Genomic DNA, 55,144 nt, shown 5'->3' on the forward strand with positions numbered 1-55,144 from the left:
GGTCAACGAGGTGTTCGACAAGGTCGCGCGCCGCTACGACGTCATGAACGATTTCATGTCGGCGGGCCTGCACAGGGTCTGGAAGGACGCCATGGTCACCTGGCTCAACCCGCCGAAGCGGGCGGACTACCGGGTGCTCGACGTGGCCGGCGGCACCGGCGACATCGCCTTTCGCATCGTCGAGGCGTCGGGGCGCCAGGCCCACGCCACGGTGCTCGACATCAATGGCGAGATGCTGGCCGTCGGCAGAGAGCGCGCGGCCAAGCGCGGCTATGACGACAATGTCGATTTCGTCGAGGCCGATGCGCAGGATCTGCCGTTTGCGGACGACAGTTTCGACGCCTATACGATCGCCTTCGGCATCCGCAACGTGCCGGTGATCGACAAGGCCCTTTCGGAGGCTTTTCGCGTGCTCAAGCCGGGCGGCCGTTTTCTGTGCCTGGAATTTTCCGACGTCGAGATGCCGCTGCTCGACCGTGCCTACGAATTCTGGTCGTTCGAGGCGATCCCGCGCATCGGCCGCGCGGTCGCCGGCGAGGCGGAGCCCTATCGCTACCTGGTCGAATCGATCCGCAAATTCCCCAACCAGCGCGACTTCGCCGCCATGATCGCGGCGGCCGGCTTCGACCGGGTCACCTACCGCAACTATACCGGCGGCATCGCGGCGCTGCATTCCGGCTGGAAACTTTGAGGACGGATCCGCAATGAGCACGGCCGGGGCTTATTTCCGGCTCGCACGCGCGGGCTGGGTCATGGTGCGCGAGGGCGTTTTCGCCGCCCTTCCCGGCGACCAGCTCGTCGGCCTGCCGAAACTGGGTTGGCGGCTGTCGCGGATCCTCGCCCGGCGCCGTGCGGCGGGGCGCGATCGCTCGGAGAACCTGTCCAAGGCCGCGGCGCGGCTGGGGCCGTCCTATGTCAAGCTCGGCCAGTTCCTGGCAACCCGTCCCGACGTTGTCGGCGCGGATGTCGCGCTCGACCTCGCCAGTCTCCAGGACCGTATGGAAACCTTTCCGCGCGCGCAGGCCGTGGCGACCGTCGAGGCCTCGCTCGGCAGGCCGGTCGACCAACTCTACGGCACGTTCGGCGATCCGGTGGCCGCCGCCTCGATCGCCCAGGTCCATCGCGCCACCAGCGTCGAGACCGGCGCTCCGGTCGCCGTCAAGGTGATCCGTCCCGGCGTTCGGCGCCGCTTCTTCCACGACCTCGAAAGCTATTTCGTCGCCGCGCGCCTCCAGGAACGGTTCATCCCCGCTTCCCGTCGCCTGCGTCCGGTCGAGGTCACCCAGACCCTGGCCCAGACCACCAAGATCGAGATGGATCTCAGGCTGGAGGCGGCCGCGCTGTCGGAGATCGCGGAAAACACCAAGGACGATCCCGGCTTTCGCGTGCCGACGGTCGACTGGGCGCGGACCGGCCGCGACGTGCTTACGCTCGAATGGATAGACGGCGTCAAGCTTTCCGATATCGAGGGTGTGCGCGCGGCCGGCCACGACCTGGAGGCACTTTCCGTTTCGCTGATCCAGACCTTCCTGCGTCACACCCTGCGCGACGGTTTCTTCCATGCCGACATGCATCCCGGAAACCTGTTCGTCCAGGCCGACGGCACCATCGTGGCGGTCGATTTCGGCATCACCGGCCGCCTCGGCAAGAAGGAACGCCGCTTCCTGGCCGAAATCCTCTATGGTTTCATCACGCGCGACTATCGTCGGGTGGCCGAGGTGCATTTCGAGGCCGGTTACGTGCCGGCCAACCACGACGTTGCCGCCTTTGCCCAGGCGATCCGCGCGATCGGCGAGCCGATCCACGGTCAGCCCGCCGAGACGATCTCCATGGCCCGGCTGTTGACGCTGCTGTTCGAGGTCACCGAGCTTTTCGACATGACCACGCGCACCGAGCTGGTGTTGTTGCAAAAAACCATGGTCGTGGTCGAGGGGGTGTCGCGCTCGCTCGATCCGGCCTTCAACATGTGGAAGGCGGCCGAGCCGGTGGTGCGCGAGTGGATTGCCTCGCATCTCGGGCCCCAGGGCATGCTGTCGGATGCGCGCGACGGCGTTGCAGCCGTGCTGTCGTTGGCCCGCCAGGCGCCCGAACTGGCGGCGCGCACCGAAAAACTGTCGCGCGAGATCGACCATATGGCCGAGCACGGCCTGCGTTTCGACGACGCGACGGCCAAGGCGATCGGCAAGGCCGAGGCGCGCGCCGCCCGCTCCGGCCGCATCGCGCTTTGGGTGATCGCGGCGACGCTGGTGTGGATCGCCTGGGCGCTGGATTGACTGCAATGATTGCGATGCATACATTGCAATCAAACGGAGCCGGACCATGGCGTCACTAACGATCCGCAACATCGAGACCGAGGTGAAGAGCGGCCTGAGGCTCAGGGCGGCAAGGCGTGGCGCGTCGATGGAAGAGGAGGCCCGGTCGATCCTGCGCGCTGTCGTCACTTCAGATATCGCTCTGGACGATCTTTCCGCTGCCGGCCGGCCATCCCGCCAGAGTGCCTGGGAAGGCATCCGCAAGCTACGGGAAGAATATGGTACGTTCGACCTCGATGTCCCGGAGCGCAAGGCGATTGCGGGTGATCGACCAGTCTTCGATTGATAGTGGGGATGTTCCTCATCGACACCAATCTGGTCTCGGAAATGTTCAGGCCGAAGCCTGACGCGGGTGTCGTGCGCTTTCTTGAAGAAACGCCGCGCTCGGCGCTGTTGCTTTCATCGATCGTCGTCGGCGAGCTTTATCTAGGGCTGGCCCTTATGCCCGAGGGGCGTCGACGAGAGGCGCTCACGGTGATGATCGACGCGTTCGTCGACGCCGGCGGCGCGGCGGCCATACTGTCCTTTGGCAAGGAGGAGGCATTGCATTATGCCGGTATCGCGGCACGGCGGCGCCGAATGGGGCGGCCAATCACCGAACCCGATGCACAGATCGCCGCGATAGCGGCGGCACATCAGCTCCCTCTTGTCACCCGCAATGTCCGCGATTTCGAGGATTGTGGGATCGATCTCATTAATCCATGGGAGGCGGCCCTATGACCTTTTCCGGCACGCGCATCCTGTTGATCATTTCCGGCGGTATAGCGGCCTACAAGTCGCTCGACCTGATCCGCCGCCTGCGCGAGCGCGGCGCGCATGTGCGCTGCGTGATGACCGAGGCCGCGCATCAGTTCGTCACGCCGCTTTCGGTCGGCGCGCTCACCGCCGATCACGTCTTCACCGATCTGTTCGACCGCCAGGCCGAGCACGATGTCGGCCATATCCGGCTGTCGCGCGAGGCCGACCTGATCGTGATCGCGCCGGCAAGCGCCGATCTCCTGGCCAGGATGGCGCACGGGCTGGCGAACGATCTGGCCACCGCCGTGCTGCTTGCCAGCAACAAGAAGGTGCTCGCCGCGCCGGCGATGAACCCGGCGATGTGGAACCATCCGGCCACGCGGCGCAACATCGAGACGCTGCGCGGCGACGGCGTTGTCTTTGTCGGCCCGGCCACCGGCGAGATGGCCGAGAGCGGCGAGGCCGGCGAGGGCCGCATGGCCGAACCGCTGGAGATCGTCGCAGCGATCGAGGCGAGCCTCGACGGCGGTTCGAAGCCGCTCGCCGGCAAGAAGATCGTCATGACCTCTGGTCCGACCCATGAGCCGATCGATCCGGTGCGCTATATCGCCAACCGCTCGTCCGGCAAGCAGGGCCATGCGATCGCCGCGGCGCTGGCGCGGCTGGGAGCCGATGTCCGTCTCGTCTCCGGTCCGGTGGCGATCCCCGACCCGGCAGGGGTCGATACCCTTCATGTCGAGAGCGCGCGCCAGATGCACGACGCCGTGATTGCGCTCTTGCCGGCCGATGCCGGCATCTTCGTCGCCGCCGTTGCCGACTGGCGCACGCAGGATGCCGCGGGCGAGAAGATCAAAAAAGTCGCCGGCGAAGGGCCGCCGGCGCTGCAGATGGTGGAAAATCCCGATATTCTGGCCACGATCGGCCATCATCGGCAACGGCCGGGCCTGGTGATCGGGTTCGCCGCCGAAACCGCCGACGTGGAGACCAACGCGGCCGCCAAGCTTGCCAGGAAAGGCGCCGACCTGATCGTGGCCAACGACGTGTCGCATGACAGCGGCATCGGGGCGTCGGGCGTGATGGGCGGCGACCGCAACCGGGTACGCATCGTGTCGGGCGACGGATCCGACGCCTGGCCGGAAATGACCAAGGACGAGGTCGCCGCGCGACTGGCCGCGCTGGTCGCGGCGCGGCTGGCGTGAACAAGGGCGTCGTCGACGGCGTGCTCGAGGCGCCCACGCTCGAGACGGAGCGGCTGGTGCTGCGCGCCCATCGGCCCGAGGATTTCGACGCTTACGCGGCAATGTGGGGCGATCCGGAAATGGCGCGTTACGTTGGCGGAAAACCATTCAGCCGCGAAGAGGCTTGGGCGCGCATGCTGCGCCATCGCGGCCTGTGGGCGATGCTCGGCTTCGGCTTTTGGGTGGTGACCGATCGCGCCGACGGCACGCTGATCGGCGAGGCCGGCGTGCAGGAACTCAACCGCGACATCGACCCGCCGATCGCCGGCATGCTGGAGGCCGGGTGGGGCGTGATGCCGCGCGTCCAGGGGCGCGGTCTCGCCCGCGAGGCGGCGCGCGCGGCGATAGGCTGGGCGGAGACGCGGTTTCCCAGCCGGCCGTTCGCCTGCCTGATCGACGCCGGTCACGTCCGCTCGATACGGCTTGCCCGCGATCTCGGCTTCCACGATTTCGCCGTGACCCGATACGCCGGCGAGCAGGTGGTCGTGATGCGCCGCTGACTGCTGGGCGATCGAACCCGCCCGGCGATGATTGCGGATGTTGAACACTATGTCACCGCTGCCGCCGCTGCGCGACCCGGCCGGTATCGCCATATTGAGCGGGACCCCAACCACGGAGGCAGAGAAAATGTCCATTCGTCCCGTGAAGCAGCTCAGCCAGGCCGAGCCGACTGTCGAGGGCGCCGGCGTCAGGCTTGATCGCGCTTTCGGCTTCGGCGATCCCAAGCTCGCCGATCCGTTCCTGCTGTTCGACGATTTCCGCAACGAGCGGCCGGAGGACTACCGGGCCGGTTTCCCCTGGCATCCGCATCGCGGCATCGAGACCATCACCTATGTGCTGGCCGGTTCCGTGGACCATGCCGACAGCCTCGGCAATGCCGGCTCGCTCGGCGCCGGCGACGTGCAATGGATGACGGCCGGCAGCGGCATCCTGCACCAGGAAATGCCGCAGGGCGATCAGGCCGGACGCATGCACGGCTTCCAGCTCTGGGCCAATCTGCCGTCGAGCCACAAGATGACGCAGCCGCGCTACCAGGACGTCAAGGCAGCCGAGATACCCGAGATCGTCGACGATGACGGCACCCGGGTGCGTGTGGTGGTCGGCGAGTTCTGGGGCAAGAGCGGCCCGGTCGACGGCATCGCGGCCGATCCGCAATATCTCGATGTGTGGGTGCCGCCGGGCCGGCGCAAGGTGCTGCCCGTCGACACCTATCGCAGCGCCTTCGCCTATATTTTCGAGGGTTCGGGAACCTTTCGCGACGCTTCGAGGCCGTTTGGCGTGCTGCTCGAGAAGGAGGTCGACGGCCGCGAGGTGCATCTGCGCGACATGAGCGGCGACCGCACGCTGGTCGTGTTCGACACCGGCGACGAGGTGGTGGTGCAGGCCGGCGAAAACGGCATCCGTTTCCTGCTGGTTTCCGGCAAGCCGATCCGTGAGCCGGTCGCCTGGCACGGACCGATCGTGATGAATACGCGCGCCGAACTGATGCAGGCCTTTTCGGAACTTAACGCCGGCACCTTCATTCGCGAAGGCGCGGCGCGCTGACCGGGTCCGTCGTGAGGCGGCGCATGACGCGCCGCCTTACCGGGTTTCGAAGATCTGGATGAGATTGCCGCACGTGTCCTCGAAAAGCGCGATTGCGGGCAAGCCTTCCATCGCGGTCGGCTCGCCGCGAAATCTGACGCCCTTGGCGCAGAGCCGTTTGTGGTCCGCTTGAATGTCGTCGCTGGCAAAGGAGGCGGCGGCAATCCCGGCTTCAAAGAGCGCCTTTTGGTAGTCGCGCGCGAAATCGTAACCGACCGGTTCCAGAAGCAGCTCCGGTCCTTCGGTCTCTGCGGACGTTGCCACCGTCAGCCAGCGTGCGCCGCCGACCGCGAAATCCTGTTTCTTTTCGAAACCCAGAATGTCGGTATAGAATTTTTCGGCCTTGTCCTGATCGTCGACCAGCACGCTTGTCAGTGCGATTTTCAGCATGTTCTGCCTCCATTGGCATCGAAGGGTCGCCGTACGGGAGCGGGCAATGCCTGCTCCGCCGACGCGGCTCCGGCTCCGGCATGCTTAAGTCCGGGCGAAGCGCTCCTTGTAGTCCGCCTCCAGCGCGGTGATGCGCGACCAGAAGGGCGGTGTCGCCGTGCCTGCGAGAGCGGCCTCCAGGACGGCGAGATGGGCATGCCAGCCGCTGGAAACATTGGCCATTGCGTCGGCATCGGCGAGCCGCGTGTGGGTCACCACCAGCAAGACCTCGTCTCCGTCCGGGAAAAGCTCGAACCGCACCACACTGTCCTCGCCGTCGCCCGGCCAGGTCATGGCAAGCACGCGCGGCGGATCGCATTCCAGAATGCGGGCTTCGGCCGCAACGCCGTTCTCGTTCATCTCGCAATAGCGTGCCGGCGGGGCCTCGTCGGTGAAATTGGCGTGGCGGAACACGAGCCGCACCGCGCCGCCGGCGCGCAGCTCCATGTCGCCGTCGGCGAGCCATTGCCGGCGCTTGTCGGCCTGTGTCAGATAGGCCCAGATTCGTTCGGCCGGGCCCGGCAGTCGGCGCTCCAGGCGTACCGTGTCGGCCGCCGTCGCGACGCCGTAGCTCTCATCAAACATCGCCCTTCCTTTCTTGATTGCGCGACGGGGTGGGGCGGGACGAATTTGCCGGCGCGGTTTGCCGCGCCTGTGCGTCCTCGGCCTTGAGCAGGGTTTCGAGACGGTCGAGCCCGCGGGTCCAGAAGCGTTCGTAATGGTTGAGCCAGGCCTGCGCCTCGGCGAGCCGCGTCGCCTCGAGACGGCACAGATGCGTGCGTCCGCGCACCTCGCGCCGCACCAGGCCGGCGCGTTCCAGTACCTTCACGTGCTTGGCCGCGCCGGCGAAGCTCATCGCATAGGGGGCGGCCAGCTCGCCGACGCTGAGTGCGCCGTCGCGAAGCCGGGCCAGCATGCCGCGCCGCGTGCGATCCGACAGGGCATGAAAGACAATATCCAGGGAGCCGTTTGCTTGTTCAACCATTAGGTTGAATTAATGCGAGGCCGCATAATTGTCAACCGTTCGGTATAATAACGGGTCCGAAAAAAGGCCGGTGCGGGACCGGCCTTTCGTCAAATATAGGCGAGCGCTCGCTCAGGCGGCCGGCTGCTTGGTCTTGCGCAGATAGGGCAGCACCGTATCGAAGGCGCCGAACTTCTGCTTCGCCGCCTCGTCGCCGACCGAGGTCGGGATGATGACGTCGTCGCCGACATTCCAGTTGGCCGGCGTGGCGATGGTGTGCTTGGCCGCCGTCTGCAGCGCGTCAAGCGCCCGCAGCACCTCGGCGAAGTTGCGGCCGACATTCATCGGATAGGTCATCGACAGCTTGAGCTGCTTGTCGGGACCGATGATGAACACCGAGCGCACGGTGGCGCTGTCGTTGGGCGTGCGACCGTCCGGCAGGTAGGCTTCGGCCGGCAGCATGTCGAACGCCTTGGAAACCGCGAGCCCCTCGTCGGCGATGATCGGAAACTTGGCCTGCGCGCCGCCGACCTTCTCGATGTCGCCCTTCCATTTCTTGTGGTCCTCGACGCCGTCGACCGAAATGCCGATCACCTTGGTGCCGCGCTTGGTCCATTCGTCGTCGAGCTGCGCGACCGCGCCGAATTCCGTGGTGCAGACCGGCGTGAAGTCCTTCGGGTGGGAAAACAGGATCGCCCAGCTGTCGCCGATCCAGTCATGCAGCTTGAACGTGCCCTGATCGGTTTCGACGGTGAGATTGGGGATCGTGTCGTTGATGCGCAAACCCATGGCGGTCTCCTTGCTGTTCGTCCGGATCGCATGTCCGGGTGTTTATGTCGGTGCGATCATAGCCGAATTCCAAGACGATTCGAGGAAATGGACCGCGCATTTCGTCGCGGTCGGGAATGAAACCGTTCCGAACGAGACGAAAACGGAATTCCGTTCCCGCGCGTCGCCGAACGCTGCCGCTACGCCGCGTCCCGGGCCTGGTAATCCTTGACGGCGTCGAAGCGAACCGCTTTCCAGCGCTCGGCCTCGTAGGTGAGGCCGAATTCGTGTGGCGCGAGAAACACCGGGTCGCCGTCGAGGTCGCGGGCGATGTCGCCGCGATGCGCATCGATGAAGCGCTGCAATTCGTCCTTGTCGGCGGTGATCCACCGGCAGACCGAAAACCGCGCCGTCTCGAAATCCACCGGCAGCGAATATTCCACCTCGAGCCGGACCTTCAAGACGTCGAGCTGCAGCGCGCCGACGACGCCGACGATCGCCGGCGAGCCGTCCTCGGGCAGGAAAAGCTGCACCACGCCTTCCTCGGCCATCTGCTGCAGCGCTTCCCGCAGCTTCTTGGCCTTCATCGGGTCGCCGAGCCGCACCCGGCGCAGGATTTCGGGCGCGAAATTGGGCACGCCGCGGAAATAGAGTTCTTCGCCTTCCGTCAGCGTATCGCCGATCCTCAGCGTGCCGTGATTGGGAATGCCGACCACGTCGCCGGCATAGGCCTCGTCGGCGGTGACGCGCGTCTTGGCGAAGAAGAACTGTGGCGCCGACAGGCTCATCGGCTTGCCGGTCCTGACCAACTTGGCCTTCATGCCGCGCGCGAGCTTGCCCGAACAGACCCGCACGAAGGCGATCCGGTCGCGATGGTTGGGGTCCATATTAGCTTGGATCTTGAACACGAACGAGGTCATTTTCGGTTCGCTCGCCTCGACCCTGCGTGCATCGGCCTCCTGGGCGCGCGGCTGCGGGGCAAACGCCCCCAGCGCGTCGATCAGGTCGCGCACGCCGAAATTTCTGAGCGCGGAACCGAAATAGACTGGCGTCAGGTGCCCCTCGCGAAAAGCCTGCAGGTCGAACGGTCGGCACGCGCCGCGCGCAAGCTCCAGCTCCTCGATGAAATCGGCGCGCTCGTTTTCCGGCAAAAGCCCGGCCACGCGGTTGGAGTCAGGCCCGTTGACCGGCAGGCGCTCGACCTGGTCGTCGCCGCGCCGGACCGCATTGTCGGCGAGATGGTAGGTGCCGGCAAACGTCTTGCCGCGCCCGATCGGCCAGGTCACCGGCGCCGTGTCGAGCGCGAGCTTGGCCTCGATCTCGTCGAGGATCTCGAACGGGTCGCGGGTCTCGCGGTCCATCTTGTTGACGAACGTGACGATCGGGATGTCGCGCAGCCGGCATACTTCGAACAGTTTCAGCGTGCGCGGCTCGATGCCCTTGGCCGCGTCGATCACCATGACCGCCGAATCCACCGCCGTCAGCGTGCGGTAGGTGTCGTCGGCGAAATCCTCGTGGCCCGGCGTGTCGAGCAGGTTGAAGACATGGTCGCCATATTCGAACGTCATCACCGAGGTGACGACCGAAATGCCGCGCTCGCGCTCGATCTTCATCCAGTCCGAACGTGTCTGGATCTTGTCCTTCTTGGCCTTGACCTCGCCGGCGAGCTGGATCGCACCGCCAAACAAAAGCAGCTTTTCCGTCAGCGTGGTCTTGCCCGCGTCCGGGTGAGAAATGATCGCGAAGGTCCGGCGGCGCGCAACGGCCTTTTCGAGTGTCTCTGCCATGTCGAGGATGTCCGTTGAATGGCGCGCTTATAACCGCGCCGGTCGCGCCTGTCGAACGGGAATTGTCCGGCCGCGGCGGCCCTGCCGGACAGGCGGCCTTGGATTATTCGAAGGCGCAAGGCCAGTTCCGCGGCGCCGTCAATCCCCGCGGCAGCTTGGTTGCCGCGTCGCCGCAGGCAATCTCGATCTGCTCCTGCCGCAATCCGGTCGCCGCCCCGAGATCGACGCCCTCGAACCGGGTCAGGAACAGGAAGGCGCCGGCGAAGTCGACCGGGCCTTCCAGCGTCGTGCCGCGAAAATCCGCCCGCGACAGGTTGGCGAGCGCGAAACTGTTGTTTGCCAGTGCCGATCCGGAAAACTCGGCCCGGCCGAGTTCGGCTTTCTGGAAATCCGCGCCTTTCAGCCAGGCATCGATGAACCGGCTGCGCTGCAACTCGGCGCTGGCAAAGGACGCGTTTTCGGCCGACAGGCCCGACAGGTCGCTGCGATAGGCCTCCACCTTGCCGAAATTGGCTTTTTCGGCGCTGGCGCCGGCAAGCGAGGCGCGCAACAGTGTCGCCTTTTCCAGATTGGCTGAATTCAGGCGCGCGCCGCGCAGATCGGTTTCGCTGAAATCCGTGTCGACGAGCGTGGCCCCTTCCAGATTGGCATCCTTCAGGATCAGCCTGCTCTTGTTGCAGTCGCGCCAGTCGATGCCGGGAACGGGCGCGCTGCGGCAGTTGGCGGCCTGGGCAGCCCCCGCAACGCACGCGAGCGCGACAGCCAATCCGACCAGCGGCACCGGTTTGCGGCGGGGTCGCGTCGTTGGGATGGTGGGTTTTGTTGGCGCCAAGGTTCGAACCTGCCCCGGGTCGATGCTGCGCTCCCTTACTACAGCAAGCGTCGGGCGGTCGCAAAGCGTATCGGCTCTTCGTCGGCAAACATCCTGGGGAGGCCTGCCTATTGTTTGTACACTGACGGTTGACAGTATCACTATATGTCAGTTGGATGACAGCAGTGGGGACAGCAATCATATCGGGAGGATGATGGCTGAGGGGGGAGCCCGGCTTGTCGTCGTTGGAGGCGGGACAGCCGGATGGATCGCGGCGCTGATGCTTCAGCGTCACGCCGCGAGCGCCGACATGGCACTCGACATCGTGGTGGTCGAATCGAGCCGCATTCCGACGATCGGCGTGGGGGAGGGCACGACCGCCGTGTTCCGTCAGGTGCTGATGGATCTGGGCATCGACGAGACCGATTTCGTGCGCAGGACCGGCGCGACCGTCAAGTTCGGCATCCGACACAAGGATTGGCGCCGCAAGGGCCACTGCTATGACGGGCCGATCGACGACCCCAATCTTTTGGCGTTGTCGCGGCAGTTCATGCCCGGCGAACAGCAGTCGATGCTACACATCTATGCCGTGTCGACCGGCCGCAGCGTTGCCGATATCCATTTGTTCGGCGAACTTATGCAGCGCCGCAAATCGCCCTTCGGCCTCGATGGCGACGAGCTCGTCCCGGCCGGACCGTTCCAGCACGCTTTCCATTTCGACCAAGCTAAGGTGGGCGCCTATCTGCGCGAGATCACCGCCGGTGTGCAACTGATCGACGCCGAGGTCGCCGATCTGCGCCGCGATGCCGAGACCGGTACTATCGAGGCTCTGGTGATGACCGACGGCACCGAACTCGCCGGCGATTTTTTCGTCGACTGTACCGGTTTCCGGCGCAAGCTGATCGGCGAGGGCATGGGCGCGAAATGGATGTCTTACCAGGACCACCTGCCGGTGAACCGCGCCATGCCGTTCTGGCTCGACCATGACGAGACGGAAGACATCGCCCCCTTCACCCTGGCCTGGGCGCAGGAGGCTGGCTGGATGTGGGCGGTCCCCACCCGGGAGCGTATCGGCTGCGGCTACGTCTATTCCGACGCGTTTACCACGCCTGACGAGGCCAAGTGTGAGATCGAACGCGCACTCGGCCGCGAGATCGAGCCGCGTGCCGATTTGCGCTTCGACAGCGGCCGCCTCGACCGCGCCTGGATCGGCAATTGCCTGGCGCTCGGCCTGTCGTCGAGTTTTCTGGAGCCGCTGGAGGCGACCTCGATTCACGGCACGATCGTGCAGTTGATGCTGTTCACCCGCTTCTTTTTCGACAAGGCTGGCCATGCCGACGACACAATGCGGCAACGTTACAATGACGCCGTGTCACGCCAGCTCGGCGATTTCCGCGACTTCATCAACCTGCATTATGTCGGCGAGCGCGACGAACCGTTCTGGCGGCATGCCCGTGGCGAATGCATGAACGAGGCCACCCGCGACATGCTCGCCTTTTGCACCGAAAACATGCCGCGCCGCGCCGATTTTCAGCCTTTTCCGGGCGACCTGCCGCACATCAACGAACAGCTTTTTTATCCGGTGCTCGACGGGCTCGGTCATTTGCAGCGCACCGTGGCCAAGACCGAGATGGCCGCCAGTCCGAAAGTGCGCGCCCATGCCCGCAAGGCGGTCGACGCCCATGTGCGCGACTACAAGAAGGCGGCCGGCGACTGCCTCGGCCACCGGCATTATCTCGACCTCGTGGCGGAAGGGGCCGTCAGCTTCCGCTGGCAATAGCCCTGTCTTCTTGGCACGCCCGAGACCGGCCGACCTCCGGCCCGTTCGCGCCTCTGCGGTGCGTGTGCTCGAACAGGTCGCGTACGATCCGGCTGGCCGTGGTTTGAAAGGCGAAAGGCAGGAAGGCATGTCCCAGCGCGGCGAGCGCCGCCAGGGCCAGGCGCCCGCCAAACCACAACGCGAACGCCATATGGCCGAAATAGGTTTCGTCGACCGAAGCCGGATGGTCGGTAAACAGCTTTGCCAGTCGTGTCTGCATGCGCGTCCTCCTGCCTATGCCGCCGCGAACGGCGGGCGTCCGAATTTCGCAAACAGAATAGTTCCTCTATGCGATAAGAAATTCCCAAAATTGTATTGAAAAACGCCCCTCTATGAGACAATTGTCCTTTCATGAAGATTGATCTCGATACGATTGATCGACGAATTCTGGCCGAACTTCAGCTCGACGCCACTTTGTCGGCCGAGCAGCTCTCGCAGCGTGTCGGCCTGTCGCGCAACGCCTGTTGGCGGCGGGTGCGCATGCTGGAGGAAAGCGGCGTCATTACGGGACGGGTCGCGCTGCTCGATCCCGAAAAGCTTGGTTATGGCCTTTCCGTCTTCATGCTGATCCGCACGTCCAGCCACGAGCCCGGCTGGCTGGAGAAATTCCGCGCCGCGGCGGCCTCTCTGCCGGAGATTACCGGCATTTACCGCATGTCGGGCGATCTCGACTATGTTCTGCGCGCGCGCGTTGCCGATATGAAGGCCTATGACAGGCTCTATCAACGCCTGATCGCCAAGGTGCCGCTGTCGGACTGCTCGGCGTCCTTCGTCATGGAGGAAATTCGCGAGACCACTACGCTCCCGATCCAGCACCGCTGAGGCTGCGCGGACGCGCTGGCACTTGCCTGCCTCTCGACCAGCGCGCACAGTTCATTCTGGGGCAGGGGGGATGCATGGGCTCTGGCGCCAAGGCCGTTTCGGTCCTGATACTCGTCGCTGCCGAGATGGCCGGGATGAGCCTGTGGTTCGTCTCCGCCGCCATCCTGCCCGAGATGGCGCGCGACGGGGCGATTTCCGACACCCGCCAGGCATTGTTGTCGAGCGGCGTGCAGGCCGGGTTCGTGCTCGGCGCGCTCGCCATCGCGATTTCGGGCCTTGCCGACCGGCTCGACCCGCGACGGGTTTTCGCGGCCTGCGCGCTCGCCGCCGCGCTTGCCAATCTGGCCCTTCTCGTCCTGCCGCCCGGCGGCAACGGTGCGATCGCCGCGCGCGTCGTTACCGGCGCGCTGCTGGCCGGCGTCTACCCGGTCGGCATGAAGATCGCCGTCGGCTGGGGCCTGCGCGATCGGGGCCTGCTCGTTGGGTTGCTGGTCGGCGCGCTCACCGTCGGCAAGGCGATGCCCTATCTCGCCGCCTATCTCGGCGGGACCGCGTGGCGGCCGACGGTGGCGCTGATCTCCGTTATTGCCGCTGCCGGTGGGCTTCTTGTGCTGGCGGCCGGTCTCGGGCCGCACCATGCCCGCGCACCGCGCTTCGATCCTTTCGCCATCCGGATCGCCTGGACGCATCCGCGTATCCGGCGGGCCTATCTGGGCTATTTCGGCCATATGTGGGAGCTGTTCGCGATGTGGGCCTGGGTCGGCGCGGCGCTGACCGTCTCCTATGCCGTGTCGATGGACACGCTCGCCGCCGAGAGCCTGGCCAAGCTGAGCATGTTCGCGGCGATCGCGCTCGGAGCTTTGTTCTGCGTGCCGGCCGGCTGGTACGCCGACCGCGTCGGCAAGGCAGAGATCACCATAGTCGCGATGGCGGTCAGCGGTGCCGCCGCTTTGTTGACCGCCTTGACCTTCGGCGGTCCGCCTTGGCTCACCTTCGCGCTGGTCGCGCTCTGGGGCATCGCCGTCATCCCCGATTCGGCGCAGTTTTCTGCCATCGTCGCCGACAATGCGCCGCCCGAACTCGTCGGCAGCCTGATGACCTTCCAGACCGCGCTCGGCTTCACCTTGACGATCGCCACCGTCCAGCTCACGCCGCTGGCGGCCGAGGCGTTCGGCTGGCCGGCGGTGCTGGCCGGGCTTGCCCTTGGACCCGCGGTCGGGATCGTGGCGATGCTGCCGCTGCGTCGGCGCGGCACGAGCGACATGTCTTAAGCCGGTTTTTTGCCGCGCCGCGCCCGTATGCGGAAACCGGGCCGTTGACCGCGCGCGCGGCGTCCGGCAAAGGAACGCCATGACCACCGCTCTCGGCATTATCCGCCTGCCGCACGCCGCCGGCCTCGACCGACCCGCCTATGCCAGTGCCGGCGCCGCCGGGCTGGATCTGCGCGCGGCCGTTCCCGAAGACCGACAGATCATCGTGCTGCCGGGGCGGCGCGCCCTGGTGCCGACCGGCTTTATCTTCGAGATCCCCGACGGCTACGAGGGCCAGGTGCGGCCGCGCTCGGGCCTGGCGCTGAAGAACGGCATCACCTGCTTGAATGCCCCCGGCACCATCGACAGCGACTATCGCGGCGAGGTGAAGGTCCTGCTCGTCAATCTCGGCGAGGAGGATTTTGCGGTCACGCGCGGCCTGCGTATTGCCCAACTGGTGCTGGCGCCGGTTTCGCGCCTGCCGCTCGAGGAGCGCGAGCAGGCGACGGCGACCGGGCGCGGCGCCGGCGGGTTCGGTTCCACGGGCACGGCGTGACGATGCCGCCCCGGCTCGTGCTGTTCGATTGCGACGGGGTGCTGGTCGACACCGAGACCATCGCCAATCGCCGTCTGGTCGAATTGTTCAACGAGGCGGGTTTCGCCACCGATTACGCCTATTGCCGGTGCCATTTTTCCGGCCGCTCGCTGACATCGGTTCAAGAAGAGATCGAGGCTTCCGGAGTCAGGCTCGGTGCCGATTTCGTCGATCGCTGGAACGAGGGCCTGCCGGCGCTGTTTGCGGACCAGGTCGAGCCGATCCCGCATGTCAGGCAGGCCGTCGAGGCGGTGCGCGACGCCGGCATTGCCTATTGCGTGGCGACCTCGGCGCGCATTTCCAAGATGCACATCACGCTCGGCGCGACCGGGCTTCTGCCGCTGTTCGAACACGCCTTGTTTTCCGCCACCATGGTCGCGCGCGGCAAGCCCGCCCCCGATCTGTTCCTGCATGCGGCCGCGGCGATGGGGCATCCGCCCGAGGCCGCGATCGTCGTGGAGGATTCCGTGCCCGGCACCCGGGCCGGCAAGGCGGCGGGCATGACGGTGCTGTCATATGCCGGCGATCCGATGGCCGATCGCGACGGGCTGCGTGAAGCCGGCGGCATCCTGTTCGACGACATGCGTGATCTGCCCGCCCTGATCGGCCTTTGAACGACGGCGCCGGGCGCCGCTTTCGTGCCGTCCGGGTTTGTCAGCAGGTTCGGCCTGGACCAAGCGTCTCGACTTTGCAGGCGGCGGGTCGTCGGCATAGCATTTCGCCGCGCCATATCCCACGGGAGGAAGAATGATGGACAAGGGCAGAATTTTTCGCGCGCTGCACGAGGCGCCCGCGCCATTTATCATCCCCAACCCGTGGGATGTCGGGACGGCACGGTTTTTAGCCTCGCTCGGCTTTACCGCGCTCGCCACCACCAGCGCGGGCTATGCGTTTTCGCGCGGCCGGCCGGATGGGGCGATCCCCTTCGACGACATGATCGGCCATTGTCGCGAGATCGTCGCCTCGAGCGACCTGCCCGTCTCCGCCGATCTCGAGCACGGCAAGGGCGACAGTCCCGACAGCGCGGCCGAAACGATCTTCGCCGCCGATGCCGCGGGACTTGCCGGCTGCTCGATCGAGGATTCGACCGGCGATCCCGACCGGCCGATCTACGAGTTCTCGCTGGCCGTTGAGCGTGTCGCAGCGGCCGTCGAGGCGGCGCGCTCGCTCGGCCACGATTTCGTCTTCACCGCCCGGGCTGAGAATTTCTTGTGGGGCATCCGCGATCTCGACGACACGATCAGGCGGTTGCAAGCCTTCGAAAAGGCCGGTGCGGACGTGCTCTATGCGCCGGCTCTGGCCGATATCGAAACGGTTCGCACCGTGTGCGCGGCGGTGTCGCGGCCGGTCAATGTTCTCGCCGTGCCGGGCCTGTCGGTCGCCGAACTGGCCGCGGCGGGCGTGAAGCGCATTTCGCTCGGCTCCAAACTCACCATCGCCGCCTTCGGGGCGGTCGAGGCCGCCGCGCGCGAAATGCTGGACGAGGGCAGTTTCGAATTCTCCCGCGGCGGACCGTCATTCGCGACACTGCAGAACCTGTTTTCCGCCGCCTGATCGCGCGCCGTCGCCTGGCGGGCGAACGCGGTGCGTCTCCGGCAGCGGGAACCGGCACCGACGTTGCCGCCTCCCGCCGGTCCCGTTGCGGCCGGTCAGAGCCTGCGCAGCACCAGCACGGTGTCGCCGCCCCGGTTCTTCAGCGTCAGCCGCGATCCGCGCTTCGTCACCCGGCTTGCCGCGGTCAGCGCCTGCGTGAAGGAGCGCTCGACATTCATCGCCGCCCGGTCCGGGCACATCATCTTGGTCTGCATCGGCGCGCTCGAGCGCCAGGCATCGCCATGCTGGGCGATCATTGCGGTGATGGTGTTGCAGCCGGCCTTGGCGCGCATGCCGCCATCGGCACCGATGTCGATGCGGGTGGCCTGCGACTGGGTCGGATCGAGCCTCACCAGATGGCCGGTCTGCGCCGCGGCTACCTGCTCGATGCGCCAGGCGCCGCGCACCGCCTCCGAGACACCCGTACGGGCTTGTTGGCCCTGCGGCTGAATCGCGCGCGCCGGCACGATATCAAAGATCTCCCAGCCGCGCGGCTTGCCCGTCGATACCGCGGCAAGCCGCGAGCCCGGGCCGACGCCGGCGCGTACCAGCTTGCCGTTCTGCACCGATTTAAGCGCGTGCGCGCTTCCGCCGAGCGCCAGCAGATGAAAACGTTCCCATCCGCGTGCATGCGGGCTGCCGGTTGCCAGAAACGTGCCGCCGCCCACGCCGGCGCGTATATAGGAATTGTCGGCCACGACGCGAAACGCCACCGTCCGGCCGTCGAGGCGCTGCATGTCGAGCCTCAAGGCCCGGCTGGCACTGTTTGCGGACGCGGCAAGCAGCCCATTGGCGACGGTAACGTATTTGCCGCTTTGTTTGGAGCGCAGCAGCACTTCCTCGGCACTGGCGGTCTGGCCGCCGAAGGCAAGAAACGCCGCGGCAATCGCGACAAGGCCGGTCAATTTCGTCAACATAAAGATCCCCCTGGATTGGCAATCGTTGCTTGATGATGCACGGATACTGACGTTGTTGATCTGAACGTCTATTGAAGCCGGCGTTCAGCCACGGTTCACGATCCGGCTGGCCGGCGGCTTTATGCGATGGAGTTTTAATGACCGAACCGCTGAGGGTTGTCGATATGCATACCGGCGGCGAGCCGGTGCGCATCGTCACCGCTGGATATCCGCCTTTGCCTGCCGGCACGATCCTGCACAAGCGCGCTTATGTGCGCGACAATCTCGATCATCTGCGCCGGATCCTGATGTTGGAGCCGCGCGGCCATATCGACATGTACGGTGCGCTGCTGGTCGAGCCGGACCTGCCGGGTGCGGACCTGGCGGTGCTTTTTATGCACAATCAGGGATATTCGACCATGTGCGGCCATGCCGTCATCGCGCTGGGACGGTATGCTGTCGACGAGGGGCTGGTGCCGGCCGACGCGCCCGTCGCCACCGTCAACATTGAATGCCCTTGCGGCATGGTCGAGGCCACGGTTGAGATCATCGACGGCCGGGCGGGCGCGGTGTCGTTCAGGAGCGTGCCCTCCTTTGCCTTTGCCGCCGGCCGGTCGGTCGACCTGCCCGGATTCGGCCCGGTCGGCTTCGACATCGCCTATGGCGGTGCCTTCTACGCCCTGGCGGAGGCGGACCGGTTCGGTCTCGCATTCGGCCGCGATCCCGTGCGTGCCTTCGTCGACGCCGCGAGCGCGCTGACGGCAGCGGTCAAGCGCGCGTATCCGCTCGCCCATCCCGACCACGACGATCTCGCCTTTCTCTACGGGTCGATCCTGACCGATGGCGGCGACGGGGCGGGCGCTGCGACGAAAAATATCTGCGTTTTCGCCGATGCCCAGGTCGACCGCTCGCCGACCGGCTCGGGCGTTACCGCGCGGATGGCGGCCATGCATGCCGCCGGCGCAGTTGATCTCGGCGAGCCCCGGTCGTTCGAAAGCATCACCGGTGCTGTTTTTACCGCCTGCGTCGAGCGGCAGGTCGACATCGGCGCCCGCCGCGGCGTCGAGGTCCGGGTCTCTGGTCGTGCCTATTATTGCGGCCGCGCCGAGTTCTCCGTCGAGCCGGACGATCCGCTCGGCGGTGGTTTTTTGGTGCGCTGAGCCGGCGGCAGCCAGCGGCCGGGCGACGGCGCTGGCCCATAGAAAAATCCGCCGTTCGCCGCGGCAAGTGTGATATCGGCTCGCGCAGCACAACGGAGCCGACCCATGACGATCGCGGGTTTCATCGCTTACGCCGGCGCGCTTGCCATCGCCGCATCCATTCCCGGCCCGGGCATCACCGCCCTGGTCGCCCGGGCGCTCGGTTCGGGTTTTCGTCCGGCATTGTTCATGAGCTTCGGGCTGATCCTGGGCGATCTGACCTATCTGACCGCCGTCGTGCTCGGCCTTGCCGTGGTCGCGCAGAGTTTCGGGCTGGTCTTCCTGGTCGTCAAATGGGCCGGTGTGGCCTATCTCGCCTGGCTGGCCTATCGTTTCTGGACGGCTGGCATCGTGGCGGAGACGGTGACGGCAGAGACGGGGCGGGGCGGCCTGATGGCGAGTTTCGTCTCCGGCGTCACGATCACGCTCGGCAATCCCAAGACCATGATCTTTTACCTCGCCATCACGCCGACCGTCATCGATCTCGCCGCGGTTTCGGCAAGCGACTACGCAGTTCTGGCGGGGTTGACGGCGCTGGTGCTGATCGTCGTGCTGGTGCCCTATCTGGCACTCGCCGCCCATGCCCGTACGCTTTTCGCGCGCCCGGCCGCCTTGCGGCTTCTCAACCGGACGGCCGCGACCTTTCTCGGCGGGGCCGCCGCGGCGATCGCCATACGCGGCTGACCGGTCGCAGGGCGTTCCGTTTCCAATATCGGGTCTCTGAACGGCGCGGTGCGGGCGCTTCGCGCAATGGTTGAAAATCGTGCTTGACCGGACGCTCGAGCAGGCGCACAAGCGAATCCTCTCCGATGACAAAAAAGGGTGGTCGCGGGCATGAGCGCGTGGGGCTTCCTCCAACTATGTGTGTCAACGGCGGTCTTCCTCGCTGCCGCGAGTGTCGCCAAGACCTGGACAATGACGCCGTCGACCGGCCGGCTGGTGTTGACCCTTGCGCTCTATACGCTCGGCAATCTGATCATGCTGCGCCTGATCCGCGATTTCGGGATGGGCGTGGCGCTCAGCCTGTCGGCCGTGATCCAGCTCGTGGCCGTCAATCTCGTCGCCTTCGCCTGGTTCGGCGAACGCCTGAACGCCGTTCAGGGAAGCGGCATCGCCTTTGCGGTGCTGGCCGTGACGCTGGTTTCCCTGGGACCCTATTTCACCGGCCGCTGAGCCATTTTGCTCCTGCGTTACGGTATCGCCGTCGTTGATGCCGTGGCGACTGCAGGCACCGGCCCCGCAGCGCCTTGGCGCATCGGTCCGTCCCGGTTTCCATGCATATTGATGTTTTAAACATGACTATATATAGAATAATGATTATCAATGAGGGATAAGAGCGAAGCGTGATCACCGCAGCTCAAATGAAGGCCGCGCGGGCGCTTGCCGGTATCGACCAGAAAACGCTCGCCGAGCGGGCCGGCGTTTCGCTGCCGACCATTCAGCGCATGGAGGCCTCCGAAGGGGTGGTGCGCGGGGTGGTCGACACGCTGGTCAAGGTGATCCAGGCCCTGAACGAGGCCGGCGTCGAGTTGATCGGCGATCACCAGCCCAGCACGGAGGGCGGTCGCGGCGTGCGCCTGAAGGAGCCGGGTAGCTAGGGTGTGGCAGCGGCCGTCTGCCGCGACGGCGGCATGATCCGGTTTCGCCGATGTTTTGCCTTGTCCGTATGTGGTGCGGCCGGTTGCGGCGTGCCCGAACCGGAGTGGTGTGACCGTGCAGTCGTCGATTTCCCATAGCGCCCGTCCGGCCGCGGCCGGGTTTCGCGAGCTCTTCACGCCCAAGCTGGTCACGGTGTTGCGCGAGGGATACGGCCTTGCCGGGCTGCGCGCCGACGCCGTTGCCGGTCTGACCGTCGCGATCGTCGCACTGCCGCTATCGATGGCGATCGCCATCGCCTCCGGCGTTTCCCCCGAACGGGGCCTGTTCACCGCGATTGTCGGCGGTTTCCTGGTGTCGGCGCTCGGCGGCAGCCGCTTTCAGGTCGGTGGCCCGGCCGGCGCCTTCATCGTGCTGGTGGCCGCCACGGTCGAGCGCCACGGCATTGACGGGCTTTTGCTGGCGACGCTGCTGGCCGGCCTGTTCCTGATCGCGATCGGCTTGCTGCGGCTCGGCACCTACATCAAGTTCATCCCCTATCCGGTCACGGTCGGCTTCACCGCCGGCATCGCCGTCATCATTTTCGCCAGTCAGTTGCGCGACCTGTTCGGGCTCGCTCTGCCCGGCAAGGAGCCGGGGCCGCTGATCGAGAAGCTGCCGGTGCTGTGGACTGCGGCTGAAACGGCCAGTCCCGCGGCGTTCGTCGTTGCCGTTGCGACCGTCGCCGTGATCGCCGCGGCCAAGCATTTGCGGCCCGGCTGGCCCGGCATGCTGATCGCCATCGTTTTGGCGGCTGTGGCGGTGGCCGTGTTTTCCTTGCCGGTCGAGACGGTCGGCGACCGTTTCGGCGACATCCCGCGCATGCCGCCGGCGCCGGCAATGCCTGGCTTCAGTTCCGACAAGCTCATCGCCGTGCTGCCTGACGCCGCCGCCTTCGCACTGCTTGGAGCGATCGAATCGCTGTTGTCGGCCGTCGTCGCCGACGGCATGACCGGCCGGCGGCATCGCTCCAATTGCGAACTCGTCGCGCAAGGCGTCGCCAATATCGGCTCGGCCCTGTTCGGCGGCATCTGCGTCACCGGGACGATCGCGCGCACCGCCACCAATGTACGCGCCGGGGCGCGCGGTCCGGTCGCGGGCATGCTGCACGCTCTGTTCCTGCTTGCCTTCATGCTGCTTGCCGCGCCGCTCGCGCGCTACATTCCGCTGGCCGCGCTTGCCGGGTTGCTCGCTTTCGTGGCCTGGAACATGGTCGAGCGTCACGCGATCGCCGCCATCGTGCGCTCGTCGCGCGGCGAGGCACTGGTCCTAGGCGTGACCTTCCTGCTCGTGGTCTTCCGCGATCTGAGCGAGGGCATTCTCGTCGGCTTCGCGCTTGGCGCACTCCTGTTCTTGAACCGCATGGCCAAGTCGATCGCGGTCGAGACGCACGTGCCGTTTGTCGAGGAGGATGTCGCAGACAGCGTCAATGGCGACCGTGCCGCCTACGATGCTGCCGAGGGCAGTTCGCCCGAGACCGTGGTCTATCGCATTTCCGGCGCCTTCTTCTTCGGGTCGGCCGCCACCGTCGGTGCGGTTCTCGACCGTATCGCCGACCAGCGCCGGAACTTCATCCTCGACTGTTCGGCCGTGCCCGTTCTCGACACCACGGCGGCCAATGTGATCGCCGGCGTTGCGCGCAAGGCGCATCGTGCCGGGATTCGTTTCGTCATCGCCGGTGCCGCGCCGCCCGTGCGCCGCATGCTGCAGCGCCAGGGCGCGCGTCGGCCGCATGCCGTGTTCGCGGCGAGCCTGAAGGAGGCGCGTGCGCTTTTGTCAAACGGCTGACGGTGTCGGCGCCTCGGCGTTGACGCAGGCGGCAAGCTCCTTGCGGAAGCGGTCGATCATCCAAGCGGTCGCCGGTCCGGGCAGGCGCGCGACATGGTGGAGTGCGATCAGGGGAAAGGCGCGTTCGGGATAGGCGTCGATGGACAGCCGCACCAGCCGTCCTGCTTCCAGATCGGCGCGCACCGTCGAAATCGGCAATCCGCCCCAGCCGAGCCCGGCCAGGATCAGCGCGTGCTTGACCCCCATGTCCGTCATGCGCCAGTTGCGGAACGACAAGACGCCGAAATCCCGGCCGCGCGTGTGGTCGGTCGGATCGGTGATGACGAGCTGCGTCTGTTCGCGCACCAGCTCGATCGGCACGGGTGGCACGGCTCGTGCCAGCGGGTGGCCTGGTGCCGCGACCGGAATCATCGAGGTTGCGCCGACGCCGGCGCGCACCACCCGCGCGTCGATGTCGGTCACCTGGCCGCCGGCGATGCCCAGCGTCGCTTCCTGCCGCAGGATCTGGTCGTGCACCATGCCGAGCGCGCCGACATTGAGCCGCACGCCGACGGTCGGGAACCGGTCGCCAAAGGCGCCGAGCACGCGGGCAAGCGCCTGGGTCGGCACGGTGGCGTCGACGGCGAGAGCGATTTCGGGCTCAAGCCCGCTTTTGAGGCCGCCCGCCCTGGCGCGCATCCCCTCCAGCCCGGCAATGATGCGCCGCGCGTCTTCCAGCAGCACCGCGCCCGCTTCCGTCAGGCTCGGCAGGCGCGTGCCGGCACGTTCGAACAGCTTGACCTCGAGCTGGGCTTCCAGATTGGCGATCGCGTAGCTGACCACCGATTGCGAGCGGTTGAGCCGGCGTGCGGCGGCGGAGAAGCCGCCGGTTTCGGCCACGGCCATGAAAATTTCGATCTGATCGAGCGTCGGATGTGCTTCCATCTGAAAATCCGATGGTTTTTATGGATATTTTCTGTGTTTTCTTGATGAGTATAACGGGCCATCTGAGGACCGAGCAACAAGCGGCGCAAAACCGCCTTTTATCCGAACCAAAGGAGAGCTCCATGTCCTCGATATTGCTCGTCACCGCCAGCCCGCGCGGTGCAACATCCCTGTCCACCCGCGCCGCCAGGACGGTTGCCGACGCGCTGGCGCGCCGGACGCCGGGCGCGCGCATCGTTCATCGCGACCTCGCCGCCGCGCCGCTGCCGCATATCGATCAGGATTTCGCCGTCGCGGTGAAAACCCCGGCCGAAAAGCTGAACGCCGCCCAGGCCGACCTCCTCGCCGTCTCCGATGCGGCGACCGACGAACTGCTTGCCGCCGACGCCGTCGTGATCGCCACCGGCATGATCAATTTCTCGATCGCCTCGACGCTGAAATCCTGGTTCGACCATGTCGCGCGGGCGCACCGGACCTTTCGCTATACGGCGGACGGGCCGCAGGGGCTGGCCGGCGGCAAGAAGGTCTATGTCGTGATCGCCTCGTCGGGCACCTATACGGATGGCGGCCCGGCTGCGGCAATGGATCATGCCCGCCCCTATCTGAGGTCGATGCTCGGCTTTTTCGGCATTACCGATATCGAATTCGTCGATATCGAGGGTGTCGGCCTGGGCATCGAGCCGGACGCGGTCATTCTTGAGCGCGCACTCGGCAAGCTTGGTGCAGCCGACTTGGCCGCCGCCTGACGCGGCACCGGCCGAACGGCGGAGGGCGCGAGCCTAAGCCTAAGCCGGCCGGCACAACCGGTCTGGCGGACATGCTTCCGCTCCGGTGTTTTTCGCCTCGTTGCGATCAAGCCGCCTTGCCGTTTGCGGGGCGGCCTTGCCGCGATCGGCGATGCGCGGGCGCCGCCGGTCAGCCTGTGCCCGTCGCCGGCTTCGCCTGGCCGGTGTCGTTCGAAGCGGTGGGGGCGCCGTCTTTGGCCGCTTCATTTTTCGACTTCGTGTCCAGCCAGCGCAGGCGCTTGTAGTCGAAGCCGAAGACGAGCGTCGGCTTGACGATCTCGAAATAGGGCGACAGGTCGAAATCGCGCGGCGTGAACAGCGAATGATGCCGGATCGACATGATCTCGCGGCGCGAAAACCGCGATTGCGCCGTCATCTGGCCGGGCGCGCGGGTAATGCGCGGCAGGATCGGGTAGCGCACCTGCTGATAGGCCTGGGCGATCAGCGACGAGCAGATGGCGCGCGTCGGTTCGCCAGAGCCGAAGGCGATCATGCGCCGGCGCCAGCGTACCGGCACCGGCGGTGTCGGGAAGAAATAGCGCAACAGGTCGAAAATGTTCTTGGTGTCGTATTTGAGACCGATACGCTCGACCATGAAGGCCACGACCGCGTCGCGATCCTCCGGCGTCAGCCCGCTCGGCCGGCAGATGCGCGTGTTGTAGGTGCGGTATTTCGACAGCGGCACCGCCACGCAGCCTTCGCCGAGATTGACCTCGATCAGCCGTGGTCGCTCGGCGCCGTCCTGGGGTTCGGGCAGGGCGTCGCCGATATAAAGCGCGGCGTGGCTCCAGGTCGACTGGGTCAGATATTTGATCGCCGCCGAAATGCGCTGATTGCCTTCCACCAGCAAGATGTCGCCGGCCCTGAGCGTGCGCCGCAGCGTTTCGGGATCGGACGGGGTGTAGGGCTCGTAGCCCGAGGATTCGGTGCGCAGCCGGTCGGCGAGAAACCGTCCGATCCGGTCGAGCATCGTGTCGGGGGCTTCGCTCATGGCTCCTCCTTGCCGGGAATATGGACCGCGCGGCCGCCGAGTTGAAGAACCCCTGCTTACGCTTTCGATACGAGGAGGGACGGGGCCTGATAGCAGGGACATGGGCGGTCGCAAAGAGCATCGCATCGCGCCTTGAAATTAATCAATCGATTGATTAAAGTCTTTTCCATGACCGAGACATCCGACCCGCGCGGCCAGACCGCCGCACCGCCCGCTTCCGCAGAACAGACACGGCTTGCGCTTGTGCGCGCGGGCCTGGCTCTGTTCGGGGCCAAGGGTTTCGACGGCACCTCGACGCGCGAGATCGCCGCCCTGGCCGAGGCCAATATCGGCTCCATCGCCTATCATTTCGGCAGCAAGGAGGGCTTGCGCGCCGCCTGCGCCGACCACATCGTTGCCGCGATCGAGCACATGGCCGCCGAGGCGCTCGACCGGTTTTCGGCCGATGTGGAGGACATGGTGTCGCCTGCGGTCGCCCAAGAAGCCTTCGCCGAGGCCTTGGAGCGCATGGTGAATTTTGTCGTCGCGCGGCCCGAAGCCGGCGAGATCGTGCAGTTCGTGCTGCGTGAACTCGCCCATCCTACCGCCGCGCTCGACCGCATCTATTCCGGCGTGTTCGAGCCGACCCATCGCCGGCTGTGCCAGCTCTGGCAGCATGCCACCGGCGAGCCGGCCGAAAGCGACCGCACCAAGATCACCGTCTTCACCCTGATCGGACAGGTGGTCTATTTCCGCATCGGCCGTGAAGCGGTGATGCGGCGCATGGGTTGGGCCGAGATCGGCCCCGCCGAGGCCGGCGCGATCACCGCCGTCGCGCGCGCCAATCTCGACGCCATTCTCGCAGCGCACGGAAAGCCGTCATGATGGACCTCGTCTGCGCGATCCCCTACGCGGCGCTGCTGTTTGCCGCCTGCGCTGCGCCGCCGCCGCTGGCTGTCGGTTATGTCGAAGGCGAATATGTGCTGCTCGCCCCGATCGAGACGGCGCAATTGCGTAGTGTGCCGGTGCGGCGCGGCGAGCGTGTGAGCCCGGGCCAGCCCGTCGCGCTGCTGGAGGACGCCGACGCCGAAAGCGCCGTTGCCGAGGCCGAGGCGGCGCTTGCTCGTGCCGAGGCCCAGCTTGCCGATCTGAAACGGGGAAAACGACCGCAGGAAATCGCCGTGCTGGAGGCGGCGGTGCGCTCCGCCGAGGCCCAGCGCCGCGAGGCCGAGCGGGTTCTAGTCCGCATAGAGGATCTGTTCGAGCGCGGCATCGCCACCCAGTCGCGGCTCGACGAGGCGCGCACCGCGGTCGAGGTGACCGAGGCCGCCCTCAACCAGGCGCAGGCCAATCTCGAGGTCGCCCGCCTGCCGGCGCGCGCCGAGGCGATCCGGGCCGCCGAACATGCCGTCAGCCAGGCGCGCGCCATGCTGCTCACCGCGCGCTGGCGGCTTTCCGAACGCACGCTTGCCGCTCCGGCCGTGGGCCGCGTCGACGATATTATCCGGTTCCCCGGCGACATCGCCGGCCCGGCCGCGCCGGTGCTCTCGTTTCTGCCCGACGGCGCCACCAAGCTGAAGCTCTATCTGCCCGAACCCGCCTTCGCCACACTTGCCGTCGGCGACCGGCTTTCGGTCCATTGCGACGGCTGCCCCGACGGGCTGGCGGCGCGCGTTTCTTACGTTTCACCGGAACCGGAATTCACGCCGCCGGTGATCTACTCGCTCGAGACCCGTCAGAAGCTCGTCTATCTGGTCGAGGCACGGCCGGAGGCCGGCGCCACGCGGCTCAAGCCGGGTCAGATCGTCGATGTCTCGCTGCCGGAAACCGGCGCCGGGGATTGAGATGAGCGCGATCGACGTCCACGGCCTGGTCAAGCGCTTCGGCGACAAGACGGTGGTCGACAATGTCAGCATGCAGGTCGCGCCGGGCGAGATCGTCGGTTTTCTCGGTCCGAACGGGTCGGGCAAGACCACCACCATCCGCATCATGTGCGGGCTGTTGACGCCCGACGCCGGCTCCGGGCGCGTGCTCGGCTACGACCTCTTGACGGAGGGTCTCAAGATCAAGCGCGAGGTCGGCTACATGACGCAGAAATTCTCGTTCTACGAGGATCTGACCATCGCCGAGAACCTCGATTTCGTCGCCCGTCTCTACCGGTTGAAGCCGGTCGCGACCCATGTCGCCGACACGCTCGCCGATCTCGGCATGACCTCGCGCCGCAACCAGCTTGCCGGCACGCTGTCGGGCGGCTGGAAGCAGCGCCTGGCGCTCGCGGCCTGCATCATGCATCAACCTAAGCTGCTTTTGCTCGACGAGCCGACCGCCGGTGTCGATCCCAAGGCCCGTCGCGAGTTCTGGGACGAGATCCACCGGCTCGCCCGCGACGGTCTGACCGTACTCGTTTCCACCCATTATATGGATGAGGCCGAGCGTTGCCACCGCATCGCCTATATCTCCTATGGCCGGATGCTGACGACGGGCTCGGTCGCCGACGTCGTCGCCAATGCCGGCCTTGTGACCTACATCGTCTCCGGCCCGGGCCTCGCCGGCATCGCGGCCGCGCTGGAGAGCCGCGACGGCGTCGAGCAGGTCGCGCCCTTCGGCGCCACGCTGCATGTCGTGGGCTCCGACCGGCAAAAACTCGAGGCGGCACTCTCCGACATCGCCGCACGCGACGGCGTTGCCGTGGCGCCGGGCGAGACCAGCCTGGAGGACGTTTTCATCCAGTTCATGGCCGGCTCGAAGGACAATATGGCATGAACGCCGAGACGACCCCTGCCTGTCAAAATACAGGAGGCCGGGTCCTCGGCGGAGCGAGCCGATGAACCGGTTTTTCTCCCTCGGTCGGCTCGGCGCGCTGTTGGTGAAGGAATTCATCCAGATGCGGCGCGACCGCGTTACCTTCGCCATGATGCTCGGCGTGCCGCTGATGCAGTTGCTGTTGTTCGGCTACGCCATCAACACCGATCCCAAGAGCCTGCCGGCCGCGCTGGTCGCCACCGGCAACGACCATTACACCCGCGCCATCGTGTCCGCGCTCCAGACGACAAATTATTACCGCTTCGACCACGTCGCCGACAGCGCGACCGAGGCCGAGCGGCTGATGGCCCGCGGCGCGGTCTCCTTCGTCGTCACCATCCCATCCGATTTCGCCCGCCGGGTCGACCGCGGCGAGGCGCCGCAAATCCTGATCGAGGCCGACGCCACCGACCCGTCGGCCTCCTCGGGCGCGGTCTCGACGCTGTCGACGCTGGCCGCGCGCGCGCTCGACCACGAGCGCGGTGTTGCCCCCGGCGCGCGCGGCGGTCCGGCGCTCGATGTCGTCGTCCACCGCCGCTACAATCCCGAGGGTATCTCGCAATACAACATCGTTCCCGGCCTGCTCGGCGTCATCCTGCAAATGACCATGGTGATGATGACGTCGATCGCGCTGACCCGCGAGATCGAGCGCGGCACGATGGAAAACCTGCTCGCCATGCCGGCCAGCCCGGCCGAGATCATGCTCGGCAAGGTTTTGCCCTATCTGGTCGTCGGCGGGGTGCAGGTGGCTGTCGTTCTGGTCACCGCCAAGCTGCTGTTTTCCGTTCCCTTCGTCGGCTCTTTGCCGCTTTTGCTCGGCGCGATCCTGATCTTCGTGCTGGCGCTGGTGCTGCTCGGCTACACGATTTCCACCATCGCCCGTACCCAGATGCAGGCCCTCCAGCTCGCCTTCTTCTTCTTCCTTCCCTCGATCCTGGTGTCGGGGTTCATGTTTCCCTATCGCGGCATGCCCGGGTGGGCGCAGCTTTTCGGCGAGATCCTGCCGCTGACCCATTTTCTGCGCGTCGTGCGCGCCGTCATGCTGAAAGGCGCCGACCTTGCCGCCATCGGCACCGAGATCGCCTGGTTGATCGGGTTCGTGGTCTTCTTTTCCGTCCTCGCCCTGCTGCGTTTTCGCCGCACGCTGGACTGACGCGCTTCGGGGGTCCGAAATCGAGGCGCTGCCAGAGGCATGTCGCGCCAGCTTGCTTCGCAGCATGCCGCCTTCGCGCGTTCAATCGAAAGCGCTCTGGCCTATTCGCACCCGGCCCCGCCCAGCGCCCGCGCCAGAAGTGCCGGTTCCACATTGCCGCCCGACAGCACCACCGCGACCGTCTTGCCGGCAATGTCGAGCCCTGGCGTGGCCAGAGCGGCCAGGCCGACCGCGCCGCCCGGCTCCGCCACAAGCTTGAGATGCTCGGCGGCGATGCGCATCGCGGCCAGGGCCGCGTCGTCGGTGACGGTCAGCGCGCCGGCGAGCCGGCCGCGATTGACGGCGAAGGGGAGCCCGCCGGGCGCGGCGGTCAGGATCGCGTCGCAGAGCGATGCGTGGCCGGGCCGGTTGGCGACGATCCTGCCCGCCGCCAGCGAACGGGCCCAGTCGTCGAAATTCTCCGGCTCGACCGCCCAGACCCGCGCCTGCGGGGCCATCGCCTCCAGCGCGAGCGCGATCCCGGCCGTCAGCCCGCCGCCGCCGCATGGCACCAGCACCATGTCCAGTCTGGCATTGGCGGCCTCAGCCTGTTCGGCCAGTTCCAGCCCGACCGTGCCCTGGCCGGTTATGATCGCCGGGTCGTCGAAGGGCGGCACCAGCACCATGCCGTCGTCGACGAAGGGCTGCACCACCGCCGTCCGGTCGTCGCGAAACCGGTCGAAGGCGACGATCTCTGCACCCAGCGCCTTGACGTTGCCGGTCTTGATCGCCGGCGTATCGGCCGGCATGGCGATCACCGCGCGCATGCCGAAGATTTTCGCTGCGGCGGCCACGCCCTGGGCATGGTTTCCGGATGAAAACGCCACCACGCCGCGCGCCCGTTGCGCCGGGTCGAGCTGTGCGATGCGGTTATAGGCGCCGCGCAGTTTGAAGGAGCCGGTGCGCTGCAGCGTCTCGGCCTTCACCAGGATTCGCGCGCCGTAGCGGGCGTTGAGCGACGCCGATTCCAACAGCGGTGTTTCGACCGCCACGCCGTGCAACCTGGCGCGCGCGGCGCGAATCTCCGCGAAGCTCGGCAGGGCGGTGTCGGTTGTAGTCATGGCGGAATCCTTGTTGCCAGCCGGCGATCATCGTCACTTTCGTGCCCGCGTGCCAGCGCCATTTTGTCACCCGGTCAATCGACGATTGAAACGCGATACGCGACGCGTTAGTTTGGAATCATTCTAAACTGGAACGTGCCTCTCATGCTTTCCCGCGTCTTCGGCCTCGGCCGCCGCTCCTTCGACACGCTCTCCGAGCAGGAAATCTTGGCGCTCGCCATCTCCTCGGAGGAGGACGACGCCCGCATCTATCGCGCCTACGCCGACGGGCTGCGCCAGGAATTTCCGCAGTCGGCGAAGATTTTCGACGAGATGGCCGACGAAGAGGACGATCATCGCGCCGCCTTGATCGACATGCATCGCAAGCGGTTCGGCGAGCGGATTCCGCTGATCCGGCGCGAGCATGTGCGCGGCTATTACGAGCGCAAGCCCGACTGGCTGGTGCGTCCGCTCGGCGTGGATCACGTACGCCGGATGGCCGAAGAGATGGAACGCCAGGCGCAGCGTTATTACGCCGAGGCGGCCAAGCGCACCATGGATGCCGCCACCCGCAAGCTGCTCGGCGACCTGGCGGCTGCCGAGCAGTCGCACGAGGATCTCGCCCATAGGCTCGGCCTCAAGCACACGCCGGGCGACGTGCGCGAGCAAGAGCATCAAACCGAGCGTCGCCAGTTCATCCTCACCTACGTTCAGCCGGGGCTGGCCGGGCTGATGGACGGTTCGGTATCGACCCTGGCGCCGATCTTCGCCGCCGCGTTTGCCACCCACGACACCTGGCAGACTTTTCTGGTCGGGCTCGCCGCCTCGGTCGGCGCCGGCATCTCGATGGGCTTCACCGAAGTCGCCTCCGACGACGGGCGGCTGTCGGGTCGCGGTTCCCCGATCAAGCGCGGCCTCGCAACCGGCATCATGACCACGGTCGGCGGGCTCGGCCACGCCCTGCCTTATCTGATCCCGCATTTTACCACCGCCACCGCGGTGGCGATCGCCATCGTGTTCGTCGAATTGTGGGCGATCGCCTGGATCCAGAACCGTTTCATGGACACGCCGTTCTGGCGCGCGTCCTTCCAGGTGGTGCTCGGCGGCGCGCTGGTCTTCGCCGCCGGCGTTTTGATTGGCAGCGGCTGAGACCGGCCCGCCTGAGCGCCGCGCTGAGCGGCCTGCCCGGCGCGATTGCCTGACCTCGGAGCATGGGTCTATTGTCGGAGACCGACCCGAAAGGCAGGAGGCGACGATGGCGAGCAGGACGACCGAGGGCGAGGCAATCGATATCGGCTTCGACGGCAGGCGCTGCATCCACGCGCGCAATTGCGTGCTCGGGCGTCCCGACGTGTTCGAGCCCAACGCGCCCGGCGGCTGGATCCGTCCGCAACGGGCCGCGGTCGAACGCATCGTCCAGGTGATCGAAAGCTGCCCGTCCGGCGCGCTCACCTACCGGCGCAAGGATGGCGGTGCCCAGGAACAGCCGCCGGCGGTAAACACGCTCAGGCTGCGTGAGGATGGACCGCTCGCGCTCCATGCCGACATCAGGCTCGGCGAGGAGGCGCTGTTGCGCGCTGTGTTGTGCCGGTGCGGCGCCTCGCAAAACAAGCCGTTCTGCGACGGCAGCCATGCCAAGGCCGGCTTTCGGGCAACCGGAGAGCCGACCGCCAAGGACAGCGCCGCGCTCGAGGCCCGCGACGGGTCGCTCACGGTGACGCCGCAGCCCAATGGCTGTCTGCGGGTCGAAGGCAATCTGGAGATCGTCTCGGGCACCGGCCGCAGGGTCGAGCGCACGCAGCGCGCCTTTTTGTGTCGCTGCGGACATTCCGCCAAAAAACCCTGGTGCGACGGCACCCACAAGAAAATCGGCTTCACCACCTGACGGCTGCCGCGGGCCCGAGACCCTGCCGCCAGAAGCCGCGGGCCTGATGCCGATGCTCGGGCGCGAAGCGGTGTTGCGTTCGCGCATCACGCGGCGTCGAAAACCAACCCGTCGCCCGCATTTTTCGCTTTTCCACTTTTTGGGCACGATTCGGCCGCTTCCGCGGCCCGATTGCCGTGCATCGGCCGCATGTGTTGACGCCGGCATTCACCAGGAATTCATGACTTGGCAGTAAGCTTGCGACTCATTCGGGAGGGATAACCGAAGGGACGGGAGTCTGAACCAAAATGGCGTTCTGGAGCACGATGCTGCGTTGCGCGACCACGATCCGCGAATTTCTCGCGCCGCGTTATCGGCCTGAGCAGCATTATATGCGCGGGCCGGGCCCGGCGTGCGCACGGCGTTTGCCCGCCGGCGGAGATGTCGCCCAGCATTGATGGGTTGCGCATTTGCGTTCAACCGCTAGATTTTCTCCCATAACTACAAAAAATGGGAGAAACACCAATGGGCATGTCCTTCAAATTCGCATTGCTTCCTGCAGTGGCCATGTCGTTCGTGGCCGGCGAGGCGTTTGCCGCGACCGAGTGGAACGTTTCGACTTGGGGAAAACGCCGCGCTTTCACGGAACATCTGCATAAGATCGCCGAATTGGTCGAGCAGAAGACCAATGGCGACTTCACCATGAACATTTCCTATGGCGGTCTGTCCAAGAACCGGGAGAATCTCGACGGCATCTCCGTCGGCGCCTTCGAGATGGCGCAGTTCTGTGCCGGCTACCATCCCGATAAGAACCCGACCATCACCGTTCTCGAACTGCCCTTCCTGGGCGTCAATACGTTGGAGGAGGAAGTGGCGGTCTCCCATGCCGTTTATGGGCACGCCGCCACGCAAAAGGACCTGGCGCGCTGGAACGCCAAGCTGTTGATGACCTCGCCCATGCCGCAATACAATGTCGTGGGCACCGGACCGGCGCCGCGCGCGCTGGAGGATTTCCAGGGCAAGCGCATCCGCGCCACCGGCGGCCTCGGCAAGGCCTTCGAGACCGTCGGCGCAACGCCGACCTCCGTCACCGCCACCGAAGCCTACAACGCGATGGAGGCCGGCGTGGTCGATTCGGTCGCCTTCGCCCAGCACGCCCATCTGTCGTTCCGCACCATCGACCTTGCCGACTGGTGGACTGCGAACCTCAATCCCGGCACAGTCAATTGTCCGATCGTTGTCAACACCGATGCCTATGAGGCTTTGTCGGACGAGAACCGCGCCGCGCTCGATTCCTCGGTCGACGAGGCGATCCAGCATTACCTCGCCAATTACGGCAAGCTGCTGGAAAAATGGGAGGCGATTCTGGCCGAAAAGGAGGTCGAGAAAGTCGCCTTTCCGCCCGAGGAGATCGCCAAGTTCGAGGACAAGGCCGCCACGGGCACCCGTGAGCAATGGATCAAGGACATGGAAGCCCAGGGCATTCCCGGCCAGGAACTCTATGACCTCGTCCAGGCGACCTTGAAGGACATGCGCGGCTCCAACTGACGCGACCCCGGTCCCGCGCCCGACAGGCGCGCGGGACCGGGCGCTCTCCGGGAGGGCCCATGTCCGCTCAAACCATCCCGCAAGACGGGTCGCTGCTGTCGCGGCTCGACCTTGCCCTGTTCCGGCTGGAAAAGCTGCTGGCGCTGCTTGCCGGCATGACGATCCTGATCGTGATGCTGATTTCGGTCGCCAATATTCTCGGCCGCAAGATCGTCAACATCCCCGTCCCCGGTTTCGTCGACTGGATGGAACAATCGGTTCCGCTGATCGCCTTTCTCGGCATCGCCTACTGCCAGCGCCTCGGCGGCCATATCCGCATGGACATCCTCGTCGGCAGGTTGCAGGGTCGCGTGCTTTACGCCGCCGAATGGATCGGCGTGCTCGCGCTGCTGGCGCTGTCGGTGACGCTGATCTGGGGTTCGTGGCTGCATTTCGACCGCAGCTTCGACTTCTCCGCCCCGTGGTGGAGCCGCGATTCCACGATCGATTTGAGCCTGCCCACCTGGCCGGTAAAGCTGGTCGTGCCGGTCATGTTGTTCCTGCTCGCGCTTCGGCTCGCCCTGCAATTGTGGGCCTATGGCCGCGCCTTCGTCGACAATGCGCAAACCCCGGTCGCCGTGCCGCTGATCGAGACGCCCGCCCAGCAGGCCGAGCGCGAGGCCGGCACCGTCTCGGGCCTTGTCGATGACGGGGACGATACCGGCAGCGGTGGAGGGCGCCCGTGAGTCCGATCGAAGTCTCCGTCCTGTTGTCGCTTTTGTTGATCGTGCTGGTGCTGATCGGGGTGCGCGTTGCTTTCGCCACCGCGCTGATCGGCCTGTTCGGCCTGTTCCTGATCTTCGCCATCGACAAGGGCCAGGGCGTGGAACGCGGGTTCATGACGGCGCTCAAGATCGCCGGCCAGGTGCCGCATTCCAAAATGTCGAGCCACGTCCTGTCGCTGATTCCCACCTTCATCCTGATCGGCTATCTCGCCTATTATGCCGGCCTCACGCGCGCGCTGTTCGAGGCGGCCAAGCGCTGGGTCGGCTGGCTGCCGGGCGGGCTCGGCGTTTCCACCGTGTTTGCCACCGCCGGTTTCGCCGCCGTCTCCGGCGCCTCTGTCGCCACATCGGCGGTGTTCGCCCGCATCGCCATTCCCGAAATGCTCAAGCTCGGCTACGACAAGCGCTTCGCCGCCGGCGTCGTGGCGGCCGGCGGTACGCTCGCCTCGTTGATCCCGCCCTCGGCCATCCTCGTCATCTACGCCATCATCACCGAGAGCTCGGTCGGCGCCCTGCTTCTGGCCGGCTTCCTGCCCGGCATGGTCTCGGCGCTGATCTATGGTGCTCTGGTCGTCGGTCTCGCCTCCGTGCGCGACGATCTCGGCCCGCCCGTGCGCGGCTTCACCTGGGGCCAGCGCCTGCAGGCGCTGCCCGGCGCGTTCCCGATCCTGTTCGTGGTCTTCATCATCATCTTCTGCATTTATGGCGGCTGGGGCACGCCGACGGAGGCCGGCGCGCTCGGCGCCTTCGTCGTCCTGGTGATGGCGCTCTGGCGCGGCATGCGCTGGCAGCAGCTCAAGAGTGCGCTGCTGGAATCGGCCAAGCTCACCGCCATGATCTTCACCATGATCTGGGGTGTCCTGATCTATGTGCGCTATCTGGGGTTTGCCGACCTGCCCGGCACCTTCGCCGACTGGATCGCGGGGCTCGAGCAGTCGGCCTTCATCACCCTCATGCTGATCCTGCTCGCCTATGTGGTACTGGGCATGTTCATGGACGCGATCGGCATGCTGATCCTCACATTGCCGATCGCCTTTCCGGCCGTCATCGCGCTCAATGGCGGCGCCGAGGTGACGGCGTCCGCCTCCGCGCTCGGCATGTCGGGCACCGAGGTCGCGATCTGGTTCGGCATCATCGTCGTCAAGATGTGCGAACTGTGCCTGATCACGCCGCCGATCGGGCTCAATTGCTACGTCGTGGCCGGCGTGGCGTCCGAGCGCCACCCGATCTCGGTCCAGGACGTCTTTCGCGGTGCCTCGCCGTTTTTCGTCGCCGACGTCGTCACGGTCGGGGTCCTGATCGCCTTCCCCGACATCGTCCTGTGGCTGCCGCGCCTGCTGCTTGGGTAGGGCGGGTGGTTCAGCCGCCGAGCCCTTCGAACAGCGCCGTCGACAGGTACCGTTCGGCGAACGAGGGGATCACCACCACCATTAGCCTGCCGGCGTTTTCCGGGCGCGTGCCGACAGTGATCGCCGCATCGAGAGCCGCGCCCGAGGAGATGCCGGCCGGCACACCCTCGAGCCGGGCAAGAAGGCGGGCATGGGCGAAGGCGGCCTCGTTGGACACCGTCAGCACCTCGTCATAGATCGACGTGTCGAGGATCTTCGGCGCGAAGCCGGCGCCGATGCCCTGGATCTTGTGCGGGCCGGGATCGCCGCCCGAAAGCACCGGCGAGGCCTCCGGCTCGACCGCGATCACCGTGAGCGAGGGCTTGCGCTGCTTGAGCACCTGGCCGACGCCGGTGATCGTGCCGCCGGTGCCGATGCCGGAGACGAGGATGTCGACACCGCCCTGCGTGTCGTTCCAGATCTCCTCCGCCGTCGTTTTGCGGTGGATTTCGGGATTGGCCGGATTCTCGAATTGTTGCGGCATCACCGCGCCGTCGGTCTCGGCCACCAATTCCTCGGCTCGCGCGATCGCGCCCTTCATGCCCTTGGCGCCTTCCGTCAGCACCAGTTCCGCGCCCAGAAAAGCCAGCATGCGCCGGCGCTCCACAGACATCGTCTCCGGCATGGTCAGGATCAGCCGGTAGCCCTTGGCAGCCGCCGCGAAGGCGAGCGCGATGCCGGTATTGCCCGAGGTCGGCTCCACCAGCGTAGTTCTTTCCGGCGCGATGCGGCCGTCTGCTTCCATCGCCTCGATCATGGCGACGCCGATGCGGTCCTTGACGCTGGCGAGCGGGTTGAAGAATTCCAACTTGCCGACAAGCTGGGCGACGATGCCCGTCTCCTTGGCGAACCTGTCGAGGCGTACCAGCGGCGTGTCGCCGATCGTCGCGGTGATCGAGCCGTAGATACGGCCGCGTCCTGGTTTCTTGGCGCCCGCGCTCATGGTGAACCTCATGCCTCTTCGGGGATTTGCAGTTTGTGCCCGCAGGATTTGCAGAACACGGCGTCGGGGTCGTGGCGCTGCAGCGCGCATTCGGGACAAGGGTAGAAGACCTTGCTTGGCCGGAAGATCGACTGCGCCAGCTTCACGAACAGCGAAATGCCGATGATCATCGTCACGATCGCGGTCAGCTTGCCCCAGACGCCCGGCAGCACGATGTCGCCGAAACCGGTCGTCGTCACCGTTGCCACGGTGAAATACAACGCATCGACATAACCCTCGATCCCGCTGCCGTTGCGGAAGAAGCTCGCATAGACGAAGCCGGTGACCACGAACAGGAAGGTCATCAGATTGACGATCGCCTGCATCGTCTCGCGCCATTCGCCGCGTCCGCGCCGCTCGAGCGGCCTCCAGATGAAGCCGCTGCGCGACAGCGACCACAGCCTGAGCACGCGCAGGAAGCCGAGATTGGCGAACGTGTAGGGAAAAAGCAGCGTCACCAGGATGAAGATGTCCACCCACACCGTCGGCTGCCGCAGCCAGCGCAGCACGTTGGAGGCGGCGAGCCCGCGTGCCAGCGTGTCGGCAAACAGAAAGCCGGCGATGGTGTAGTCGACCCACAGGAAGGACGGACGGTCGCGCAGCACCGGCGAGGCGACGAAGAACGCGATCACCGCCAGATCGAGCACGATCACGGCGAACTGGAAACGCAGCGCCGTCTGCGTGCGGCCGTGATAGAGGCGCCGCAGCGTCCCGCGCAGCCTGTCGAGCCGGCTGTCCTCGGTCGTCTTGGCGGCGTTGTCGCTATCCATCCGCACCGAGATAGTCGGCCATGCCGGTCCCGTCCAGTCCTGCGCCGTTATCGCCGTTGCCGGCATATCTGCCCTGCACAAATGACCCATTGTCACATACGGCGAATCGGTGCTAGCTGTGCGTCACACGACAGGGGTGCTCCGTATCGCCGGGGCTGAGATTGAAGGTGCGAAACCTTCTGACCCTCAAGCTGATCTGGGTAATGCCAGCGGAGCGAGACGAGCATGTTTTCCGGCGCGCAGATTTCCATCTATCCCATGTCCGACGATTTCGTCGGTGTCATCCTCGGCGCCTTGTCGGCGCTCGATCCCTATCGCGACCGGCTCAGGCTGGAGACCGACGACATCTCCACCTTGATGGTCGGACCGCCCGAACTGCTTTTTCCGGCCATGCGCGATCTGTTCGTGGCCGCGTCCCGCGGCGGGGTCCACTGCGTGCTGTCGGCTGCCGTCTCGCGCGGCTGTCCCGGCGAGCCCGACGACCCGGCCTGCACGCCGCTTGACGCTTCAAGCGGCGATGACCGGCCGCTGGCCGCGCGTATCGACGCCGCCCGCCAGGCTGTGATGCGGGCCGACAATACCGGCTGCCCGGTCGCGGCGCAGTTTTCCCTCTACCCGCTCGGCGCCGGTCACCACATGGACGAGATCTACGGCTGCATCGATTTCGTCAAAGCGTCGGGCGTGTTCGAGCGCTCCAAAAATTTCTGCACCAAGCTGCGCGGCGATGCCGGCCCGGTCTTCGCCGCGGTCGAGGAGGCCTTTTTGCGCTTCGGCGCCGCAGACGGCCATGTCGCGCTCGACCTGACCGTATCGGCCAACAGCCCGACCCCGGTCTGAGCCCTGTTTGCGCCGCAAAGCCGGCGGCGCCATCCCGAAAGGACAAGCCATGACTTCCCCACGCTGGACCCAGCGCGAAATTCTCATTCTCGCCGTGATCGGCGCCGTCTTCGCCGTGCTCTATCTGGGCTGGGTGCAGGTATGGCTGATTTCCCAGGCGGTGTTCGGCCCGGTGACAATGGATATCGCGATGGGTTTCTGGTTCATCGCCTCCATCGTCGCCGCCGCGATCATCCGCAAGCCCGGCGCGGCCTTCCTGGCCGAGGTGCTGGCCGCCGCGATCGAGCTTCTGCTCGGCAGCCCGGCCGGACTGATGCTGGTGGTGTCGGCCGCGATCCAGGGCGCGGGCGCGGAAGCCGTGTTCGCGGCCACGCGCTGGCGCAATTACTCGCTTCCCGTTCTGATGGCGGCCGGCGTCGGCGCCGCGCTCGCCTCCTTCGCCTATACCTGGGTGCGCTTCGACTATGGCGCGCTTGAGCCCGGCCTGTTGGTGCTGATGTTCGCGCTGCGCTGCCTTTCGGGTGCCCTGCTCGGCGGCCTGCTCGGCCACGTCGTGGTGGAGGCGCTCTATCGCACCGGCGTTCTCTCCGGCTTGAAGATCGACCATGACCGTCGCGCTGCCGCAGCCTGACGCCGCGCCGGTGCCGATGCGGGAACCGTCGCCGGCGCTTGCCTTCGACGACTTCGCCGCGCGCTATCCATTCGCGCGCTCTCCCGCCGTCGGCCCGGTCGGCTTTACCATGCGCGCCGGGGAGCGGGTTTTGCTGCTGGGTCCGTCGGGTTCGGGCAAGTCGACGCTGTTGCTCGCGCTGACCGGCCTGGTGCCGCAGGCCGTGCCGGCGGAAACGACGGGCGCGGTTCGGCTGTTCGGCGCCTCGGTGGCCGGGTGCCGGCCCTCGGACTGGGCCGGCCGGGTCGGGCAGTTCTTCCAGGACGCCGACCAGACCCTGTGCGGCATGCGGGTTGAGGACGAAATCGCCTTCGCGCTCGAAAACCTGGCCTGGCTCGAACCGCAGATCCACGCGGCGGTGAAAAGGGCGCTTGCCGCCGTCGGCCTGCCGGAAACAATCCGTCGGCGTCGTACCGCCACGCTTTCGGGCGGCGAAAAGCAGCTCGTCGCGCTTGCGGCCACCATCGCCGTGGAACCGGTTCTGCTGGTCGCCGACGAGCCGACGGCCAGCCTGTCGCCGCGCGCGGCGCATCGGTTCCGGGCCCTTCTGGCCAACTGGTCGGCGGAGCGCGCCGCGCTGGTTGTCGATCACCGTCTCGACGGGCTGGTCGACGTGGTCGAGCGCGTGGTCGTGCTCGGCGATGACGGCCTCGTTCTCGCAGATGGCCCGCCACATGTCGTTTTCCGCCGCCACCACGCGACGCTCGACGCGCGCGGCATCTGGACCCCGCTCGCGGCCGACCTCGACCGCGAGCTCGCCGCCGTCGGCCTCGCCGCCGACACCATGCCGCTGACCGTCGCCGCGGCGTTGGACGAGCTTGACGCGCTTGATCTTCGCGGCCGGGACCGCGCCAGGGCGCGCCGCGCGCTTGCCAGCTTCGTTGCCCGCCACGCGCCGTCGTCCGCCCACGCGGCAGGCGATGCCCCGCCTGTCGTGCGCCTCGAAGCCGCCGCCTGCGCGCCGTTTCTCGGTCCCACGGTCGTGTCGGATATTGAGCTCCAGATTCGCGCGGGCGAGGTTGTCGGTATCCTGGGCGCCAACGGCGCCGGCAAGTCCACGCTCGGCTTCGCCCTGGCCGGCCTGCTGCGCCTGAAGGCGGGGCGGCGCGTCGGCGCCATGGGGGCGGTTTCCTTCCAAAATCCCGAGGCGCAGTTTTCGGCCGGCTCTGTCGCCGCCGAAATCGAGGCGGCGCTGGCGAGTGCCGGCGACGCCGAGGCGCGCGCATCGCGGACGGCCCGCATCCTGCGCGACTGGGATCTGGAGCGCCTGGCCGCGCGCCATCCGTTCGAACTCTCCCAGGGCGAAAAGCGCCGTCTGGCGCTCGCCTGCCTAGCCGCCGACGAGCGGGCGCGGCTGGTGGTGCTGGACGAGCCGCTCGCCGGGCTCGACCGGCGCGGCGCGGCGATGGTGGAGGCGGCCGTCGCCGGTTATGTGCGGGCCGGGCGTGCGGTCGCCATCGTCACCCATGACATGGATTTCGCGCTGCGCCTGTGCCCGCGCTGTCTGGTGCTGGGTCAGGGCCGAGTGCTGGCTGATGGCTCCTCGGCAACGCTCATGCGCGACCGGCCATTGTTGCAGCGCGCGGGGCTGGAACCGCCGCAGATCGCCCCGGCGCTGGACTGGCTCGAAAGGCACGCGTGATGTTGTCCTGGCTGCACCCGCTGCCCAAGCTCGTGGTCGCCCTGGCGTTCCTGTTGGCCTCGATCCTGGTCTTCGATCTCGTCTTCCAGATTGCGCTGAGCCTCGGCATCGTCCTGGTGCTGATCGTGTTCGAGCGAGTGCCTGCCTGGAAGGTGTTGCTGTTGTGCGTGCCGTTCGCGCTGTTCGGCTTCGGATTTTTGACCACCAGCCTGCTGTTTCGACAAGAGGCCGGCGCCGCGCTCGACAATACCGGGCAATCGCTCTGGCATGCATTGCCGTTTTCCGCCGGCCTGACCCTGTTTTTCCGCGCCATTGCCGGCGGTCTCGTTTCGATGGCGTTCGCCTTGACCACCGATCCAGGACAATTGGTGCGCGCGCTGATGGCCTGCCGAGTGCTGCCGCCGCGTTTTGCCTATGCGCTGTTCTCCGCGCTCGAACTGGTGCCGGATCTTGCCGGTGCAGCCAATGAGATCCGGCTGGCCCGTGCCATGCGCACCGGCCGTCCGCCGCGTCGCGTCCCCGGTCCGGTGGAGATCGGCGCGCTGGTGGTACCGCTGCTCGCTTTCGCCGTGCGCCGGGCCGGGCGCGCGGCGATCGCCATGGAGGCGCGCGGACTGGCCGCCGGCGGCGCGCGCACCATCATCAACCTGCCGCGGCTTTCCTGGCGCGACGGTGCCTTTGTTGGCATGGCCGGCTTGGTTCTTGCTATGCTGGTCGCCGGTGCCCGTATGGGCTGGAGCCTGCCGAGCATCGCCGGTGCGGCGTGACGGGCCGCGACAACGCGCCCCATGTGCGTTTCGGTCACTTTGACCCCGCGCCCGCGCGGCCTATGTTTGCCGGCGGGAGGGCAAGAAAGCCGAGGTTGTGATGGACCCGCTTATCCTCTCGCGTATCCAGTTCGGTGCGAATATTTCCTTCCACATCCTGTTTCCGACGATCACCATCGCGCTCGGCTGGGTGCTGCTTTTCTTCAAATTCGCCTATAACCGCACTGGCAACGACGCCTGGATGCAGGCCTATTTCACCTGGGTGAAAGTGTTCGCGCTTTCCTTCGCGCTCGGTGTGGTGTCCGGCGTGACCATGAGTTTTCAATTCGGCACCAACTGGCCGGGTTACATGGAAACGGTCGGCAACATTGCCGGTCCGCTGCTCGCCTACGAGATCCTGACCGCGTTTTTCCTCGAGGCGGTGTTTTTGGGCATTATGCTGTTCGGCTTCCGTCGCGTGTCCAACGGCATGCACACGCTGGCGACCTTCCTGGTTGCCTTCGGCACCACCATGTCGGCCTTCTGGATCCTGGCGCTGAATTCGTGGATGCAGACGCCGGCCGGTTTCGAGATGCGCGACGGCGTCGCCCACGCCACCGACTGGTGGGCGGTGGTTTTCAATCCCTCCTTTCCCTGGCGGCTGATCCATATGCTGATCGCCTCCGGCCTCACCGTCGCCTTCCTGATCGCCGCGTTTTCGGCCCTGCGCTATCTGCTCGGCGATCGCGCGGCCTCGATGCGCAAGGCGCTCGCCACCGGCGTCGTCATCGGCGCGGTGCTGATTCCGGTGCAGATCTTCGTCGGCGACCTTCATGGGCTCAACACGCTCGAGCACCAGCCGCAGAAGGTTGCGGCGATGGAGGCCAACTGGCAGACCCGGGCCAACGTGCCGCTCGTCCTGTTCGCCATCCCCGACGAGGAGGCGCGCGAAAACCGTTTCGAAGTCGCCATTCCAGGCGGCGCCAGCCTGATCCTCAAGCACAGCCTGGACGGGGTCGTGCCCGGTCTCGACGACTATATCGGCGATCATCCGCCGGTTTTCGCCGTCTTCTGGGCGTTCCGCATCATGGTCGGGACCGGCCTTTTGATGCTCGTCGTCTCGTGGGCCGCGGCCTGGTGCCTGTGGCGCGGACGCGAACTGCCCAGGCCGCTCCTGTGGCTGATGGTCCCAATGGGCCTGTCGGGTTGGGTCGCCACGCTCGCCGGCTGGTACACGACCGAGATCGGCCGTCAGCCCTGGCTGGTCACCGGCGTGCTGAAGACGGCCGACGCCGTCGGCCCCGTTTCCGGCTCGCATGTCGGCTTCACGCTCGCCGCCTATCTGGCGCTCTATGCCGTGCTTCTGGTGGTCTATCTCGGCGTCCTTGTCCATCTCGCCCGCAAGGCGGTGGCCGAGGGCGATCCCGAGCCGGCGCCCGCGGCCGCCGACAGGGCCCTGTCGCAGCCGGCCCAGCCGGCGGAATGAGGGAGGCGTCGATGATCGACGATTGCCGCCATATGGCCGCACCACAGACATGCGAAAGGGACGACCGTCATGGGTTTTGACTGGCCGAGCGCATTGCCGTTGATCTTCGCCGGCCTGATGGGGCTGTCGATCCTGATTTATGTCGTTCTCGATGGGTTCGATCTCGGCGTCGGCATCCTGTTCGCCGCCGCCGCCGACCACGAGAAAGACACCATGATCGGCACCATCGGTCCGTTCTGGGACGCAAACGAGACCTGGCTCGTGCTGGCCGCCGGCCTGTTGCTGGTTGCCTTCCCGCTCGCGCACGGCGTCATCCTGACCGCGCTTTACATGCCGGTCTTCGCCATGCTGGTCGGGCTGATCCTGCGCGGCGTCGCCTTCGATTTCCGCGCCAAGGTGCCGGTTCACCGCAAGGGCCGATGGAACGTGCTTTTCTTCGCCGGCTCGCTGATCGCCGCGCTGTCCCAGGGCTACATGCTGGGCGTCTATGTGCTGGGCCTGCGCGAGGGGGTCGGCGCCATCGGCTTCGGTTTCCTGGTCGCGCTCTGTCTTGCCGCGGCCTACACGGCCATGGGCGCGGCCTGGTTGATCTACAAGACCGAGGGCGCCCTGCAGGAAAAGGCGGTCGGCTGGCTGCGTTCGGCACTGGTTTTGACCGTGCTCGGCATGGGCGCCGTGTCACTCGCCACGCCGCTCGCCAGTCCGCGCATCTTCGACAAATGGTTCGCGTTTCCGGCCATGCTGTGGCTGGCGCCGCTGCCGCTGGTCACGGCGGGCTTGTTCCTTCTTCTGTGGCGGCGCAGCGCGGTCCTGCCGCACCCGCAGGACCGCTACGCGCTGCTGCCCTTCTGCACGCTGACCGTGATCTTTGCGCTCGGCTTTGCCGGACTGGCCTATTCCTTCTACCCCTATGTGGTGCCCGAAAAGCTGACCATCTGGCAGGCGGCCGCCGCGCCGGAGAGCCTGGCGATCATCCTGGCCGGAACGCTGTTCGTGCTGCCGGTGATCATTTTCTACAGCATCTATGCCTATCGCGTCTTCGGCGGCAAGGCGACCGACCTCTCTTATGATTGACCGCCCGGCCTGTGACGGCCGCGCGCGCGGGACGAGGTTTCTGCCCGCGCGCGCTTGATCCGCCCGCCCTGCGCCCCTTAAGCTTCACACGGGTTGAACTTAGGGTGCGCGCATCCGGCGAAAGCCGGATAGGGTAATGGGCGTATGGGGAAAAATGCAGGAAGGCGGATCACCGCGCTTCTGGCTGCGTCTTGGGTGGTGCTGCTTGTGGCCGATCTGGCCGCACTGGTGGGCGCCGCTCGGCTCGATTTCGACGACGGCCTCAAAGACGCCTTCGTCTCCGACAGTTCGTGGTACGCCGATTATGGCCGTTTTTCCGAGCGGTTCACCCAGACCGACGGCGATATCGTGGTTCTGTTCGAAAGCGGGGATTTCGCGCACCCGCGCGCGTTGACCGGCCTGTCGGATTTCATGCTCGAGGCAAGCCTGGTCGACGGCGTCGCCTCCACCGTCTCGATCCTGACCCTGCGCGGCCCGCCCGGCCCGGACGGGACGACCGATCCGCTGGTGCCGGCCGTGCTGCCCGACGAGGACGCGCTCGCCGTTCTGCTGGACGATGTCCGCGTCGGGGCACCGGGTGCCGAGGCCCTCCTATCGCCGGACCGCCGGCTGGCGGCGGTGCTCGTCAGTCTCGCCGATGGCGGCCGCAGCCTCGAAGGCGCGCGCGCCGTGATTGCCGAGCTGGACGCTCTCGCCGGCGCGATCGCGCGCGATAGCGGGCTTGGCTTTTCCGTAACCGGCATTACGCCTCTGCGCGCCGCGATCGTCGACGGTCTTTACCGCGACATCGTCGTTTTGACCGGCGTTGGCATCGTCGCCGGCTTCCTCGTCTGCCTGGTGGCGTTGCGTTCCCTGCCGCTGGCGCTCCTGACCACAATGCCGTCGGCGACCGCGATGATGTGGGCGCTCGGCGTGTTCGGCGCGTTCGGCTTCCGTGTCAACGTCGTCACCGTCGCCCTGCCGGTGTTGATCCTCGTGCTTTCCTTCACCGACAGCCTGCATTTGACCTTCGAAGCCGGCCGCCGGCTCCATGCCGGCCGGCCGCCTTTAGCCGCGCTGGCGGACGCGGTGCGCCGGGTCGGGCCGGCCTGCGCGCTCGCCTCCATCACCACCGCGATCGCCTTCGCTGGGCTGACCTTTTCCGGCTCGCTGATCATTCGCGATCTCGGCTTCGCCGGCGTCATCGCCGGCCTGGCTTCGCTGTTGGCGGTGCTTTTCGCGCATCCGCTTCTGTTTGCGACCGCCGGCCGGTTTGTCGACCTTGCCGGGCTCTTCGCCGGCAATCGCGGTACGCCGCCGGCGCTGTTCGACTGGCAGGCGCTGCCGCGCCTGGCGCTTGCCCGTCCGCTGCCGGTCGCCGCCGGCGGGCTCGCGTTGCTTGCCGCCGCGATCGCGGTCTATCCGACCATCGAGCCGGTGCATTCGCTGCGCGAGAACGTCGCCGTCGGCAATCCCGTCATCGTCGCCCTCGACCGTGCCGATGCCCGGCTCGCGCCGGCCAACGCGGTCGACATTCCCGTGCGCCTTGCCGCCGGCGCGCAGGGCGGTCTCGACGCGGCCGCGCTGGCGCGCGTGGACCAGGTCCACGGCGTCGTCGAGCGCACCGTTACCGACGGACTGGTTTTGTCGCTGGCCTCGCTCGCCCGCCAGATCGGCGATGTGCCGGCGGCTGAGAAGGCCGCCCGGCTGCGGGCGCTTCTCGCCCGTATGAACGACAATCAGCGCGCCCGGTTCGTGTCGGGCGACGCGCAATGGGCGCTGGTGCGTCTCCACATCGCCGACGATGGTGCGCGCGCCACCCGCGATCTGGTCGCCCGGCTCGAAACCGCCTTGGTGCAGGCCGGTCTGGCGAGCGGGACGCAGCATGCGCGTCCGACCGGCTTCCTCGCGATGTCGGCCTTCGTCAGCGCCGAGATGATCACCGACCTGAACTATTGTTTCCTGATCGCCGTCGGCGCGTCGGGACTGCTGACCGTTCTGTGGTTTCGCAACTGGCGCTACGGCCTGATCGCGCTGGTTCCCAACCTGTTGCCGATCGCCCTGGTCGGCGCCTGGCTCGCGCTCTCCGGCCGGGGCCTGCAATTCGCCTCCGGCGTCGCGCTCACCGTCGCCTTCGGCATCGCAGTGGACGATACCGTCCACGTGCTGAACCGGCTCCGCCTGAACGCGCCCGCCGGCGCGCCGTTCGACCCGCGCGCCATCCGCCGGGCGATGGAGGAGGCGACGCCGATTTTGGTCGTCACCACGGCTGTGCTGTCGTTCGGCCTGATCGGCACCTTCCTGTCGACCGTGCCGACGGCGGCCTATTTCGGAGTCTTGTCGATCGTGGTGTTGGTGCTAGCAGTCCTCTCCGACCTTTTCGTGCTGCCCGCCTGTCTCACGCTGTTCCATCCGCGCCGGCTGGCCATGGGCGAGGAGCGGCCGGCATGAGGGGGCTTTGGCCGATGGCGGGGGCGCTCGTGCTGCTGCAGGCGACGCCCGCCGCCGCGTCGCCGCTCGACACGCTGATCGGCGACTGGCGCGGCAAGGGCATGGTCCGCGAGCGCCCCGGTTCGCCCCCGGAGCGCGCGGCCTGCCGACTGACGGCGCAAACCGTAGACGCCACGCGGATTTCGGTCACCGGACGATGCGGCACGGCCGGCGGAACGGCACGGTTTTCGATCACGCTTCGCCGGCGGCCCGGCGGCCGCGTCGACGCCGTCGTATCCTCGCCGACCCTGCCCGAAGACATCGACTATGCCGGCATGGTGTCCGGCAATCGTCTCAGCTTTGGCGCGACCGCACCGCTCGACATTGACGGCGCGCAATATTCCTCACACGTGGTGTTCGCCTTCGACGGCGATGACCGCTTCGTCATGGTCGAAAGCGCGACGCGCCTGGCCGACGGCGAAAAACAGATATTCTTCGACATGCGCTACAAGCGCGAGGGGGGCGCCCGACCGTGAAAGCCGCAGCGACCGCCACGATCTGCCTGGTGCTGGCCTTCGCCGCCTGGGCCGGAAACGCGTTTTACGCCGCCGGAGTGCCGGGCGGCGAACTGAAATACTGGTCGCCCGCTCTGGTGGCCGGCGCGATGATCGCGTTTTTCGTCGTCCATGGGCGCCAGCTCTATTCCGGCCGCCAGTTGCTCGCCTTCGCGGTCACCGTCTTCCTGGTCGGCTGGTTCTTCGAAACCGTCAGCGTGCTGACCGGCTTTCCGTTCGGCAATTATCACTACACCGAGCTGATGGCGCCGTTTCTCGGCCATGTGCCGGTCTCCGTCATGCCGGCCTATTGCGTGATGGGATATGTCTCGTTCTCGATGGCGCGCATTCTGTTGAATCGCCTCGGCGGCAGGCCCGACGCGGTGCTGCGTTTCGGCGTGCCGATAGCGGCCTCGCTGCTGATGGTGGTGTGGGACCTGTCGATGGATCCCTTGCGCGCCACGATCGAGCGGCGCTGGGTTTGGCTCGATGGCGGTCCGCATTTCGGTGTGCCGATCGAAAACTATTTCGGCTGGGCCTTTGTCACCTGGATCATGTTCCAGGCTTTCACGCTTCTTCTCGGTCGAGGCAGGGCGAAAACCCTCGCCCTGACGCCGGCCGAAACCGCGCGCTACTGGCTGTCCGTGCCGATCATCTATCTCGCCTTCGCGGTCGAATATGTACTCAATCCCGTTTTCGCCGCGTCCGGCGCGCAAGCGGTGTCGGTCAACGGCCTGGAGATGGCGGCCGGCGAGATCGAGGCGCAGGTCGCCTTGCTGACTGCCACGACCATGCTCCCGCTCGCCGTACTGGCCATTGCCAGGCTGCGGCGCATACTGGTCCGCTCACGCCTCGGGTTTCGCGACGGCGCCGTTGCGGAGACGAAAAACCGGGGGCAAACGATCCCACTTGGAGATGAACGGCTTTAGCGGATGTTGAAATACGGATCCGAGCGCCCCGATTTCGATATCGAAACGCATTGGCGGCTTGAGGCGCGGCCGGAGGAACTGACTGCGATCGTGCTCGACCCCGAGCTGATCCATCGTTGGTGCCCGGCGGTTTTCATGGGCTCCGAACTGGTCGCGCGCGGCGGTGCCGACGGCCTCGGCATGGCCATCAGGCTCTACACCAAGGGTTTTCTGCCACATGCCTTCTTTTTCGTGGCCCGGATCGTCGATCTCGTTCCACACCGGTCGATGACGATCGCGGTCAGCGGCGATTTCGACGGCGCGGGGTTTTTGACAGTCGAGCCAGGGCCCGGCGGCATCTGCGCGGCCAGCCTGCGCTGGCGCGTTCGCGTCGCTCACCCCTATGTCCGGCGCTTCGTGCCCGTCTTCCGTCCCGTGCTGGCGGCCAACCATAAATGGGCGGCGCGCCGCGCCCACCGCCTGCTGCAGGAAGAGGTCTTTCGTCGCCGTCGCCTGTCAAACGCCTTCGTGGAGGCGAAGCCGACCTTTCCGCACAATCTCGCCCCGTTCCGGGCCTGGCAGCGGCGCCGTGCCGCCCATCGCGGGTGGCGGGTGTCGAACATGGAATGATCCGCGTGCCTGTTCGCGGCGCCTCGGCCGCCTGCGCAATCAGAAATACTGGCGCGGTTTCATCACCGGCACGTCGAGGCGTCCCGGCGGGGTGGTCGCTTCCTTGCGGCGCTCCAGGTTGAAGCGCTGTCGCTTTTCTTCGAAGGAGCGCCGTTTGCGTTCGGCCTCCAACACGTCGATTTCGGCGTGGCGACCTTGTTGCTCGAGACGTTGCCGCTCGGCCCTGAGATGCGCGTCGCCGTCGATGGCGAGCGCGGGGCTGTGACCGCCGCAAGCCAGGACCGCCGCGACCAGCGCGATTGCCAGAGATGCCGGGAGCCTGCGTGCGGCCATCCGCAAATTGAGAACCATCCCATTCATATAGGTCTCTGGTGGGACGTCGCCAGTCGGGGCGCTCGGCCGGCCGCGTCCAACCGAATGCGCGGCCTGTCTTCCGCACCGCCCGGCTATGTAAAAAGAAAACGGGCCCGAGGACCCGTTTTCCATGGCGATGACGTGAGAACCGGCGGCTTACGAGCCGTTGCGCGCGGCCTCGAGCCAGCCGTCGACCATGTCGCGGTTCTGTTCGATCCACTCGGCCGCATGCGCGGTGATGTCTTCCGGGTCGCCTTCGCCCTCATTCATACGCGCGTTCTGCGCAAAGATGGCTTCGAGCGGGATGCTGACCTCGCCGAGCAGCGCGCGCACGGCGGGGTTTTCCTCCAGGAACGCGGTGTTGGCGACCGGCACGATGTCGTTGGCCGGGAAGCCGAGTGTGCACGGATCGTCGACGCAGCCGTTCACGCCCTCGAGCGTGGCGGCCTCTTCCAGATCGGCCATGTCGTCGGGCAGGTCGACTTGCGGCACTTCGATCCACATCACGTCCTTGCCCGGCGCGAGTTCGTTGACCGTCCAGTTCGGCGTCCAGGTGTAGAACAGGATCGGCTCGCCCTGTTCGTGGGCGGCGACCGCATCGGCCATCGAGGCGGCGTAGCTGGCCTTGATCGCATTCACGTGGTCGCGCAGTTCGTAGGCGTCCATGTGATGCTCGATATTGACCTCGCAGCCCCAGCCGGGCGGGCAGGCGACCAGATCGGCGCGGCCGTCGCCGTCACGGTCGAAGGCTTCCTTGACCTCGTCGCGCTTGAAGTCGTCGAGCGTCTTGATGTCGAATTTCTCGACCGCCGCCTTGGAGACCAGATAGCCTTCCAGCGCGCCGCCTTTGGCAACCGCGCCGACGATTTCGGCCGAACCCTCGAAAGTCGGCTTGTAGGTGTTGTGCAGCGGGAACCAGCCATTCACCCAAAGATCGACGTCGCCCTGCGAGACCGCCTGGTAGAAAGGCGGATTGTCGAGCGTTGTCGGACCTTCGACCGTGTAGCCGAGCTCTTCCAGCAGCTGCTTGTAGACCGCCGCGTGGAACCAGCCCGTGTCCCAGGTTGCCTGGGCGAAACGCACGGTCGTGCCTTCGCCCGGCATGTCCTGAGCCGAGGCGGCCAGCGGCGCGCCAAAGATCGCGACGGCGGACACGCCGCCGATGAGCAGTTTTCTGAATGTGGATGTCTTCATGTCGAAGCCTCCTTGGTCGTTTGCATGAGCCTGCTTGGGCAGGACTTTCCGGTTCGGTCCTTGCGACCGACCGTCAGGCTTCGCCCACGCGCTGGGAGCGCTTGGGCGAAAACAGGGCGGCGAGCGTGGCTCTGAGCGACGTCTTGCGCATGCGCGACGGCTCGCCGAGGGATTGCGTGATCCGGTCGAGAATGATGGCCAGCAGCACGATACCGACGCCACCGGCCGTCGCGTTGCCGACGTCGAGGCGGCCGAGCCCGGTGAACACCGTCAGGCCGAGCCCGCCGGCGCCGATCAGGGCTGCGATCACCACCATCGACAAGGCCAGCATCAAGGTCTGGTTGAGGCCGGCCATGACCGTCCTCAGCGCCAGCGGGAACTGCACGTCCCAGAGCATTTGCCAGCGCGTCGAGCCGAACGACTGTGCCGCCTCGACCAGATCGGAACGCACGTTGCGGATGCCGAGATTGGTCAGGCGCACGATCGGCGGCAGGGCGAAGATGATCGTGGCGATGATGCCGGGCACCATGCCGACGCCGAACAGCATGACGATCGGCACCAGATAGACGAAGGACGGGATCGTCTGCATGATGTCGAGGATCGGCCGCAACACCGCCTGGAAGCGGTTGCTGCTTGCCGCCATGATGCCGATCGGGATGCCGATCACGGTGCAGAAAAGCACCGCCGTGACCACCATCGACAAGGTCGTCATCGTTTCCGGCCACAGGCCGATCATGTCGATGAAGGCGAGCGCGATCAAAGTGAACAGCGCGACCCCGCGACCGGCGGTGCGCCATGCGATCAGCGCCAGCACCAGCGTGAAGACGATCATCGGCACGGCGTTGAGAAAGCCGTCGAGCCCGTTCAGGACCTGGGTGACCGGCCATTGCAGCGAGCGGAAGAAGGGCCGGAAATTGGGAACCAGCCAGTCGCGTACGAAGCTGTTGACCCAGTCGGCGAGCGGAATTGTAAGAATGTCGGAAGGGCTGAACATACGCGCCTCCTCGATTGGTCGGACGGAAGAAAAGGACGCTTAGGCGGCGGCCGGCGTGGCGAGCTTGCCGAACACGTCCTGCGGCGCCACGACCCCGGCAAGGTCGCCCTGGCGGTCGGTAATGGCGATCGGCAGGCCAGCTTCGGCGAGCGGATAAAGCTCGAACAGCGGCGTCGTGCGCCGGGCCTTCGGAAAATCGGCGACGATCGCCTCGCGCAGCGCACCGCCATTGTCGCGCACCGAGGCGGCCAGATCGCGATAGGCGACCACGCCCAGGATCGCCTTGCCGTCGAGCACGTAGAGCGCGTCGCGCCCCAGCGCCTCCATCCGCGCGAGCGCGGTCTCGGCCGTATCGCGTTCGACGTCCAGCGCTTCCGCCGGCGCTGCCACGGACCCCGCCGTGAAGACCCGCGACCGGTCGATGTCGGCGGTGAAGGCGGCGACATACTCGTCGGCCGGATTGTCGACGATCTGTTCGGCTGTCCCGACCTGCACAAAGCGGCCATCCTTCATGATCGCGATGCGGTCGCCGAGGATCATCGCCTCGTTGAGGTCGTGGGTGATGAAGATGATGGTTTTCTTCAGCGAACGCTGCAGCTCGAGCAGTTCTTCCTGCATGTCGCGGCGAATCAATGGGTCGAGCGCGGAGAAGGGTTCGTCCATCAGCAGGATTTCTGCCTCCGAAGCGAGGCCGCGGGCCAGGCCGACGCGCTGCTGCATGCCGCCCGAAAGCTCGTCGGGATAGCTGTCGGCATGGGCCTTGAGCCCAACCTGATCCAGCGCGGCTTCCGCCTTCTTGCGCCGCTGATCGGCGCCGACGCCCTTGACCTTGAGCCCGTAGGCGACATTGTCGGCGACCGTCATATGCGGAAACAGCGCGAAGTGCTGGAACACCATGGCGATCTTGGTACGGCGCACCTCGCGGAGCGTCTTGCCGGAGCAGTTCGCCACGTCGATGCCGTCGATCAGCATTTTTCCGGAAGTCGGCGCGATCAGCCCGTTGATCATGCGCACCAAGGTCGACTTGCCCGAGCCCGAAAGTCCCATCACCACGAAAATCTGGCCTTCGCCGACCTTGAAGCTGGCGTCCTGAACGCCAATCGTGTCGCCGGTCGCCTCGAAGATGGCGTCCTTGCTTTTGCCTTGTTTTAGAAGTTTCAAGGCTTCGTTCGGGCTTCCGCCAAAAACCTTGAAGATCGATTCGGCTTGGACCTTGATATTCGTCTCGTTGGGCAACAAACTTCTTTCCATCGGGCAATCCCGAAGCAGCATAGGACAAAACAAAACAGCCCCGTTCGCAATCGAATACTGATCACGATGAGGAAATAAACTCTCTGAGGCTTGTCGCGGTCAACCTAGTGCAGCTTGGCCGGCGCGACAACCCCCCACAGCGCGGGAATATATCGAAACTCTAATCCATGTGGAGACACAGATCCCCTCCTTCGATCCGGCCAGCATGGCCGATGCGCGCGCATCGACCATGGCGCGCACATTGTCGCCGGCGTGCCATATTCCGGCTTTGCCTTTGCGCTTCCCCCTGATAAATGCCCGCTGCATGAGAACGCCCTTGTCCCACATCCGCAATTTTTCGATCGTCGCGCATATCGACCACGGCAAGTCGACGCTCGCCGACCGGCTAATCCAGTCGACCGGCTCGCTCGAGCAGCGCGAGATGAAGGATCAGGTGCTCGACGCCATGGACATCGAGCGCGAGCGCGGCATCACGATCAAGGCCAACACGGTCCGGCTCGAATACGACGCCGCCGACGGCGAGCATTACGTTTTGAACCTGATCGACACGCCCGGCCACGTCGATTTCGCCTACGAGGTTTCGCGCTCGCTCGCCGCCTGCGAGGGCTCACTGCTGGTCGTCGACGCCTCCCAGGGCGTGGAGGCGCAGACGCTGGCCAATGTCTACCAGGCGATCGACAACGACCACGAGATCGTCGTGGTGCTCAACAAGGTCGACCTGCCGGCCGCCGAACCCGAGCGCATCAAGGCCCAGATCGAGGAGGTGATCGGCCTCGACGCCTCCGACGCGCTGGAAATCTCGGCCAAGACCGGTCTCGGCATCGCCGAGGTGCTGGAGGCGATCGTCAAGCGCCTGCCGGCTCCGAAGGAGGGCGACGCGGCCGCACCCTTGAAGGCGATGCTGGTCGACAGCTGGTACGACGCCTATCTCGGCGTCATCGTCCTGGTGCGCGTCATCGACGGCGTGCTGAAGAAGGGCCAGCAGATCCGCATGATCGGCACCGACGCCAAATATCTGGTCGACCGCGTCGGCGTCATCACGCCCAAGCGCGTCATGGTCGACAGTCTCGGCCCCGGCGAGCTCGGCTTCATCACCGCCTCGATCAAGGAAGTGGCCGACACCCGCGTCGGCGACACCATCACCGAGGAAAAGCGCCCGACGGCCAAGCCTTTGCCCGGCTTCAAACCCGCTCAGCCGGTGGTGTTTTGCGGCCTGTTCCCGGTCGACGCCGCCGATTTCGAGGATCTGCGCGCCGCCATGGGCAAGCTGCGCCTCAACGACGCCTCGTTCTCCTTCGAGATGGAGACCTCGGCCGCGCTCGGTTTCGGTTTCCGCTGCGGCTTTCTCGGCCTTTTGCATCTGGAGATCGTCCAGGAGCGGCTCGAGCGCGAATTCGACCTCGACCTGATCGCCACCGCGCCCTCGGTCGTCTACCGGCTACACCTGACCGGCGGCGAGGTGCGCGAACTGCACAATCCCGCCGACATGCCCGACGTGGTCAGGATCGACCATATCGAGGAGCCGTGGATCCGGGCCACCATCCTCACGCCGGACGACTATCTCGGCGCGATCCTGAAACTGTGCCAGGAGCGGCGCGGCATCCAGGTCGATCTCGCCTATGTCGGTTCGCGCGCCATGCTGACCTACGACTTGCCCTTGAACGAGGTGGTGTTCGATTTCTACGACCGGTTGAAATCGATCTCCAAGGGTTATGCCTCGTTCGACTACCAACTGACCGATTATCGCGAGGGCGACCTGGTCAAGATGCAGATCCTCGTCAATGACGAGCCGGTCGACGCGCTCTCGATGCTGGTCCACCGCCAGGCGGCCGAAAAGCGCGGCCGCGCCATGTGCGAAAAGCTCAAGGAGCTGATCCCAAAGCACATGTTCAAGATCCCGATCCAGGCCGCGATCGGCGGCAAGGTGATCGCCCGCGAGACCATTTCGGCGCTGAGGAAGGACGTCACCGCCAAATGTTACGGCGGCGACGTGACGCGCAAGCGCAAGCTGCTGGAAAAGCAGAAAGAGGGCAAGAAGCGCATGCGCCAGTTCGGCAAGGTCGAAATCCCCCAGGCGGCGTTCATCGAAGCGCTGAAGATGGGGGATTGAGCGGTCGGGCCGCAGGCCCGGCGCGACGATCCAGTGATCGTCACGAGCGAAAATCCGGGAGGGAGTCGCCGCAGGCATTGGATCCCGCCCCGGGACGCCAGGTGCTGCCACACGAGCGGCAGGCCGTCGTTCCTGCGATAGGCGACGGGCCTTAAAGGGCCGGAATTGCCCGAGGCTCTATAGAACGATCCAGCGATCCATCCTGGCCGGTGCCGCGATCGAAGGCCTGCGTCCCAACGGCAGAAACACGAGCGCCGGCATCTTTACCAGGTCATCGCGAACTGTAGCCTCTCCGTGCCCGCCTATGCCGCCGCCGGTCGGTCAAGGTCGCACGCCCGACCTGCCGCAATCAGCCAATGCCGATCGTGAACGCTGGCTAAACGACGCTTCAGCCGGGGTTCAGTCGAGCGCCGCCATTCTGTCCGACGGGAACCACAGCGTGGTCCCACCCGGAGGAGAACGGAGGAAAAATCATGACCCGCCTGCTTTTGAGAACGAGTGCCGCGACCCTGCTGGCCGTGCTCGCCGTCGGCAGCGCCCAGGCCGGCGCCCGCATCGACAAGATCGGCATCGCGCGCGAGGGCATCGATCTGGCGGCGGCGCATGTTCGCGCGACCCAGGACGGTTATGCCGGCTTCGCGAACAACAGCCATCGTTTCACCGTGCGCCTTTTCGCCAAGGGCAAGGGCAACAACAACATTCACCGCGTCGGTATCGGCAACCGCAACGGCATGGACCTGATCGAGGTTACCGCCGGCCGCTGGCACTACAAACAGCGCACGCCCGACGACGGCTGGGGCGTCTACAAGACCAGCCGCAGCTTCACCGCCGACATGAGGCAGGTCGACTGGGTGGTCACCCCCGGCAAACTGTGCCGCGACAATCTCGACCAGCGCGTGCGCGCCGGCATGGCGCGGTCCCAGGTGCTGAGTCGGGAATGGACGCTGTCGGCCAAGGCGGTGTTGCGGTTTTACGCCGCCGCGTCCTCGCCGTCGAAGATCCGCAACGGCCGCGTCGCCGGCAATTCC

The 55,144-nt window shown here is 66.2% G+C and carries 57 protein-coding genes and 1 riboswitch (2 of these 58 cut by a window edge); of the genes, 40 read left to right on the forward strand and 17 right to left on the reverse strand.

Going from position 1 to position 55,144, the window contains the following annotated elements; genetic code table 11:
* From ubiE to EP380_RS19115, 7 genes are all read left to right on the forward strand, one after another.
* Positions 1-691: the 3' portion of a bifunctional demethylmenaquinone methyltransferase/2-methoxy-6-polyprenyl-1,4-benzoquinol methylase UbiE gene (ubiE, locus tag EP380_RS19085; protein ID WP_127600085.1), read on the forward strand. 86 nt of this gene lie to the left of the window's left edge; 691 of the gene's 777 nt are visible here — the last part of the coding sequence; its start codon lies off the left edge, out of view; its stop codon occupies positions 689-691.
* Between the two features lie 13 nt (positions 692-704).
* Entirely contained in the window at positions 705-2,273 is a 1,569-nt protein-coding gene (gene ubiB / locus EP380_RS19090; protein WP_106572601.1) for a 2-polyprenylphenol 6-hydroxylase, read from the forward strand.
* A 46-nt stretch (positions 2,274-2,319) separates the two neighbouring features.
* The gene (locus EP380_RS19095; protein ID WP_127600087.1) at positions 2,320-2,598 is read left to right on the forward strand and encodes a FitA-like ribbon-helix-helix domain-containing protein; all 279 of its coding nucleotides are present in this window, start codon (positions 2,320-2,322) and stop codon (positions 2,596-2,598) included.
* 8 nt (positions 2,599-2,606) lie between these two features.
* The gene (locus EP380_RS19100) at positions 2,607-3,032 is read left to right on the forward strand and encodes a type II toxin-antitoxin system VapC family toxin (RefSeq protein WP_127600089.1); all 426 of its coding nucleotides are present in this window, start codon (positions 2,607-2,609) and stop codon (positions 3,030-3,032) included.
* Positions 3,029-4,249 carry a bifunctional phosphopantothenoylcysteine decarboxylase/phosphopantothenate--cysteine ligase CoaBC gene (gene coaBC, locus EP380_RS19105; RefSeq protein ID WP_127600091.1) on the forward strand — a complete coding sequence of 407 codons (1,221 nt, stop codon included), beginning with the start codon at positions 3,029-3,031 and terminating at the stop codon, positions 4,247-4,249. The genes EP380_RS19100 and coaBC overlap by 4 nt, the downstream gene beginning before the upstream one ends.
* Positions 4,246-4,788 carry a GNAT family N-acetyltransferase gene (locus EP380_RS19110; protein WP_164749920.1) on the forward strand — a complete coding sequence of 181 codons (543 nt, stop codon included), beginning with the start codon at positions 4,246-4,248 and terminating at the stop codon, positions 4,786-4,788. The genes coaBC and EP380_RS19110 overlap by 4 nt, the downstream gene beginning before the upstream one ends.
* Before the next feature lie 127 nt (positions 4,789-4,915).
* Positions 4,916-5,833 (forward strand): pirin family protein, encoded by a 918-nt coding sequence (locus EP380_RS19115; RefSeq protein ID WP_127600095.1) that lies wholly within the window; start codon positions 4,916-4,918, stop codon positions 5,831-5,833.
* Between the two features lie 36 nt (positions 5,834-5,869).
* On the opposite strand, the gene EP380_RS19120 is transcribed toward EP380_RS19115, so the two are convergent.
* From EP380_RS19120 to EP380_RS19145, 6 genes are all read right to left on the reverse strand, one after another.
* A complete protein-coding gene (locus tag EP380_RS19120; RefSeq protein ID WP_275069016.1) occupies positions 5,870-6,262 on the reverse strand; it encodes a VOC family protein in 393 nt (130 codons plus the stop codon).
* Between the two features lie 84 nt (positions 6,263-6,346).
* A complete protein-coding gene (locus tag EP380_RS19125; protein ID WP_127600097.1) occupies positions 6,347-6,886 on the reverse strand; it encodes an SRPBCC family protein in 540 nt (179 codons plus the stop codon).
* Positions 6,879-7,286 carry an ArsR/SmtB family transcription factor gene (locus EP380_RS19130; protein WP_127600099.1) on the reverse strand — a complete coding sequence of 136 codons (408 nt, stop codon included), beginning with the start codon at positions 7,284-7,286 and terminating at the stop codon, positions 6,879-6,881. Before EP380_RS19130 ends, EP380_RS19125 begins: the two co-directional genes overlap by 8 nt.
* A gap of 111 nt (positions 7,287-7,397) precedes the next feature.
* Positions 7,398-8,054: a peroxiredoxin gene (locus EP380_RS19135; protein WP_106572594.1), complete on the reverse strand. Its 657-nt coding sequence runs from the start codon at positions 8,052-8,054 to the stop codon at positions 7,398-7,400.
* A gap of 179 nt (positions 8,055-8,233) precedes the next feature.
* Positions 8,234-9,820, reverse strand: a complete 1,587-nt coding sequence (locus EP380_RS19140; RefSeq protein WP_127600101.1) for a peptide chain release factor 3 — start codon at positions 9,818-9,820, stop codon at positions 8,234-8,236.
* A 103-nt stretch (positions 9,821-9,923) separates the two neighbouring features.
* Entirely contained in the window at positions 9,924-10,595 is a 672-nt protein-coding gene (locus EP380_RS19145; RefSeq protein WP_420845880.1) for a pentapeptide repeat-containing protein, read from the reverse strand.
* A 250-nt stretch (positions 10,596-10,845) separates the two neighbouring features.
* On the opposite strand from EP380_RS19145, the gene EP380_RS19150 reads away from it, so the two are divergent.
* Positions 10,846-12,411, forward strand: coding sequence for a tryptophan halogenase family protein (locus tag EP380_RS19150; protein ID WP_158264406.1), 1,566 nt, complete (start codon positions 10,846-10,848; stop codon positions 12,409-12,411).
* On the opposite strand, the gene EP380_RS19155 is transcribed toward EP380_RS19150, so the two are convergent.
* Complete coding sequence (locus EP380_RS19155; protein ID WP_238719936.1) at positions 12,392-12,670, reverse strand: DUF6356 family protein; 279 nt, start codon at positions 12,668-12,670, stop codon at positions 12,392-12,394. The genes EP380_RS19150 and EP380_RS19155 overlap by 20 nt on opposite strands.
* A 131-nt stretch (positions 12,671-12,801) precedes the next feature.
* Here EP380_RS19155 and EP380_RS19160 point away from each other — a divergent pair, with 131 nt between their 5' ends.
* The 5 genes from EP380_RS19160 (at position 12,802) to EP380_RS19180 (ending at position 16,671) form a co-directional block, all read left to right on the forward strand.
* The gene (locus EP380_RS19160) at positions 12,802-13,272 is read left to right on the forward strand and encodes an Lrp/AsnC family transcriptional regulator (protein ID WP_106572591.1); all 471 of its coding nucleotides are present in this window, start codon (positions 12,802-12,804) and stop codon (positions 13,270-13,272) included.
* Positions 13,273-13,346: 74 nt separating this feature from the next.
* Positions 13,347-14,543 (forward strand): MFS transporter, encoded by a 1,197-nt coding sequence (locus tag EP380_RS19165; protein ID WP_127600105.1) that lies wholly within the window; start codon positions 13,347-13,349, stop codon positions 14,541-14,543.
* Between the two features lie 79 nt (positions 14,544-14,622).
* A complete protein-coding gene (dut, locus tag EP380_RS19170; RefSeq protein ID WP_106572589.1) occupies positions 14,623-15,078 on the forward strand; it encodes a dUTP diphosphatase in 456 nt (151 codons plus the stop codon).
* A gap of 2 nt (positions 15,079-15,080) precedes the next feature.
* A complete protein-coding gene (locus EP380_RS19175; RefSeq protein ID WP_127600228.1) occupies positions 15,081-15,731 on the forward strand; it encodes an HAD family hydrolase in 651 nt (216 codons plus the stop codon).
* A 136-nt stretch (positions 15,732-15,867) separates the two neighbouring features.
* A complete protein-coding gene (locus EP380_RS19180) occupies positions 15,868-16,671 on the forward strand; it encodes an isocitrate lyase/PEP mutase family protein (protein WP_106572587.1) in 804 nt (267 codons plus the stop codon).
* A gap of 95 nt (positions 16,672-16,766) precedes the next feature.
* On the opposite strand, the gene EP380_RS19185 is transcribed toward EP380_RS19180, so the two are convergent.
* Positions 16,767-17,627 carry an META domain-containing protein gene (locus EP380_RS19185; protein WP_127600107.1) on the reverse strand — a complete coding sequence of 287 codons (861 nt, stop codon included), beginning with the start codon at positions 17,625-17,627 and terminating at the stop codon, positions 16,767-16,769.
* Between the two features lie 137 nt (positions 17,628-17,764).
* On the opposite strand from EP380_RS19185, the gene EP380_RS19190 reads away from it, so the two are divergent.
* The 5 genes from EP380_RS19190 to EP380_RS19210 all read left to right on the forward strand — a co-directional run bounded on the left by EP380_RS19190 (position 17,765) and on the right by EP380_RS19210 (position 22,228).
* A complete protein-coding gene (locus EP380_RS19190) occupies positions 17,765-18,766 on the forward strand; it encodes a proline racemase family protein (RefSeq protein WP_127600109.1) in 1,002 nt (333 codons plus the stop codon).
* Positions 18,767-18,871: 105 nt separating this feature from the next.
* Positions 18,872-19,489, forward strand: coding sequence for a LysE family translocator (locus tag EP380_RS19195; RefSeq protein ID WP_127600111.1), 618 nt, complete (start codon positions 18,872-18,874; stop codon positions 19,487-19,489).
* A gap of 150 nt (positions 19,490-19,639) precedes the next feature.
* Positions 19,640-19,978, forward strand: coding sequence for a hypothetical protein (locus tag EP380_RS19200; RefSeq protein WP_106572583.1), 339 nt, complete (start codon positions 19,640-19,642; stop codon positions 19,976-19,978).
* Between the two features lie 170 nt (positions 19,979-20,148).
* Positions 20,149-20,403, forward strand: coding sequence for a helix-turn-helix domain-containing protein (locus tag EP380_RS19205; RefSeq protein ID WP_106572582.1), 255 nt, complete (start codon positions 20,149-20,151; stop codon positions 20,401-20,403).
* 109 nt (positions 20,404-20,512) lie between these two features.
* Positions 20,513-22,228, forward strand: coding sequence for a SulP family inorganic anion transporter (locus EP380_RS19210; protein WP_164749921.1), 1,716 nt, complete (start codon positions 20,513-20,515; stop codon positions 22,226-22,228).
* Here the strand turns inward: EP380_RS19210 and EP380_RS19215 are convergent.
* The gene (locus EP380_RS19215) at positions 22,217-23,152 is read right to left on the reverse strand and encodes a LysR family transcriptional regulator (RefSeq protein ID WP_127600113.1); all 936 of its coding nucleotides are present in this window, start codon (positions 23,150-23,152) and stop codon (positions 22,217-22,219) included. The genes EP380_RS19210 and EP380_RS19215 overlap by 12 nt on opposite strands.
* A gap of 122 nt (positions 23,153-23,274) precedes the next feature.
* On the opposite strand from EP380_RS19215, the gene EP380_RS19220 reads away from it, so the two are divergent.
* Positions 23,275-23,898: an FMN-dependent NADH-azoreductase gene (locus EP380_RS19220; protein ID WP_127600115.1), complete on the forward strand. Its 624-nt coding sequence runs from the start codon at positions 23,275-23,277 to the stop codon at positions 23,896-23,898.
* A gap of 169 nt (positions 23,899-24,067) precedes the next feature.
* On the opposite strand, the gene EP380_RS19225 is transcribed toward EP380_RS19220, so the two are convergent.
* A complete protein-coding gene (locus EP380_RS19225; RefSeq protein ID WP_106572579.1) occupies positions 24,068-24,928 on the reverse strand; it encodes a YiiX/YebB-like N1pC/P60 family cysteine hydrolase in 861 nt (286 codons plus the stop codon).
* Between the two features lie 168 nt (positions 24,929-25,096).
* Between EP380_RS19225 and EP380_RS19230 the strand changes: the two genes are divergently transcribed.
* From EP380_RS19230 to EP380_RS19245, 4 genes are all read left to right on the forward strand, one after another.
* On the forward strand, positions 25,097-25,792 hold the full coding sequence (locus EP380_RS19230; protein ID WP_127600117.1) for a CerR family C-terminal domain-containing protein: 696 nt from the start codon (positions 25,097-25,099) through the stop codon (positions 25,790-25,792).
* A complete protein-coding gene (locus EP380_RS19235; RefSeq protein WP_127600232.1) occupies positions 25,792-26,751 on the forward strand; it encodes an HlyD family secretion protein in 960 nt (319 codons plus the stop codon). The genes EP380_RS19230 and EP380_RS19235 overlap by 1 nt, the downstream gene beginning before the upstream one ends.
* A gap of 1 nt (position 26,752) precedes the next feature.
* Entirely contained in the window at positions 26,753-27,670 is a 918-nt protein-coding gene (locus EP380_RS19240; RefSeq protein ID WP_127600119.1) for an ABC transporter ATP-binding protein, read from the forward strand.
* A 61-nt stretch (positions 27,671-27,731) separates the two neighbouring features.
* Complete coding sequence (locus tag EP380_RS19245) at positions 27,732-28,862, forward strand: ABC transporter permease (protein WP_127600121.1); 1,131 nt, start codon at positions 27,732-27,734, stop codon at positions 28,860-28,862.
* A gap of 101 nt (positions 28,863-28,963) precedes the next feature.
* Here the strand turns inward: EP380_RS19245 and EP380_RS19250 are convergent, their stop codons facing one another.
* Positions 28,964-29,962, reverse strand: a complete 999-nt coding sequence (locus EP380_RS19250) for a threonine ammonia-lyase (protein WP_127600123.1) — start codon at positions 29,960-29,962, stop codon at positions 28,964-28,966.
* 144 nt (positions 29,963-30,106) lie between these two features.
* Here EP380_RS19250 and mbfA point away from each other — a divergent pair, with 144 nt between their 5' ends.
* The 5 genes from mbfA (at position 30,107) to EP380_RS19275 (ending at position 35,466) form a co-directional block, all read left to right on the forward strand.
* Positions 30,107-31,090: an iron exporter MbfA gene (gene mbfA / locus EP380_RS19255; protein WP_127600125.1), complete on the forward strand. Its 984-nt coding sequence runs from the start codon at positions 30,107-30,109 to the stop codon at positions 31,088-31,090.
* Between the two features lie 106 nt (positions 31,091-31,196).
* Positions 31,197-31,826: a CDGSH iron-sulfur domain-containing protein gene (locus EP380_RS19260; RefSeq protein ID WP_127600127.1), complete on the forward strand. Its 630-nt coding sequence runs from the start codon at positions 31,197-31,199 to the stop codon at positions 31,824-31,826.
* 510 nt (positions 31,827-32,336) lie between these two features.
* Positions 32,337-33,353, forward strand: coding sequence for a C4-dicarboxylate TRAP transporter substrate-binding protein (locus EP380_RS19265; protein ID WP_106572690.1), 1,017 nt, complete (start codon positions 32,337-32,339; stop codon positions 33,351-33,353).
* Between the two features lie 59 nt (positions 33,354-33,412).
* Positions 33,413-34,078 carry a TRAP transporter small permease subunit gene (locus tag EP380_RS19270; protein ID WP_127600129.1) on the forward strand — a complete coding sequence of 222 codons (666 nt, stop codon included), beginning with the start codon at positions 33,413-33,415 and terminating at the stop codon, positions 34,076-34,078.
* Positions 34,075-35,466, forward strand: coding sequence for a TRAP transporter large permease (locus EP380_RS19275; RefSeq protein ID WP_106572570.1), 1,392 nt, complete (start codon positions 34,075-34,077; stop codon positions 35,464-35,466). The genes EP380_RS19270 and EP380_RS19275 overlap by 4 nt, the downstream gene beginning before the upstream one ends.
* A 10-nt stretch (positions 35,467-35,476) precedes the next feature.
* On the opposite strand, the gene cysK is transcribed toward EP380_RS19275, so the two are convergent.
* Both cysK and EP380_RS19285 read right to left on the reverse strand, forming a co-directional pair.
* On the reverse strand, positions 35,477-36,448 hold the full coding sequence (gene cysK, locus EP380_RS19280) for a cysteine synthase A (protein ID WP_420845877.1): 972 nt from the start codon (positions 36,446-36,448) through the stop codon (positions 35,477-35,479).
* A gap of 8 nt (positions 36,449-36,456) precedes the next feature.
* Complete coding sequence (locus EP380_RS19285) at positions 36,457-37,257, reverse strand: potassium channel family protein (protein WP_106572568.1); 801 nt, start codon at positions 37,255-37,257, stop codon at positions 36,457-36,459.
* A gap of 122 nt (positions 37,258-37,379) precedes the next feature.
* Positions 37,380-37,492: riboswitch (TPP riboswitch) on the forward strand.
* Here EP380_RS19285 and EP380_RS19290 point away from each other — a divergent pair.
* The 10 genes from EP380_RS19290 (at position 37,483) to EP380_RS19335 (ending at position 48,213) form a co-directional block, all read left to right on the forward strand.
* Positions 37,483-38,094 (forward strand): YkoF family thiamine/hydroxymethylpyrimidine-binding protein, encoded by a 612-nt coding sequence (locus tag EP380_RS19290; protein ID WP_127600133.1) that lies wholly within the window; start codon positions 37,483-37,485, stop codon positions 38,092-38,094. Its footprint overlaps the riboswitch before it by 10 nt.
* Before the next feature lie 49 nt (positions 38,095-38,143).
* A complete protein-coding gene (locus EP380_RS19295; protein ID WP_106572566.1) occupies positions 38,144-38,725 on the forward strand; it encodes an ECF transporter S component in 582 nt (193 codons plus the stop codon).
* A complete protein-coding gene (locus tag EP380_RS19300; RefSeq protein ID WP_127600135.1) occupies positions 38,700-40,406 on the forward strand; it encodes an ABC transporter ATP-binding protein in 1,707 nt (568 codons plus the stop codon). The genes EP380_RS19295 and EP380_RS19300 overlap by 26 nt, the downstream gene beginning before the upstream one ends.
* On the forward strand, positions 40,406-41,173 hold the full coding sequence (locus tag EP380_RS19305) for an energy-coupling factor transporter transmembrane component T family protein (protein ID WP_106572564.1): 768 nt from the start codon (positions 40,406-40,408) through the stop codon (positions 41,171-41,173). The genes EP380_RS19300 and EP380_RS19305 overlap by 1 nt, the downstream gene beginning before the upstream one ends.
* 100 nt (positions 41,174-41,273) lie before the next feature.
* Positions 41,274-42,638, forward strand: coding sequence for a cytochrome ubiquinol oxidase subunit I (locus EP380_RS19310; protein ID WP_127600137.1), 1,365 nt, complete (start codon positions 41,274-41,276; stop codon positions 42,636-42,638).
* Positions 42,639-42,707: 69 nt separating this feature from the next.
* Positions 42,708-43,712, forward strand: coding sequence for a cytochrome d ubiquinol oxidase subunit II (locus tag EP380_RS19315; protein WP_106572563.1), 1,005 nt, complete (start codon positions 42,708-42,710; stop codon positions 43,710-43,712).
* A gap of 144 nt (positions 43,713-43,856) precedes the next feature.
* Complete coding sequence (locus EP380_RS19320; protein ID WP_127600139.1) at positions 43,857-46,142, forward strand: efflux RND transporter permease subunit; 2,286 nt, start codon at positions 43,857-43,859, stop codon at positions 46,140-46,142.
* Complete coding sequence (locus tag EP380_RS19325) at positions 46,139-46,657, forward strand: hypothetical protein (protein WP_127600141.1); 519 nt, start codon at positions 46,139-46,141, stop codon at positions 46,655-46,657. The genes EP380_RS19320 and EP380_RS19325 overlap by 4 nt, the downstream gene beginning before the upstream one ends.
* On the forward strand, positions 46,654-47,604 hold the full coding sequence (locus tag EP380_RS19330; RefSeq protein WP_106572560.1) for a carotenoid biosynthesis protein: 951 nt from the start codon (positions 46,654-46,656) through the stop codon (positions 47,602-47,604). The genes EP380_RS19325 and EP380_RS19330 overlap by 4 nt, the downstream gene beginning before the upstream one ends.
* A 3-nt stretch (positions 47,605-47,607) precedes the next feature.
* Positions 47,608-48,213, forward strand: coding sequence for an SRPBCC family protein (locus tag EP380_RS19335; RefSeq protein WP_127600142.1), 606 nt, complete (start codon positions 47,608-47,610; stop codon positions 48,211-48,213).
* Positions 48,214-48,252: 39 nt separating this feature from the next.
* Here EP380_RS19335 and EP380_RS19340 read toward each other — a convergent pair whose 3' ends face one another.
* From EP380_RS19340 to EP380_RS19355, 4 genes are all read right to left on the reverse strand, one after another.
* Entirely contained in the window at positions 48,253-48,573 is a 321-nt protein-coding gene (locus EP380_RS19340; protein ID WP_127600144.1) for a hypothetical protein, read from the reverse strand.
* A 150-nt stretch (positions 48,574-48,723) separates the two neighbouring features.
* On the reverse strand, positions 48,724-49,761 hold the full coding sequence (gene proX / locus EP380_RS19345; protein ID WP_106572557.1) for a glycine betaine/L-proline ABC transporter substrate-binding protein ProX: 1,038 nt from the start codon (positions 49,759-49,761) through the stop codon (positions 48,724-48,726).
* Positions 49,762-49,834: 73 nt separating this feature from the next.
* Positions 49,835-50,755: an ABC transporter permease gene (locus EP380_RS19350; RefSeq protein WP_106572556.1), complete on the reverse strand. Its 921-nt coding sequence runs from the start codon at positions 50,753-50,755 to the stop codon at positions 49,835-49,837.
* Between the two features lie 39 nt (positions 50,756-50,794).
* On the reverse strand, positions 50,795-52,006 hold the full coding sequence (locus EP380_RS19355) for a quaternary amine ABC transporter ATP-binding protein (protein WP_106572688.1): 1,212 nt from the start codon (positions 52,004-52,006) through the stop codon (positions 50,795-50,797).
* Positions 52,007-52,310: 304 nt separating this feature from the next.
* Here EP380_RS19355 and lepA point away from each other — a divergent pair, with 304 nt between their 5' ends.
* Together lepA and EP380_RS19365 are read left to right on the forward strand one after the other, a co-directional pair.
* Positions 52,311-54,116, forward strand: coding sequence for a translation elongation factor 4 (gene lepA, locus EP380_RS19360; RefSeq protein WP_127600146.1), 1,806 nt, complete (start codon positions 52,311-52,313; stop codon positions 54,114-54,116).
* A gap of 473 nt (positions 54,117-54,589) precedes the next feature.
* Positions 54,590-55,144, forward strand: partial view of a hypothetical protein gene (locus tag EP380_RS19365; RefSeq protein WP_127600148.1) — the 5' portion only. The gene runs 57 nt beyond the window's last position; only the first 555 of its 612 coding nucleotides appear in the window; the start codon lies at positions 54,590-54,592; its stop codon lies off the right edge, out of view.

This window comes from Nitratireductor alexandrii (assembly GCF_004000215.1).
Classification (GTDB): Bacteria; Pseudomonadota; Alphaproteobacteria; order Rhizobiales; family Rhizobiaceae; genus Mangrovimarina; species Mangrovimarina alexandrii.

Coding starts and splice junctions, on each gene's coding strand:
- ubiB (WP_106572601.1), top strand. CDS start 705: ATGAGCACGGCCGGGGCTTATTTCCGGCTCGCACGCGCGGGCTGGGTC.
- EP380_RS19095 (WP_127600087.1), top strand. CDS start 2,320: ATGGCGTCACTAACGATCCGCAACATCGAGACCGAGGTGAAGAGCGGC.
- EP380_RS19100 (WP_127600089.1), top strand. CDS start 2,607: ATGTTCCTCATCGACACCAATCTGGTCTCGGAAATGTTCAGGCCGAAG.
- coaBC (WP_127600091.1), top strand. CDS start 3,029: ATGACCTTTTCCGGCACGCGCATCCTGTTGATCATTTCCGGCGGTATA.
- EP380_RS19115 (WP_127600095.1), top strand. CDS start 4,916: ATGTCCATTCGTCCCGTGAAGCAGCTCAGCCAGGCCGAGCCGACTGTC.
- EP380_RS19120 (WP_275069016.1), bottom strand. CDS start 6,262: ATGCTGAAAATCGCACTGACAAGCGTGCTGGTCGACGATCAGGACAAG.
- EP380_RS19125 (WP_127600097.1), bottom strand. CDS start 6,886: ATGTTTGATGAGAGCTACGGCGTCGCGACGGCGGCCGACACGGTACGC.
- EP380_RS19130 (WP_127600099.1), bottom strand. CDS start 7,286: ATGGTTGAACAAGCAAACGGCTCCCTGGATATTGTCTTTCATGCCCTG.
- EP380_RS19135 (WP_106572594.1), bottom strand. CDS start 8,054: ATGGGTTTGCGCATCAACGACACGATCCCCAATCTCACCGTCGAAACC.
- EP380_RS19140 (WP_127600101.1), bottom strand. CDS start 9,820: ATGGCAGAGACACTCGAAAAGGCCGTTGCGCGCCGCCGGACCTTCGCG.
- EP380_RS19150 (WP_158264406.1), top strand. CDS start 10,846: ATGGCTGAGGGGGGAGCCCGGCTTGTCGTCGTTGGAGGCGGGACAGCC.
- EP380_RS19155 (WP_238719936.1), bottom strand. CDS start 12,670: ATGCAGACACGACTGGCAAAGCTGTTTACCGACCATCCGGCTTCGGTC.
- EP380_RS19160 (WP_106572591.1), top strand. CDS start 12,802: ATGAAGATTGATCTCGATACGATTGATCGACGAATTCTGGCCGAACTT.
- EP380_RS19165 (WP_127600105.1), top strand. CDS start 13,347: ATGGGCTCTGGCGCCAAGGCCGTTTCGGTCCTGATACTCGTCGCTGCC.
- dut (WP_106572589.1), top strand. CDS start 14,623: ATGACCACCGCTCTCGGCATTATCCGCCTGCCGCACGCCGCCGGCCTC.
- EP380_RS19175 (WP_127600228.1), top strand. CDS start 15,081: ATGCCGCCCCGGCTCGTGCTGTTCGATTGCGACGGGGTGCTGGTCGAC.
- EP380_RS19180 (WP_106572587.1), top strand. CDS start 15,868: ATGGACAAGGGCAGAATTTTTCGCGCGCTGCACGAGGCGCCCGCGCCA.
- EP380_RS19185 (WP_127600107.1), bottom strand. CDS start 17,627: ATGTTGACGAAATTGACCGGCCTTGTCGCGATTGCCGCGGCGTTTCTT.
- EP380_RS19190 (WP_127600109.1), top strand. CDS start 17,765: ATGACCGAACCGCTGAGGGTTGTCGATATGCATACCGGCGGCGAGCCG.
- EP380_RS19195 (WP_127600111.1), top strand. CDS start 18,872: ATGACGATCGCGGGTTTCATCGCTTACGCCGGCGCGCTTGCCATCGCC.
- EP380_RS19200 (WP_106572583.1), top strand. CDS start 19,640: ATGAGCGCGTGGGGCTTCCTCCAACTATGTGTGTCAACGGCGGTCTTC.
- EP380_RS19215 (WP_127600113.1), bottom strand. CDS start 23,152: ATGGAAGCACATCCGACGCTCGATCAGATCGAAATTTTCATGGCCGTG.
- EP380_RS19220 (WP_127600115.1), top strand. CDS start 23,275: ATGTCCTCGATATTGCTCGTCACCGCCAGCCCGCGCGGTGCAACATCC.
- EP380_RS19225 (WP_106572579.1), bottom strand. CDS start 24,928: ATGAGCGAAGCCCCCGACACGATGCTCGACCGGATCGGACGGTTTCTC.
- EP380_RS19230 (WP_127600117.1), top strand. CDS start 25,097: ATGACCGAGACATCCGACCCGCGCGGCCAGACCGCCGCACCGCCCGCT.
- EP380_RS19235 (WP_127600232.1), top strand. CDS start 25,792: ATGGACCTCGTCTGCGCGATCCCCTACGCGGCGCTGCTGTTTGCCGCC.
- EP380_RS19240 (WP_127600119.1), top strand. CDS start 26,753: ATGAGCGCGATCGACGTCCACGGCCTGGTCAAGCGCTTCGGCGACAAG.
- EP380_RS19245 (WP_127600121.1), top strand. CDS start 27,732: ATGAACCGGTTTTTCTCCCTCGGTCGGCTCGGCGCGCTGTTGGTGAAG.
- EP380_RS19250 (WP_127600123.1), bottom strand. CDS start 29,962: ATGACTACAACCGACACCGCCCTGCCGAGCTTCGCGGAGATTCGCGCC.
- mbfA (WP_127600125.1), top strand. CDS start 30,107: ATGCTTTCCCGCGTCTTCGGCCTCGGCCGCCGCTCCTTCGACACGCTC.
- EP380_RS19260 (WP_127600127.1), top strand. CDS start 31,197: ATGGCGAGCAGGACGACCGAGGGCGAGGCAATCGATATCGGCTTCGAC.
- EP380_RS19265 (WP_106572690.1), top strand. CDS start 32,337: ATGTCCTTCAAATTCGCATTGCTTCCTGCAGTGGCCATGTCGTTCGTG.
- EP380_RS19270 (WP_127600129.1), top strand. CDS start 33,413: ATGTCCGCTCAAACCATCCCGCAAGACGGGTCGCTGCTGTCGCGGCTC.
- cysK (WP_420845877.1), bottom strand. CDS start 36,448: ATGAGCGCGGGCGCCAAGAAACCAGGACGCGGCCGTATCTACGGCTCG.
- EP380_RS19285 (WP_106572568.1), bottom strand. CDS start 37,257: ATGGATAGCGACAACGCCGCCAAGACGACCGAGGACAGCCGGCTCGAC.
- EP380_RS19290 (WP_127600133.1), top strand. CDS start 37,483: ATGTTTTCCGGCGCGCAGATTTCCATCTATCCCATGTCCGACGATTTC.
- EP380_RS19295 (WP_106572566.1), top strand. CDS start 38,144: ATGACTTCCCCACGCTGGACCCAGCGCGAAATTCTCATTCTCGCCGTG.
- EP380_RS19300 (WP_127600135.1), top strand. CDS start 38,700: ATGACCGTCGCGCTGCCGCAGCCTGACGCCGCGCCGGTGCCGATGCGG.
- EP380_RS19305 (WP_106572564.1), top strand. CDS start 40,406: ATGTTGTCCTGGCTGCACCCGCTGCCCAAGCTCGTGGTCGCCCTGGCG.
- EP380_RS19310 (WP_127600137.1), top strand. CDS start 41,274: ATGGACCCGCTTATCCTCTCGCGTATCCAGTTCGGTGCGAATATTTCC.
- EP380_RS19315 (WP_106572563.1), top strand. CDS start 42,708: ATGGGTTTTGACTGGCCGAGCGCATTGCCGTTGATCTTCGCCGGCCTG.
- EP380_RS19320 (WP_127600139.1), top strand. CDS start 43,857: ATGGGGAAAAATGCAGGAAGGCGGATCACCGCGCTTCTGGCTGCGTCT.
- EP380_RS19325 (WP_127600141.1), top strand. CDS start 46,139: ATGAGGGGGCTTTGGCCGATGGCGGGGGCGCTCGTGCTGCTGCAGGCG.
- EP380_RS19335 (WP_127600142.1), top strand. CDS start 47,608: ATGTTGAAATACGGATCCGAGCGCCCCGATTTCGATATCGAAACGCAT.
- EP380_RS19340 (WP_127600144.1), bottom strand. CDS start 48,573: ATGAATGGGATGGTTCTCAATTTGCGGATGGCCGCACGCAGGCTCCCG.
- proX (WP_106572557.1), bottom strand. CDS start 49,761: ATGAAGACATCCACATTCAGAAAACTGCTCATCGGCGGCGTGTCCGCC.
- EP380_RS19350 (WP_106572556.1), bottom strand. CDS start 50,755: ATGTTCAGCCCTTCCGACATTCTTACAATTCCGCTCGCCGACTGGGTC.
- EP380_RS19355 (WP_106572688.1), bottom strand. CDS start 52,006: ATGGAAAGAAGTTTGTTGCCCAACGAGACGAATATCAAGGTCCAAGCC.
- lepA (WP_127600146.1), top strand. CDS start 52,311: ATGAGAACGCCCTTGTCCCACATCCGCAATTTTTCGATCGTCGCGCAT.